Origin of the sequence: Streptomyces sp. NPDC048278, assembly GCF_040652195.1 — a bacterium.
GTDB lineage: Bacteria > Actinomycetota > Actinomycetes > Streptomycetales > Streptomycetaceae > Streptomyces.
Genome location: NZ_JBEZLP010000030.1, coordinates 1 through 57,671, shown reverse-complemented (window position 1 = coordinate 57,671; position 57,671 = coordinate 1). Strand labels below are relative to the sequence as shown.

Annotated in this window: 36 protein-coding genes and 2 pseudogenes (1 of these 38 running past the window's edge); 22 read left to right on the top strand and 16 right to left on the bottom strand. The window is 73.1% G+C overall.

Annotation, left to right across the window (positions count from 1 at the left end; genetic code table 11):
• A protein-coding gene (locus AB0D74_RS37585; protein WP_362596975.1) for a Pls/PosA family non-ribosomal peptide synthetase crosses the window boundary here: on the bottom strand, positions 1-1,857 show its beginning. It extends 2,190 nt beyond the left edge of the window; the window shows 1,857 of its 4,047 coding nt (coding positions 1-1,857); the start codon lies at positions 1,855-1,857; the stop codon falls past the left edge of the window.
• Between the two features lie 764 nt (positions 1,858-2,621).
• On the opposite strand from AB0D74_RS37585, the gene AB0D74_RS37580 reads away from it, so the two are divergent.
• The 6 genes from AB0D74_RS37580 to AB0D74_RS37555 are packed head-to-tail and all read left to right on the top strand — an operon-like array spanning position 2,622 to position 10,458.
• Positions 2,622-4,205 carry an ABC transporter substrate-binding protein gene (locus AB0D74_RS37580; protein ID WP_362596973.1) on the top strand — a complete coding sequence of 528 codons (1,584 nt, stop codon included), beginning with the start codon at positions 2,622-2,624 and terminating at the stop codon, positions 4,203-4,205.
• 2 nt (positions 4,206-4,207) lie between these two features.
• Entirely contained in the window at positions 4,208-5,164 is a 957-nt protein-coding gene (locus tag AB0D74_RS37575; RefSeq protein ID WP_362596970.1) for an ABC transporter permease, read from the top strand.
• A complete protein-coding gene (locus AB0D74_RS37570) occupies positions 5,161-6,060 on the top strand; it encodes an ABC transporter permease (protein WP_362596967.1) in 900 nt (299 codons plus the stop codon). Before AB0D74_RS37575 ends, AB0D74_RS37570 begins: the two co-directional genes overlap by 4 nt.
• Positions 6,060-7,787, top strand: coding sequence for an ABC transporter ATP-binding protein (locus AB0D74_RS37565; RefSeq protein WP_362596964.1), 1,728 nt, complete (start codon positions 6,060-6,062; stop codon positions 7,785-7,787). The genes AB0D74_RS37570 and AB0D74_RS37565 overlap by 1 nt, the downstream gene beginning before the upstream one ends.
• Positions 7,784-9,790, top strand: a complete 2,007-nt coding sequence (locus AB0D74_RS37560) for a CocE/NonD family hydrolase (protein ID WP_362596962.1) — start codon at positions 7,784-7,786, stop codon at positions 9,788-9,790. Before AB0D74_RS37565 ends, AB0D74_RS37560 begins: the two co-directional genes overlap by 4 nt.
• Positions 9,787-10,458, top strand: coding sequence for a TetR/AcrR family transcriptional regulator (locus tag AB0D74_RS37555; protein ID WP_362596959.1), 672 nt, complete (start codon positions 9,787-9,789; stop codon positions 10,456-10,458). Before AB0D74_RS37560 ends, AB0D74_RS37555 begins: the two co-directional genes overlap by 4 nt.
• 114 nt (positions 10,459-10,572) lie before the next feature.
• On the opposite strand, the gene AB0D74_RS37550 is transcribed toward AB0D74_RS37555, so the two are convergent.
• Complete coding sequence (locus AB0D74_RS37550) at positions 10,573-11,907, bottom strand: NAD-dependent succinate-semialdehyde dehydrogenase (RefSeq protein ID WP_362596956.1); 1,335 nt, start codon at positions 11,905-11,907, stop codon at positions 10,573-10,575.
• Positions 11,908-11,954: 47 nt separating this feature from the next.
• Positions 11,955-12,164 (bottom strand): hypothetical protein, encoded by a 210-nt coding sequence (locus AB0D74_RS37545; protein ID WP_362596953.1) that lies wholly within the window; start codon positions 12,162-12,164, stop codon positions 11,955-11,957.
• A 177-nt stretch (positions 12,165-12,341) separates the two neighbouring features.
• Between AB0D74_RS37545 and AB0D74_RS37540 the strand changes: the two genes are divergently transcribed.
• Positions 12,342-12,965 (top strand): TetR family transcriptional regulator C-terminal domain-containing protein, encoded by a 624-nt coding sequence (locus tag AB0D74_RS37540; RefSeq protein WP_362596950.1) that lies wholly within the window; start codon positions 12,342-12,344, stop codon positions 12,963-12,965.
• 84 nt (positions 12,966-13,049) lie between these two features.
• Here AB0D74_RS37540 and AB0D74_RS37535 read toward each other — a convergent pair whose 3' ends face one another.
• Positions 13,050-13,583, bottom strand: a complete 534-nt coding sequence (locus AB0D74_RS37535) for a GNAT family N-acetyltransferase (RefSeq protein WP_362596947.1) — start codon at positions 13,581-13,583, stop codon at positions 13,050-13,052.
• A 153-nt stretch (positions 13,584-13,736) separates the two neighbouring features.
• On the opposite strand from AB0D74_RS37535, the gene AB0D74_RS37530 reads away from it, so the two are divergent.
• Positions 13,737-14,378: an alpha/beta hydrolase gene (locus AB0D74_RS37530; protein ID WP_362596943.1), complete on the top strand. Its 642-nt coding sequence runs from the start codon at positions 13,737-13,739 to the stop codon at positions 14,376-14,378.
• A gap of 81 nt (positions 14,379-14,459) precedes the next feature.
• On the opposite strand, the gene AB0D74_RS37525 is transcribed toward AB0D74_RS37530, so the two are convergent.
• Positions 14,460-15,632, bottom strand: a complete 1,173-nt coding sequence (locus AB0D74_RS37525; protein WP_362597154.1) for an MFS transporter — start codon at positions 15,630-15,632, stop codon at positions 14,460-14,462.
• A gap of 327 nt (positions 15,633-15,959) precedes the next feature.
• Between AB0D74_RS37525 and AB0D74_RS37520 the strand changes: the two genes are divergently transcribed.
• Positions 15,960-16,625, top strand: a complete 666-nt coding sequence (locus AB0D74_RS37520) for a hypothetical protein (protein ID WP_362596940.1) — start codon at positions 15,960-15,962, stop codon at positions 16,623-16,625.
• A gap of 353 nt (positions 16,626-16,978) precedes the next feature.
• Here the strand turns inward: AB0D74_RS37520 and AB0D74_RS37515 are convergent, their stop codons facing one another.
• Positions 16,979-18,514, bottom strand: coding sequence for a tryptophan 7-halogenase (locus tag AB0D74_RS37515; RefSeq protein ID WP_362596937.1), 1,536 nt, complete (start codon positions 18,512-18,514; stop codon positions 16,979-16,981).
• 34 nt (positions 18,515-18,548) lie between these two features.
• Complete coding sequence (locus AB0D74_RS37510; RefSeq protein ID WP_362596934.1) at positions 18,549-25,661, bottom strand: type I polyketide synthase; 7,113 nt, start codon at positions 25,659-25,661, stop codon at positions 18,549-18,551.
• Between the two features lie 295 nt (positions 25,662-25,956).
• Between AB0D74_RS37510 and AB0D74_RS37505 the strand changes: the two genes are divergently transcribed.
• Complete coding sequence (locus AB0D74_RS37505; protein WP_362597151.1) at positions 25,957-27,108, top strand: glutathione-independent formaldehyde dehydrogenase; 1,152 nt, start codon at positions 25,957-25,959, stop codon at positions 27,106-27,108.
• A 103-nt stretch (positions 27,109-27,211) separates the two neighbouring features.
• Here AB0D74_RS37505 and AB0D74_RS37500 read toward each other — a convergent pair whose 3' ends face one another.
• On the bottom strand, positions 27,212-29,389 hold the full coding sequence (locus tag AB0D74_RS37500; protein WP_362596931.1) for an MMPL family transporter: 2,178 nt from the start codon (positions 29,387-29,389) through the stop codon (positions 27,212-27,214).
• 348 nt (positions 29,390-29,737) lie between these two features.
• Between AB0D74_RS37500 and AB0D74_RS37495 the strand changes: the two genes are divergently transcribed.
• Together AB0D74_RS37495 and AB0D74_RS37490 are read left to right on the top strand one after the other, a co-directional pair.
• Positions 29,738-31,135, top strand: a complete 1,398-nt coding sequence (locus AB0D74_RS37495; RefSeq protein ID WP_362596928.1) for a VOC family protein — start codon at positions 29,738-29,740, stop codon at positions 31,133-31,135.
• 25 nt (positions 31,136-31,160) lie between these two features.
• Entirely contained in the window at positions 31,161-32,690 is a 1,530-nt protein-coding gene (locus AB0D74_RS37490) for an aldehyde dehydrogenase family protein (protein WP_362596925.1), read from the top strand.
• Here AB0D74_RS37490 and AB0D74_RS37485 read toward each other — a convergent pair.
• Positions 32,677-33,870, bottom strand: coding sequence for a PP2C family protein-serine/threonine phosphatase (locus tag AB0D74_RS37485; RefSeq protein ID WP_362596922.1), 1,194 nt, complete (start codon positions 33,868-33,870; stop codon positions 32,677-32,679). The two genes, AB0D74_RS37490 and AB0D74_RS37485, sit on opposite strands and share 14 nt — an antisense overlap.
• A gap of 346 nt (positions 33,871-34,216) precedes the next feature.
• Between AB0D74_RS37485 and AB0D74_RS37480 the strand changes: the two genes are divergently transcribed.
• The 3 genes and pseudogenes from AB0D74_RS37480 to AB0D74_RS37470 all read left to right on the top strand — a co-directional run bounded on the left by AB0D74_RS37480 (position 34,217) and on the right by AB0D74_RS37470 (position 37,377).
• Entirely contained in the window at positions 34,217-34,867 is a 651-nt protein-coding gene (locus AB0D74_RS37480; protein WP_362596919.1) for a glycoside hydrolase family 11 protein, read from the top strand.
• Positions 34,867-35,553, top strand: a pseudogene (locus AB0D74_RS37475) (polysaccharide deacetylase family protein); the annotation flags it as partial. The gene AB0D74_RS37480 and the pseudogene AB0D74_RS37475, both read left to right, overlap by 1 nt.
• Before the next feature lie 165 nt (positions 35,554-35,718).
• Positions 35,719-37,377, top strand: a complete 1,659-nt coding sequence (locus AB0D74_RS37470; protein ID WP_362596916.1) for a hypothetical protein — start codon at positions 35,719-35,721, stop codon at positions 37,375-37,377.
• Positions 37,378-37,494: 117 nt separating this feature from the next.
• Here AB0D74_RS37470 and AB0D74_RS37465 read toward each other — a convergent pair whose 3' ends face one another.
• On the bottom strand, positions 37,495-39,579 hold the full coding sequence (locus AB0D74_RS37465) for a SpoIIE family protein phosphatase (protein ID WP_362596913.1): 2,085 nt from the start codon (positions 39,577-39,579) through the stop codon (positions 37,495-37,497).
• Positions 39,580-39,796: 217 nt separating this feature from the next.
• On the opposite strand from AB0D74_RS37465, the gene AB0D74_RS37460 reads away from it, so the two are divergent.
• From AB0D74_RS37460 to AB0D74_RS37450, 3 genes are all read left to right on the top strand, one after another.
• On the top strand, positions 39,797-42,265 hold the full coding sequence (locus AB0D74_RS37460) for a SpoIIE family protein phosphatase (RefSeq protein WP_362596910.1): 2,469 nt from the start codon (positions 39,797-39,799) through the stop codon (positions 42,263-42,265).
• 240 nt (positions 42,266-42,505) lie between these two features.
• On the top strand, positions 42,506-44,023 hold the full coding sequence (locus tag AB0D74_RS37455) for a hypothetical protein (RefSeq protein WP_362597148.1): 1,518 nt from the start codon (positions 42,506-42,508) through the stop codon (positions 44,021-44,023).
• A 43-nt stretch (positions 44,024-44,066) separates the two neighbouring features.
• The gene (locus tag AB0D74_RS37450) at positions 44,067-45,698 is read left to right on the top strand and encodes a serine/threonine-protein kinase (protein WP_362596907.1); all 1,632 of its coding nucleotides are present in this window, start codon (positions 44,067-44,069) and stop codon (positions 45,696-45,698) included.
• A gap of 29 nt (positions 45,699-45,727) precedes the next feature.
• On the opposite strand, the gene AB0D74_RS37445 is transcribed toward AB0D74_RS37450, so the two are convergent.
• Complete coding sequence (locus tag AB0D74_RS37445; protein WP_362596904.1) at positions 45,728-46,672, bottom strand: D-2-hydroxyacid dehydrogenase family protein; 945 nt, start codon at positions 46,670-46,672, stop codon at positions 45,728-45,730.
• 228 nt (positions 46,673-46,900) lie between these two features.
• Between AB0D74_RS37445 and AB0D74_RS37440 the strand changes: the two genes are divergently transcribed.
• Together AB0D74_RS37440 and AB0D74_RS37435 are read left to right on the top strand one after the other, a co-directional pair.
• Positions 46,901-48,145, top strand: a complete 1,245-nt coding sequence (locus tag AB0D74_RS37440; protein ID WP_362596901.1) for a ThuA domain-containing protein — start codon at positions 46,901-46,903, stop codon at positions 48,143-48,145.
• Between the two features lie 410 nt (positions 48,146-48,555).
• The gene (locus tag AB0D74_RS37435) at positions 48,556-50,169 is read left to right on the top strand and encodes an MFS transporter (protein ID WP_362596898.1); all 1,614 of its coding nucleotides are present in this window, start codon (positions 48,556-48,558) and stop codon (positions 50,167-50,169) included.
• Positions 50,170-50,235: 66 nt separating this feature from the next.
• On the opposite strand, the gene gap is transcribed toward AB0D74_RS37435, so the two are convergent.
• Together gap and AB0D74_RS37425 are read right to left on the bottom strand one after the other, a co-directional pair.
• Positions 50,236-51,231 carry a type I glyceraldehyde-3-phosphate dehydrogenase gene (gene gap, locus AB0D74_RS37430; protein ID WP_362596894.1) on the bottom strand — a complete coding sequence of 332 codons (996 nt, stop codon included), beginning with the start codon at positions 51,229-51,231 and terminating at the stop codon, positions 50,236-50,238.
• 110 nt (positions 51,232-51,341) lie between these two features.
• Positions 51,342-52,298 (bottom strand): helix-turn-helix domain-containing protein, encoded by a 957-nt coding sequence (locus tag AB0D74_RS37425; protein ID WP_362596891.1) that lies wholly within the window; start codon positions 52,296-52,298, stop codon positions 51,342-51,344.
• A gap of 113 nt (positions 52,299-52,411) precedes the next feature.
• Between AB0D74_RS37425 and AB0D74_RS37420 the strand changes: the two genes are divergently transcribed.
• Positions 52,412-54,034, top strand: a complete 1,623-nt coding sequence (locus AB0D74_RS37420) for an FAD-dependent monooxygenase (protein WP_362596888.1) — start codon at positions 52,412-52,414, stop codon at positions 54,032-54,034.
• On the opposite strand, the gene AB0D74_RS37415 is transcribed toward AB0D74_RS37420, so the two are convergent.
• Positions 54,000-55,094, bottom strand: coding sequence for a LacI family DNA-binding transcriptional regulator (locus AB0D74_RS37415; RefSeq protein ID WP_362596885.1), 1,095 nt, complete (start codon positions 55,092-55,094; stop codon positions 54,000-54,002). The genes AB0D74_RS37420 and AB0D74_RS37415 overlap by 35 nt on opposite strands.
• Before the next feature lie 256 nt (positions 55,095-55,350).
• Here AB0D74_RS37415 and AB0D74_RS37410 point away from each other — a divergent pair, with 256 nt between their 5' ends.
• Positions 55,351-56,409 carry a cellulase family glycosylhydrolase gene (locus tag AB0D74_RS37410; protein ID WP_362596882.1) on the top strand — a complete coding sequence of 353 codons (1,059 nt, stop codon included), beginning with the start codon at positions 55,351-55,353 and terminating at the stop codon, positions 56,407-56,409.
• A gap of 131 nt (positions 56,410-56,540) precedes the next feature.
• Here the strand turns inward: AB0D74_RS37410 and AB0D74_RS37405 are convergent, their stop codons facing one another.
• Both AB0D74_RS37405 and AB0D74_RS37400 read right to left on the bottom strand, forming a co-directional pair.
• Positions 56,541-57,026: a GNAT family N-acetyltransferase gene (locus tag AB0D74_RS37405; RefSeq protein ID WP_362596879.1), complete on the bottom strand. Its 486-nt coding sequence runs from the start codon at positions 57,024-57,026 to the stop codon at positions 56,541-56,543.
• A gap of 42 nt (positions 57,027-57,068) precedes the next feature.
• Positions 57,069-57,671 (bottom strand): annotated as a pseudogene (locus AB0D74_RS37400) (phenylacetate--CoA ligase); the annotation flags it as partial.

The window sequence follows — 57,671 nt, the reverse complement described above, 5'->3', positions numbered from 1 at the left end:
GGGCAGCGGCCTGACGGGGCGCACCTCCCGTACCGACCCGGCCAGCGAGTCGAGATGGTCCGCCATGCTCCGCAGCACGGGGTGCCGGTAGAGGTCGGCGACGGAGAGACCCGGATAGTCCTCGCGCAGCATCGACGCCATCCGGGCGGCGGTCAGGCTGCTCCCGCCGAGTTCCACGAAATGGCTGTCGGGGCCGGGCCGCAGCCCCAGCAGCTGCTCCCAGACGTCCGCCAGCCGAGCGGCCGTGCCGTGCAGCGGCTGCGCGGTGTCACCGCGGCCGGCGTCGGCCAGGGGCACCGGCCAGGGCAGCGCCTCGCGGTCGACCTTGCCCGACGCACGCGTGGGCAGGGCCGTCACCTCGGCCAGGACCGGTACCAGGGGCGCGGGCAGCCGTTCGCTCAGCAGCGCCCTGGCCTTGGCGGCCTCGAAGGCGCGACTGCCGTCGGCCGCCCGCTGCGGAACGACGTAACCGACCAGCACCTGGGCACCCGCCGCGGTCGACCGCACGGCCGCAGCCGCCCCGCGCACGCCCGGCAGGGCAAGGAGGGCCGCGTCGATCTCGCCGAGTTCGACACGGCGCCCGCCGAGCTTGATCTGGTCGTCGATGCGCCCGAGGAAGACCAGTCCCTCGGCGTCGGCGCGCACCAGGTCGCCCGAGCGGTAGGCGCGTGGCGTGTCCAGCGCGGGGCACGGCCGGAAGCGCTCCGCGTCCCGGACGGGGTCCAGGTAGCGGGCCGTTCCGGCGCCGCCGATGACCAGTTCGCCCTGCCCGCCGGGGGCGACCGGCTGCCCGGCCTCGTTCACCACCGCCAACTCCCAGCCTGCCAGCGGCAGTCCGATGCGCACGGGTTGCCCGGGCCGCAGCGGGGCGGCACAGGCCACGACGGTGGTCTCGGTGGGACCGTAGGTGTTCCACATCTCGCGTCCCTGACCGGCGAACCGTTCGACGAGGCCGGGAGGGCACGCCTCGCCGCCGAGGATCAGTAACCGGACCTGGTCCAGGGCTTCCCGGGGCCACATGGCCAGCAGGGTGGGGACGGTGGAGACGACGGTGATCCCGTGTTCCACGAGCCAGGGGGCCAGCTCGTGGCCGGCCCGTACCAGGGCCCGTTCGGCCGGCACGAGGCACGCACCGGAACGCCACGCGAGCCACATCTCCTCGCAGGAGGCGTCGAAGGCGACGGACAGCCCCGCCAGTACCCGGTCGCCGGGGCCGAGCGGACGGTCCCGCAGGAACAGCGCCGCCTCGGCGTCCACGAAGGCGGCGGCGGAACGGTGGGTGACGGCCACGCCCTTCGGCGCGCCGGTCGAGCCGGACGTGAAGATGATCCACGCGTCGTCGCCGGGAGCGGGCACGGCTCCCGCCACCCTTCCCGCCACCGCTCCCGCTCCCGCCACCGTTCCCGTTCCCGCTCCGGACGGCGGCACGAGTCCGGCGGGCGGCAGATGCGGACCCAGTACGTGGCACACTCCGGCCTCACGGAACACCGTGACGGCACGCTCCTCGGGATCGTCGGCGTCGACCGGGACGTAGGCCGCGCCGCAGAACAGGACGGCGAGGATCGACAGATAGAGCTCGGCGCCACCCGACGGCACCCGGATGCCGACCCGGTCGCCGGGGCCGATTCCCCGCTCGGTGAGGTGCCGGCCGCGACGGCGGATCTCGGCGCACAGCGCGAGGTACGACAGCACCTCGGTTCCGGTGTCCAGGGCGGGTGCGTCCGGGTGCAGGGCGGCGGTGGCCCGCAGGACGTCCACGAGGGTGCGGGGTGACGCGGCCGGGGAGGAGCGGAAGACGGCCCGCTCCCCAGAGGGCTCGGGAGACGGTGGCGGGGTATCGAGTGCGGTCGATGTCAAGGTCGTGCCTCGTGCTTCCTGTACCGCGGGCGGCAAGCCCATTACAGGCTGTCAGAGGGCTGTGCGCGGCGAGGCGTTCGCCAACTCCGGGCAATTGATTCACTGCCCGCCCATGGGACGAAAATGACGAACCGCAGACCCTGTCGAACCGATTCCCTCACCTTGCCCACGCTCTTTTCGAGTTCGGGAAGAAGCGGACGAGAAAATGGTTCGTTTTGGCGCGGGAGTTCTTTCGGCGCCGCAAAGGAAAAGAATGGGCCGGTGGTCGCTTGGTGCCCCACAGGCCGCCTGTGACCGGCATCCGTGCCGCCGTCGGCCCTTCCCCGGCCCTTCCCGGACCCATCCCGGACCCATCCCGGACCCTTTCCCGAGCCTTCTCCGATCCTTCTCCGTCGTGGTTCTTCTCGTACTGTTCGATTAATGAGGTGCGCTCATGCTGTCGAGCCTGGAAGCCGCCTTCGCCGATCACGGCGAAAGGGGTTTTTCGTAAGCTCGTTCGCCGCGCCCGGCCGAGGCTGCGACTACCGGCGCAAGAGGCGAACGCAATGCCGACGGGGCCGCCGGCCGGGACTCCTCGGCCGCCTCACGGGTGTGCGGGGCGAGGGTCGGCGCCGGTCCGGCGTACCGGCGCGGGGTGTTACCGGTGCGTGTCCCGAGGTTAATTTCTGCGCCCGACGGGTTGGCCGGAAGCCGTCTCCTGGTTATCGTTCACGGACTTCACTCAATCGTTCCGCTGAACGAATAGCGAGAGAGACGGTCGGTCCATGCCCGACACCCACCTCACGGGGCGCCGCTCGGTGCTCGCCGCGGGCGTGGCCGCTGCGGCCTCGCTCGGCGCGTCCTGGCTGCTCACCGGCTGTACGGGGGCAGCCGCAGCCCCCGACCTGACGGCTGCCGCCCTGAAAGGCGCCCCCGACCCCGGCGGCACCCTGCGCATCGCCCGGCCGCCGGCCTCCGACGCCGAGACCCTCGATCCGGCGAGCTCCCTGTCGGCGTACGAATACCTCGGCGCCCTGTACAACCGGCTGGTCCGCGTCGGCGCGGACGGCGAACTCGCCCCCGACCTCGCCGAGTCCTGGGAGTCCGACGCCAAGGCCCGCACCTGGACCTTCCGGCTCCGCAAGGGCGTCACCTTCCACGACGGACGCGCCTTCACCGCCGCCGACGCCGCCTACACACTGCGGCACATCCTCGACAAGGCCACCGCCTCACCCCAGGCCGCCGTCCTCGCCCCGCTCGTCGACCCGAGCACCCTGCGCACCCCGGACGCCCACACCCTCCTCGTCCCCCTGAAGACCCCGAACGCCGAGTTCCCCAGCCTGCTGACGCACTACAACTGCTACGTCATCCCCGACGGCAGCGCCAAGGGCATCGGCCGCACCGGCATCGGCACCGGCCCCTTCAAGCTGGAGTCCTTCGCCCCGGCGGGCCCCGGTCGGGTCACCGCGAACAAGGACCACTGGGCCGGCCGCCCCGTCCTCGACGCCATTGCCTTCTACTCGGTCGCCGACATGTCCGCCCGCTCCAACGCCCTGCTCGCCGGACAGGTGGACCTGCTCTCCCAGACCAACCTCGACTTCGCCACCGCCCGGGTGGTCGCCGCCTCCGACCGGGCCACCGTCGCCCGGGTCAAGGACGCGCAGTGGTACGTGCTCCCGATGCTCACCACAGAGAAGCCCTTCACCGACGTCCGCGTCCGGCAGGCGATGAAGCTCGCCTACGACCCCGAGCACGTCGTGAAGGTCGCGCTCCAGGGCGCGGGCACGGCGGGGTGGGACAACCCCGTGCCGCCGAGCGACCCCGCCCACATCGCCACCCACCCCGCACACGACCCCGAGAAGGCCCGACACCTCCTCAAGCAGGCCGGGCACGAGGGGTTGAGCATCGACCTCTACACCTCGTCGTACGACCCGCTGTTCACGCCGATGGCCCTCGCCTACCAGGACTCCGCCAAGCGCGCCGGTATCCGGATCAAGGTGAAGACGGCCGCCGCGGACTCGTACTACACGCAGATCTGGATGAAGAAGCCGCTGATGGCCACCTACTGGTTCACCGGGCGGCCCGTCGACCAGCTCTTCACCCAGATCTTCCGCAGCGGCTCCTCCTACAACGAGACCGCCTGGTCCGACAAGGAGTTCGACGCCGTCCTGGACCGGGCCCGCGCCGAGACCGACGACACGAGACGCCGTGAACTGTACGGCGAGGCACAGACGTTGGTGATCGAGCGGGGCGGGGCGATGACCCCGATGTTCGCCGACCGGCTCGTCGGCATCTCCCGGAAGGTCCGCGGCTACGCCGAGCACGGCTTCGAGTTCGACTACCTCAACATCGGTGTGAAGGGGGCCTGAGCATGCTGTCGTTCACCCTGCGCCGGCTGGCCTCGGCCGTCGGCACACTCTTCCTCTCCTCCGTCCTCGTCTTCCTCGCCGTACAGGCGCTGCCGGGCGACGTGGCCACCCAGATCCTCGGCAAGGACGCCACCCCGGACGCCGTGGCGGCCCTGCGCGAACAGCTCGGCCTCGACCGGCCCGCCTGGGAACGCTACTTCGACTGGATCAAGGGCGCCCTGCACGGCGACTTCGGCACCTCGCTGGTCTCCGGCAAGGGCGTCGGCGGCCAAGTCGCCCTGTACCTCGGCAACTCGGCGCTCATCGCCGTCGTCACCGTCCTGTTCGCGGTGACCGGGTCACTCGTCCTGGGCGTCCTCGCCGGCCTGTACCGGGACCGCTGGCCCGACCACCTCATCTCCACCGTGAGCCTGGTCGGCATGAGCGTCCCCGAGTTCGTGGTCGCCACCGTCCTGGTGCTGGTCTTCTCGGTCGCGCTGCCCTGGTTCCCGGCCGTCGTCCTCTACGGCCCCGAGGCGAGCGTCGGACAGCTCCTGCCCGCCGTATGGCTGCCCGCGCTCGCGCTCGCCGTGGTGATGGCCGCCTACATCGTGCGGATGGCCCGTACCTCCGTCATCGACGTGATGGCCGGCGAGTACGTCACCACCGCCCGCCTCAAGGGCCTGTCCACCTGGCGGATCGTCACCCGGCACGCGCTGCCCAGTGCCCTGCTGCCCACCCTGCACGTGATCGCCCTCAACGTCGCCTGGCTCGCGGGCGGGGTCGCGGTCGTCGAGAACGTCTTCAACTACCCCGGCATCGGCAAGCTGATGCTCTCCTCCGTACAGAACCGCGACCTGCCCGTCATCCAGGCCATCGCCCTCGTCAGCGCCGTGATCTACGTCGTCTGCAACCTCGCCGCCGACCTCGGCGCCATGGCCCTCAACCCCAGGCTCCGCACCCGAGGGAGGACCCGGTGACCGCACTCGACACCACCCCGGCCACCGCCGATGCCGCCCCGGCGGCCCCGCACGCGGCCGTCCGCGCCTGGCGCGGCCTGCGCTCGTCCCGCACCGCCCTCGTCGGCCTCGCCGTCGTCGGCGTGCACGTCCTCGTGGCGCTGCTCGCCCCGCTGCTCACCTCCTACGACCCGATCGCCAACGACGCCTCGCACGCCCTGCTCGGCCCGAGCTGGGAACACTGGGCCGGCACCGACCAGTACGGCCGCGACGTCCTCGCCCGGGTGCTGTACGGCGGCCGGTACGGGCTCGGCGTCTCCGTCGCCGCCACCCTGATCACCGTCGCCCTCGGCACGGTCGTCGGCTGCGCCGCCGCCCTGCGCGGCGGCTGGTTCGACGACCTGCTCGGCCGGGTCCTCGACGCGATCCTGTCCGTGCCGTCGATCCTCGCCCTGCTCGTCATCGTCACCGCCCTCGGCACCGGGCCCGCGGTGATCGTCCTGGCCATCGCCGTCGTCTACGTCCCGCAGGTCGTCCGCGTGGTGCGCGGCGCCGCGCTGGCCGTGGTCCCCATGGACTACGTGACCGCCGCCCGGGCCAGGGGCGAGAGCACCTGGGCGATCCTGCGCCGGGAGGTGCTGCCGAACATCACCGACGTGGTCTGCGTGGAGTTCGCGATGCGCGCCTCCTGGGTGGTGCTGCTGATCTCCTCGCTGTCCTTCCTCGGCTTCGGCGCCGACCCGCCCACCCCCGACTGGGGGTTGATGGTCGCCGAGAACCGCACCGCCATCACCGTCGTCCCGATGGCGAGCCTCGCGCCGATCTTCGCCCTGGCCACCCTCGTGGTCGGGCTCAACCTCGCGGCCGACGGCCTCTCCAAGGCGTGGGGCGTGGACCGGATCAGGGAGGGTTCCTGATGACCTCTGTCGTATCCGTCGACTCCCTCTCCGTCGCCTACCGTTCCGGTGGCCGCGAGGTGCCGGTCGTGCACGAGGTGTCCCTGGAGGTGGCCCCGGGCCGTACCCTCGCCCTCGTCGGCGAGTCCGGCAGCGGAAAGTCCACCGTCGCCGCCACCCTGCTGGGCCACCTGCGGCACGGCTCCCGTGTCACCGGCGGGAGCGTCCAGGTGGACGGGCGGGACGTGTTCGGGCTGCCCGCACGGGAGTTGCGGCTGCTGCGCGGCGGGACCGTCGCCATGGTCGGCCAGAACGCCGGGCAGGCGCTGACCCCGACGATGCGCATCGGGCGGCAGATCGAGGAGGCGGGCGGCGAGGTGCCGGTCGTCGACCTGCTCGAACAGGTCCGGCTGCCCCGTCCCGCCGAATTCGCCCGCCGCTACCCGCACGAACTCTCCGGCGGCCAGCAGCAGCGCGTCGCCATCGCCATGGCCATCGCCGCCCGCCCCAAGGTCCTCGTCCTCGACGAACCCACCACCGGCCTGGACGTCATCACCCAGCGCAGCGTCCTCGACCTGATCGCCGCCCTGCGCGACGAACTCGGCCTGGCCGCCGTCCTGGTGAGCCACGACCTCGGCGTCGTCGCGCACATGGCCGACGAGGTGTGCGTCCTGAACACGGGCCGGGTGGTGGAGTCGGCGGCCACCCGCCGGCTGTTCACCGCGCCCCAGGACCCCTACACCAGGCGCCTGTTGGCGAGCGTGCCACGCCTGGACGACGCCGGACTCGCGGTCGTCGACGAGGCGGGGGAACGGACGGTCCGCGCCAAGGCCGCCGTACCGGACGGCGCGCCGGTCGCCGTCGCCGCGAGCGACGTGACGATCGACTACGGCAGTACGCGCGCCGTGCACGGCGTGTCCTTCGACGTGCGCCGGGGCGAAGTCCTCGCCCTCGTCGGCGAGTCGGGCAGCGGGAAGTCCACGCTGGCCTGGACGCTGGCGGGACTGCGCACCCCCTCCGGCGGCACCATGACGCACGAGGCCGGTGACCTGGGCCGCCCGGCCCCGAAGCGCCCGCTCTCGTTGCGCCGCCGGGTCCAGCTGGTCTTCCAGAACGCCGACACCTCCCTCAACCCCCGCCGCTCCGTCGGTGACGCGGTCCGCCGCCCGCTGCGGTTCTTCGGCACCGCGACCGGCCGTACCGAGGCCGCCGAGCAGGCCCGCCGGCTCATCGCCGACGTGCGCCTCGACCCGGCCCTCGCCGACCGGCTGCCCGCCCAGCTCTCCGGCGGCCAGCGCCAACGCATCGGCATCGCAAGGGCGTTGGCCGGAGAACCGGACGTCCTGATCGCCGACGAGATCACCACCGCCCTGGACGTCTCCGTCCAGGCCGAGGTGCTCCGCCTCCTGGACGACCTGCGCCGGGAACGCGACCTGGCCTGCCTGTTCATCAGCCACGACCTGGCCGTGGTGCGCGGCATCGCCGACCGGGTCGTCGTCCTGCGGCACGGGGTCGTGGTGGAGGAAGGGCCCACCGAGGCCGTCTTCGGTGCGCCCGGCCACCCCTACACCCGCCGGCTGATGGCCGCCGCCCTCGAACCCGACCCCGACGTACCGCCCCGCACCGACGACGCCCCCGACTGGGCGGACGCCGGCGATGCGGACGCCGTCTGGACCGACCTCGGCGACGGTCACCGCGTCCGCCGCTGGACGCCCCTCAACACCCCCGTGGCCGAAGGAGTTTCGTGAAGTACCGCGAACAGTTCGAGCGCCAGGTCGTCCGCGAGGACGTCTGGATCCCCACCCGGGACGGCGCCACCCGGCTGCACGCACGGATCTGGCGGCCCGTGGACGCCGAGGCCGACCCCGTACCCGCGCTGCTCGAATACCTCCCGTACCGCAAGAGCGACTGGACCGCGCCCCGCGACGCCCAGCGCCACCCCTGGTACGCCGGACACGGCTACGCCTCCGTCCGCGTCGACATCCGCGGCCACGGCGACAGCGAGGGCACCCCCGGCGACGAGTACGACGCCCAGGAACTCGCCGACGGCGTCGACGTCGTCAACTGGCTCGCCGCACAGCCCTGGTGCACCGGCAAGGTCGGCATGTTCGGCATCTCCTGGGGCGGCTTCAACTCCCTCCAGATAGCCGCCCTCGCCCCCGAACCGCTCAAGGCGGTCGTCACCGTCTGCTCCACCGACGACCGCTACGACAACGACGTCCACTACACCGGCGGCGCCGTCCTCGGCATCGACATGCTCGCCTGGGCCGGCACCATGCTGGCCTTCGCCTCCCGCCCGCCGGACCCGGCGAACGTCGGCGCCGACCGCTGGCTGCCCATGTGGCGCGAACGCCTCGACGCCCTCCGACCCTTCCTGCACACCTGGCTCGACCACCAGGAACGCGACGCCTACTGGAAGCACGGCAGCGTCTGCGAGGACTACGGCGCCATCGACGCCGCCGTCCTCGCGGTCGGCGGCTGGCACGACCCGTACCGCGACACCGTCCTCCGCCTCGTCGAACACCTCCCGGTCGACCGGGTCCGCGGCCTCATCGGCCCCTGGTCCCACCAGTACCCCGACCGGGGGCTGCCGCCCGGCCCGGCCATCGGCTTCCTCCAGGAGACCCTGCGCTGGTGGGACCAGCACCTCAAGGGCACCGACACCGGGGTGATGCGCGAACCGCTGCTGCGCGCCTGGATCAACGACCCGGTCCCGCCCGCCACGTCGTACGACGTGATGCCCGGCCGCTGGGTGGGCGACGACAACTGGCCCTCCCCGAAGGTGACCTGGAGCGAGCGCACCCTGGCAGCCGGGAGCGAGCCGGTCCTGGTCCGCTCGCCGCTCCACACCGGTCTCGACGCGGGCCGCTTCTTCCCCTTCGGGAACGCGAGCGACCTGCCGCCCGACCAGCGTGAGGAGGACGGCCGTTCGGTCTGCTTCGACTCCGAACCCCTCGCCGAACGCGTCGAGATCCTCGGCAGGCCCCGCGTCCGGCTGCGCCTGGACAGCGCCACCCCGCGCGCCAACGTCATCGTCCGGCTCTGCGACGTCGCTCCCGACGGCTCCTCGACGCTGGTCACCCGAGGGGTGCTCAACCTCCTCAGCCGGCACGGCCGGGACCGGACGGTGGAGTGGACCCCGGGCACGTACGAGGACGTCGAGATCGAACTCACCGGCATCGGCTACGCCTTCCCGCCCGGCCACCGCGTCCGGGTCGCCGTCTCCGACGCCTACTGGCCGTGGGTGTGGCCGCACGGCGAGCGCGGCCAACTGCGGGTCGTACCCGCCGACAGCGCCCTGCTCCTGCCCGTGCGGGCGGCCGGAGAGGAACCGCCGATCGCCTTCGAGGAGCCGGAACAGGCCCCACCGCTTCCGGTCACCTACGACCAGCCTGCCGAGGCCCGCCCCGAACGCCTCGTCACGCACGACGTGGCGGCGGGGGAGTGGACCCTGGAGGTCGACCCCAACTACGGGGGATCACGGACGTACCCGGACGGGCTCCGCTACGAGGAGAGCGCCCGCGAGACGTACCGTGTCCGCGGCGACGACCCGCTGTCCGCGAGCGCCGTGTCCGAGTGGCGCATCCGGTTGCGGCGCGGCGACGAGTACGACGCTGAGATCATGGCCCGTACGGAGCTGCGCGCCTCGGTGGCGGACTTCGTCATGGACAGCCGTATCGAGGCACGGGCGAACGGAGAGACAGTGGTCAAGCGGTCCTGGCACCACACCAGCGCGAGGACGTCGGGATGACCGCCGGCAACAAGCCGCAGCGCGCCGCGAAGCCCCCGCGCCGGGCCGTCGCCGCCGCCGACCGCACCCGCCAGCCCACCGAGGTGCGCCGGCGGCTGATCGTCGAGGCGGCCATCCCGCTGATCGCGGAGCGCGGCTACGCCTCGGTGGGCGTCCGGGACGTGGCCGCCGCGGCCGGGGTCTCCGTCGGCACGGTCACCTATCACTTCGGCAGCGTGCAGGAGATCCTGTCCGAGGCGATGGTGCTGCACATCGAGCGCTACTACGCGGAGCTCAGCGAGGCCGCCGAGCAGGCGGGCAGCGGCGCCGAGGCGCTGCGGCTGCTCGTCGACGCCCTCTTCACGGAGGACACCGACCGGCACTGGCGGATGTGGTTCGACTACTGGCACGCGGGCGAACCGGCCACCGACGAGGCCTTCGCCCGCGGCCAGGCCGACCGCTACACCGCCTGGCACCGGCAGATCCGCGCCCTGGCCGAACGGGGCGTCGCGGACGGCGAGTTCGGCGGCGGCGACCTCGACGGCTTCACCGTCCGCTTCGCCGCCCTCGCCGACGGCCTAGCCCTCCAGCGACTGCGCCAGTCACCGCCCCTCAGCACCGAGGACGCCCGCCGGCACCTGAACCGGCTGGTGGAGACGGAACTCGCCGTCCGCACGGACCGCAGCTGACCACGACGGCGACAGACCGCCGGAGGGCCGGCCCGTCGGCGCCGCCGACAGCCGAAGCCCCGCGCTGTGCCGTCCGGCACCACGCGGGGCCCGCCCCCGGACCCGCCGTACCGCTCAGGCCACCGTGCGGATCAGCTTCTTGTTGGTGAACTCCTCGATGCCGAGACGGCCGAGTTCCCGGCCGAAGCCGGAGCGCTTCACCCCGCCGAAGGGCAGCTCGGCGCCCTCCGCGCCGACACCGTTCACGAAGACCATGCCGGCCTCGATGCGGTCGGCGACCCGCGTGGCCTGCTCCGGGTCGGTGGTGAAGACGTAGGAGCCCAGGCCGTAGGGGGTGTCGTTGGCGATCCGTACGGCGTCGGTCTCGTCGGCGGCCGGGAAGACCATGGCGACCGGTCCGAACAGCTCCTGGCGGGCCGCCGTGTGCTCGGTGGTCAGGCCGGTGAGGACGCCCGCCGGGAAGTAGGCGCCCTGCCGCTCGCCGGAGCCGTGCAGGGTGGCGCCCTCCGCCACCGCCTGGCCGACCTGCCGGGCGAGGGTCTCGGCGGCGGCTGCGGAGGAGAGCGGGGCCCCGGTGGCGGAGTCGAGGAGCCGGGCGGTGAACTTCTCCACGAACGCGTCGTACAGGTCCGCCACGACCACGAACCGCTTGGCGGCGTTGCAGGCCTGGCCGGTGTTGTCGAGGCGGGCGGCGACCGCGGCCTCCACGACGCCGTCCAGGTCGTCGGTGGACAGCACCACGAACGGGTCCGAGCCGCCGAGCTCCAAGACGACCTTCTTCAGGTTCCGGCCGGCGATCTCGGCGACGGCGGCCCCGGCCCGCTCGGAGCCGGTGAGCGAGACGCCGTGCACGCGGGGGTCGGCGATCACGTCGGCGATCTGCTCGTTGGTGGCGTACACGTTGACGTACGCGCCCGCCGGGAAGCCTGCCTCGGCGAACAGCCGCTCCAGCAGCGCCGCCGTGGCGGGACATTGCGGGGCGTGCTTGAGGACGATGGTGTTGCCCACGGCCAGGTTGGGGGCCGCGAACCGGGCGACCTGGTAGGCCGGGAAGTTCCACGGCATGATGCCGAGCAGCACGCCGACGGGACCACGGCGTACGACGGCGGTGCCGGGACCGGAGGTGACGTCGAGCACCTCGTCGGCGAGAAACTCCTCGGCGTGGTCGGCGTAGTAGTGGTAGATGTCGACGCAGAAGCCGACCTCGCCCTCCGCCTCGGCGAGCGGCTTGCCCATCTCCCGCACGATGCTGGCGGCGAGTTCCGCACTGTGCTCGGCGTGCAGGTCACCGAGGTGGCGCAGCAGCGCGGCGCGCTCGGCCACGGAGCTGGACCGGCCCCAGGCGCCGGCGGCGTGCGCGGCGTCGAGGGCCGCGGCGATCTCGGCGTCGGTGGCGGTCGGGTAGGTCTCGACGATCTCGCCGGTGGCCGGGTCGGTGACGGCGTACATGGTGTCTCCAAGTGGCGGGGGGGATGAGGGAGGGGGAAGGAAGCTCGTCAGGGTCGGAGGGCGGGTCCGGGCGACCGGTTCGTCCACGGGGAGCCGACCGGAGAGGTGCGGGCGAGCCGCACCGTGACGTCACGGATGGCCAGGCCCGTGTCCGGGTCGGGGACGACGGCCCGGGGGAGCCGCGCGGGGCCGGGGAAGGCGACGATCACCGTCCGCGTCCACCCGGGGTCCACGGAGACGTCCCGGCTCACCGGCATCGGTGGGGGAGTCGTTCACGTGGGTCTCCTGACGGTGCTGCGTCGGCCGGGGTCCGGGGCGAGCGGTGGTCTCGGGCGGACATCGGCCCCTCTGTGAGCGTCGGTTTCCGGCCGATCCCACTTATTGGGTGCGCGACCAATTGCTTTATTGGTCGCCCACTCAATAACATTAGTCGTATGACGTCAAGAGCCCCGGGCAGGCGCGTCCGCAAGGCGCCCGCCGAACGCCGCACCGAGATCGTCACCACGGCGTCGCGGATCGGGCTCACCGAAGGCCTGGAGTGCGTCACCCTGCGCCGGGTCGCCGACGAGCTCGGTGTCCAGCCCGGACTCGTCGGCCACTACTTCCCCGCAGCGGACGAGCTGGTGGCCGAGGCGTTCACCCAGGCCACGATGAAGGAACTCGACAGCCTGCTGCCGCCCGAGCCGGGCGACCCCCTACAGGCCTTCCGGAGGTTCTTCGGCCTGACGTCGAGCGCCGATTTCGACGACGTCAGCAAGCTCTGGCTCAACGCACGGCACCTGTCGCGCTACCGTCCGGTGCTGCGCGAGCACGTGACGAAGCAGGAACTGCTGTGGTGCCGGTGCCTGGCGGAGCTCATCGCCGCCGGGGCCGCGACCGGGGTCTTCGCCTGCGCGGATCCCTGGGGAGCCGCCGCCCGCGTACTCGTCGCGATCGACGGCGCCAGCGCGTACATCAACACCAGCGCCGACCACCGCAGGGCGCCCACGGAGGACATGCCACGCACCGTGGCCGAGTCCGAACTCGGCCTGGAACGCGGCATGCTGCTCACCGACTGAGCTCTCCCGCCCGGTCGCCTCCGTCCGGCCGGGGACGTGCAGGCAGCGCTCGGCCATCGGGTGCCGATCGACGATGCGGCAGCTTCACGCCTGGAACTCCGTCAGATCGATGGAGTGGACGCGGAGGGGATGGGCGTACACCGGGTGCACGGTCTCTCGCTCGGGAACCATGCCGAGCTTGCGGATGACGTTCTCGGAGGCGCTGTCCCCCACCCGGGTGATGCTGATGACGCGGTCGAGGCCGCGGTCCTGGACGGCGAACTCCAGCGCGGCGTGAGCGGCTTCGGACGCGTATCCCTGGCCCCAGAACTGTGAGCCGAGCCGCCAGCCGACCGCTACGGCGGGCAGCACCTCCGGCAGGAAGCCGGGCACGGACAGACCGGTGAATCCCGCGAGCTCACCCGAGGCCAGCAGTTCGACGGCGAAGAGCCCGAAGCCTTCCTCGTCCCACTCCTCCTCCCACTCTTCGATGGCCGTGGCCGTGTCCTCCAGGTCACGCACCGAGCCGTCGTCGACCCAGCGCATGACGCGCGGGTCCGCGTTGATGTCGGCCATCGGCGCGAGGTCGTCGTCGTACCAGCGACGAAGGAGGAGGCGGGGGGTGCGGATCTCGGTCATGGCGCCCATCCTGCCGAAGGCGAGGGCCGCGTCGGAAATCCGCGCTCATCTGTTCCTCCCTCGTTGGTGAGGGTATGAACCATTTGAACGTTCCTGTTGTGTTTTGTGTTCCGTTCTCGTGCAGGTGTGCAGGCTCGTCGATGAGGTGGGGTCGTGGAGAGCGTGCGGATACCCGTGGCAGGGGTGCGGCTCGATGCCGACGTGGCCGTTCCCGAGGGGGCCGAGGGGGTCGTGCTGTTCGCGCACGGCAGCGGCAGCAGCCGGCACAGCCCCCGCAACCGTTTCGTCGCCGGTGAACTGCAGGCGGCCGGGATCGGCACCGTCCTCGCCGACCTGCTCACCCCCGAGGAGGAGCGGGCCGACGCGGTCACGGGGGCCCTGCGCTTCGACATCGGCCTGCTCACCGCCCGCCTGACCGGCCTCGCCGACTGGCTGCGGGAGTACCGGCCCGCCGCGGGTCTCGGATGCGGGCTGTTCGGCGCCAGCACGGGTGCCGCCGCCGCACTCGCCGCCGCCTCCGCGCGTCCGGAGACGGTCCGCGCGGTCGTCAGCCGGGGCGGACGGCCGGATCTGGCCGTGGACGCGCTGGAGTCCGTCCGTGCGCCGACGCTCCTGGTCGTCGGCGGTCGCGACCCGGAGGTCCTGCGGCTCAACCGGGCGGCGGCCCGGCGGATCCCCGCCGAGACCCGCCTCGAAGTCGTCCCCGGCGCGACCCACCTGTTCGAGGAGCCCGGCACTCTGGAACGCGTCGCCCGCCTGGCCCGCGACTGGTTCACCCGCCATCTGGCGGTCTGACGCCGCTCAGGGCGTCGACGGGCGGATCCCGCAGCGGGTCGGCGCCTGCCGCGTCGTGCGCCTGGGCGTCTGACGGGCACCTCAGACGCCGCGTCCCGCGGACGGCACGGCTCCGCGTGCGGCGACGACCATGACGACCAGCGCCGCGAGGGTGAGCGCGGCACCGGTGTACAGCGGCGCCGTGTAGCCGAGGCCCGCGGTGATGGCCAGGCCGCCGAGCCAGGCGCCGAGGGCGTTGCCGACGTTGGACGCGGACACGTTGGCGCTCGCGGCCAGCGCCGCGCCCCCGGCCGCGTCGGTCACCCGGGTGATCATGCCGGGTACGGCGGCGAACCCGGTCACCCCCAGCAGGAACACCAGCAGCACGGAAGCGGTGGCGCTGCCGGCCAGCAGACCGAACACGGCCAGGGTGACGGTCAGCCCGAGCAGCGCGAGGACCAGCGCACGGTCCCGGTCCCGGTCCGCCGCCCGCCCGCCGATCACGTTCCCGACGACCAGACCGACGCCGTACACCATCAGCAGCCAGGCGACGTCGGCCGAGGAGAACCCGGCGACCTCGGTGAAGGTGTAGGCGAGGTAGCTGAACGCGCCGAACATCCCGCCGTAGCCGAGCGCGGTGGCGGTGAGGGTGAGCCACACCTGCGCGGACCGGAACGCGCGCAGTTGCTCCCGCAGACCGCCGCCCGCCCCGTTCCCCGGCACCGCACCCGCCCCGGCGGGCACGAGGACGAGGATGCCGGCCAGCGCGAGCACGCCGATCGCGGTGACGGCCCAGAACGCCGCCCGCCATCCCCAGCGTTCGCCGACCAGCGCGCCGAACGGCACGCCCAGCACGTTCGCGACCGTCAGCCCGGCGAACATGACGGCCACCGCACGGGACTTCCGCTCCGGCGCGACCAGGCTCCGGGCGACGAGGGAGCCGACGCCGAAGAACGAGCCGTGGCAGAGGGCGGCGACGATCCGCCCGAGCAGCAGCACACCGTACGTGGGCGCGACCGCGGACAGCAGGTTGCCGGCGACGAACAGCACCACCAGGCCGGCCAGGACCCGCTTGCGCGGCAGCCGTGCCGTCGCCGCGGTGAGCGCGATCGCGCCGACGGCGACACTCAGCGCGTACCCGGAGACCAGCCGCCCCGCGGTCGCCTCCGACACCGCGAAGCTCGACGCGACCTGCGGCAGCAGGCCGGCTATCAGGAACTCGGTCAGCCCGATGCCGAACCCGCCCAACGCCAGAGCGACAAGGCCGGCCGGCATCCGCCCCCGCACCGGCACGTGCCGCTCCTCCACCACCGATTCACCCATGCACCGACCCTCGCCGCCGACGGATGCGCCGTCCATGGACAAAGATCGGCATCCCTTGGACGAACGGACGAACGGACGAACGGACGAACGGATGACCGGACGACCGCATCCCGCGCCAGGCCGGTACCGGTGGCGGGGCCGGGCATGGGGCTAACCCCCGGGAGTGACGGCAGGCCTGCCGGATGGTGACGGCCCGGCCCGTCCGCAAAGCTGAACGGAGCCGCGGAACACGCGCAGTCGGCGTGGTCGGCCCGGTCCGCGCAGCCAAGGAGGCCTGTCGTGCCCACGCGCCGTACCGCTCTGCTGTCGGCCCTCGCCGCCACCGCCCTGTCCGCCGTCTCCGCGCGCACCGCGTCGGCCGGGCCGCGCGCGACAGGCCCGGTGCGGCTGACCCTGCCCGAGCCCGGCGGACCGCATCCGGTGGGGACGGTCGCCCTGCGCCTCGTCGACACCGCGCGGGCCGATCCCTGGATCACCGCACAGCCGTACCGGGAGCTGATGATCAGCGTCCGCTACCCGGCGCGGGACACCGGCGGCCACCCCCGGGCACCGCAGATGCTGCCGGGGGAGGCCGCAGGCTTCGCCGCCGTCAACAACCTCACCGGCGTGCCCGCCGACCAGGTCGACTGGGCCGCCACCCGCACCCACGCGCACGAAGAAGCCCCCGCCGACCGGGACCGCGACCCCTACCCGGTCGTCTGCTACTCACCCGGCACCGGCGACCCGCGCTCCCCCGTGACCTGCGCGGTCTGCTCGACCTGGACCGCGTCGGCATGTTCGGCCACTCGGCAGGAGGCTTCACCGCCCTCCAGACGATGCACGACGACCGGCGCATCGCGGCCGGCGCCAACCTGGACGGCGTCGTCGCGTACGTCCAGAACGACGACGAGTCCGGCAACCTCTCCACCGTCGCCGCCGACGGCCTCGACCGGCCCTTCCTGCTGATCGGCAAGGACGGCAACGACCTGGGCACGGTCCCGTCCTGGAACGCCCTGTGGCGGCACAGCCGGGGCCCGCGCGAGGGCCTGACCCTGCGCGGCGCCGAACACGCCACGTTCACCGACGAGGAGGCGATGATCCCGCAGATCGCCCGTCGGCTGGGCCTGCCCCGCAAGACGGTCGAGCTGAACATCGGCACCATCGCCCCGGCCCGCGCGATCCCCGCCGAACGGCGCTGCCTCGCCTCCTTCTTCGACCGCCGCCTGCGCGGCCGGAAAGCAGCGGGTCCGACGGCCCCCACGCCGCCCGAGGTGCGGCCTTTCCGGCGGTGAGCGGCCGTCCACCCCGGTCCGCCGCCGTCACCCCGGGAGCCAGGACAGACCGTCCTCGGTGACCCCGAGCCCGCCGGGACCGGACGGCGCCGGGACCGGGCCGTCCAGCGGGGCGCCGTACAGGGCCTGCTCCTGGAGGTCGTTGCCGGCGCGGAAGGTCTCGGCGACGACCCGGGTGGTCAGGAGCGGGTTCGTCCGGTCGCCGGCCCCGGCCAACCGGCCCACCGCACCCTCCAGTTCGGCCGCCGAACCGCGCCGGCGGACACCGAGCTCGTCCGTGCCGGGAATCCCGGTGTCACCCGACGCCACGCCCCCGGCCAGCTCGGCGAAGGCGGCGGCCTCCCCGACGTCCACCCGGGTGATCTTCTTCGCCGACCAGAAGTACGAGTCCTCGTCCCGCTCCATGTCGTAGAACGCGACGAGGAACTCGTAGAACACCCCGTACTCCCGGCGGTAGCGCGCCTCGAACTCGGCGAAACCGCGCTCTTCGGGCACGGTGCCCTCCAGGGCCGCGTTCACCGCGCGGGCCGCCAGCAGGGCGCCGTAGGTGGCCAGATGGACGCCCGAGGAGAGCACCGGGTCCACGAAGCAGGCGGCGTCGCCGACCAGCGCCATGCCCGGGACCCACAGGGACGACTTCCAGTACGAGTAGTCCTTGCGCACCCGGACCCGGTCGTACGGCGGCTCCGTCGCGACCGGTACGTCCGTGAGCAGCCGGTCGACCTCGGGGCAGGCCTTGATCATGTCCTGCCACGCGGCACGCGGGTCGTTCTGGACGGCCGCGTAGTGCTCGGGCGAGACGACGGCACCGACGCCGGTCAGGTCGTCGCGCAGCGGGATGTACCAGAGCCAGCCGGCGTCGAACGCGGCGCAGAAGATGTTGCCCTCGTTCGGCGCCGGCAGGCGCCGGCCGCCCGCGTAGTAGCCGAACACGGCGAGGTTGCGGAAGAAGTCCGAGTACACCCGTGCCCCGCCCACCCGGCCGTGGATCCGGCTGCTGTTGCCGGACGCGTCGACGACGAACCGGGCGTGCGCGGTGCGCGGGGTGCCGTCGGGGTCGCTGTACTCGACACCGCGCACCCGCTCGCCCACGGTGAGCACCCGGCGTACCGGACTGCGCTCCCGTACCTCGGCGCCGGCCCGTTCGGCGTTGCGCAGCAGGATCTCGTCGAACCGCGAGCGTTCCACCTGGAAGGCGGTCGCGGTGGGCTCCGGCAGCCGCGGTGTCGTCGCGAAGGAGAACTGCCAGGGCTCCGGATCCCGTCCCCAGCGCAGGGTCCCGCCCCGCTTGAGGGTGAACCCGGCCGCCGCGACCTCGTCGGCGACACCGAGGAGGCGGCACAGGCCGTGGACGGTGGCGGGCAGCAGCGACTCGCCGATCTGGTACCGCGGGAAGGCCTCCCGCTCCAGCACGAGCACCCGGTGCCCGCGCCGGGCCACGGCCGTCGCGGCGGTCGCCCCGGCCGGCCCGCCGCCGACGACGATCAGGTCGTACTCCCCGCACTCCCCGTACGCGTCGTTCCCGTACGCGTCGTCCTGGTGCCGCTCGTCTCGCGAAGTCATTCAGGGAACCCCTTTTCCGAACAGGCCGGCGTGGTCACTTGGACGGGCGGTCGGAAACGGCCGCCGCGGTGCCGGCCTCCGTTCCCGGCAGGGCGCCCGCGTCGAGCAGTACCCCGTGGACGTGGTCGGTCAGCTCGGGCAGCGTCGGGTACTCCAGTACGACGGTCGGTGCCAGGCGGACCCGGGTGAACGCGCTGAGCCGGTTGCGGACCTGTACGGCGGAGAGCGAGTCGAAGCCCAGCTCGCTGAAGGCGCGTTCGACGGGGAGGTCGGCCGGGTCCGGGAAACCCAGGACGGCCGCGATCTCGGCGCGGATCAACCCGGCCAGCAGGGCGGGACGTTCGGGTGCCGCGACAGCGGCGAGCCGCTCCCGCCAGGCACCGGGCGTCCGCGCGGCGCCGTCCGGGGGCGCCGCCTGGACCGCGGCCGGGCCGCGCGCCGACAGGTCGGCGAGGACGGCCGGCGCACCGGGCCCCGCCACGGCCGGCAGGTCCAACGGCAGCGGCACCAGCAGCGGTTCCGGGCGGCGCATCGCGGCGTCCAGGAGGGCGATGCCCTCCCGCTCGCCGACGGGCAGCACCCCGCCCTCCCGCAGCCGCTCCGGCGCCACCCGGCCCGCCATGCCCGGCGCGCCCGCCGTGTCCCACGGCCCCCAGGCCAGCGACTGCGCGGGCAGGCCGCGGGCCACCCGGTACCGGGCCAGCGCGTCGAGGAACCCGTTCGCGGCGGCGTAGTTCGACTGCCCCGGCCTGCCGAGCACACCCGCGGCCGAGGAGTAGAGCACGAAGGCGGCCAGACCGAGGTCCTTCGTCGCCTCGTGCAGATGCCAGGCACCGTCCGCCTTCGGCGCGAGCACGGCCCCGAGCCGCTCGGGCGTCATGGCCTCCGCCACGCCGTCGTCCACCACGCCGGCCAGATGGAAGACGGCGGTGAGCGGCGGCCGGCAGGACGCGACCAGCGCGTCCACGGACGCCCGGTCGCCCACGTCGCACGCCACCACGCCCACGTCGGCGGCCAGTTCGCCCGCCCAGTCCGGCACCTTCCCGCCACGGCCGGCCAGCAGCAGACGCCGGACCCCGCGTTCGGCGACCAGGTAGCGGGCCAGACTCGCCGCGAGCGCGCCGGTGCCGCCCGTGACGAGCACGGTCCCTTCGGGATCCAGTTCGACGGGCTCCGCGGTCGGCGGATCGGCGAGGGCCAGCCGGGGCGCCAGGACGACCCCGTCCCGCAGGGCCACTTCCGGCTCGCCGGTGCGCAGGGCCGCCGCCAGGCCCTCCTCCGCCGCTGTGGCGCCGCCCTGCCGGTCGACCAGCACGATCCGGCCGGGATGCTCCGACCCGGCGCTGCGGACCAGCCCGGCGACGGCGGCCTCGGCCAGGTCGGGGGAGTCTCCGGTGGCGTTCCCGGTGAGCACCACCAGCCGGCCCGGCCGTGTGCCGGCGGTCCAGTCCCGCACTCGCTCCAGCACGGCGCCGAGCAGCCCGCGCACCCGGTCGGGCAGGGGCGTGCCCGGGGGCAGCGCGGCAGCCAGCCGCGCCACGTCGAGCACCTCGTGCTCAGGGCTCACGGCGTCGGCGGGCGACGTGGTGCCGGCCGGTGCCATGGGGCCGGCCGGGGGCACCGGCCGCCAGACGAGACGGTAGGTCTCGGCCGGTGGTCGTGTGGACGCCGGGATCGGCCGGGTGACGACGGACTCGACGGCGGCGAGCGGCTGCCCGGCCCCGTCGGTGACGGTGACGCCGAACTCGTCCGGGCCAAGCCGTCGTACGACTGCGCGCCCCGCGGCGGCACCGGCCGCGTGCACCGTCACCCCGGAGCAGGCGACCGGCGCCCTCGGCTCACCCGGCTCCTCGGCCAGCAGCGCGGCGTGCAGTGCCGCGTCGAACAGGGCCGGGTGCAGGGTGTACGACCGCGCGGTCGCCGCCTCAGCGGGCGGCAGCGCCAGTTCGGCGAAGGTCTCGCCGTCCCGGTGCCACAGCGCGGTCACCGCGCGGAACGCGGGCCCGTAGCCGTGGCCGTGGGCGGCGAGGCGTTGGTAGTCGACGGCGAGCGGTTCCGCGTCCACCGGTGGCCACGCGTCGGACGCGCCGGTGGGCGGTGTCTCGGCCGGGGCGGTCGCCGCGGTGGCGTGCCGGGTCCACGGTCCCGGCGTGCCGGCCGGCCTGGCCCAGACGGTGACGGGCCGCCCGCCCGTCGCGTCCGGCGCCCCGGCCACCACCTGCACCTGGATCTCCTGCCCCGGCGCGAGGACGAGCGGTGCGTGCAGGGCCAGCTCGGTCAGCCGGACCGGCCCGGCGGAGCCGTCGGCCCGGGCCGCCAGCTCGGCGAAGACGGTCGCGGGCACCACCACCCGGCCGCCGATCACGTGGTCGGCCAGCCAGGGATGCCGGTCGGCGGACAGCACGGCGGTGTGCCGGATCGCGGGCCCGTCGGCATCGGGCACCGCCTCGCCCAGCAGCGGATGCCCAGATCCGGCCGGCCGCGCCTGGCCGGACCCGGTCGGCTGCCGGGCGGCGTCCAGCCAGTAGCGCTGCCGCCGGAAGGGGTGCGTGGGCAGTGGGCGCCGCCGGGCACCGGAGCCGGCGTACACCGACCGCCAGTCCACCTCCGTCCCCCGCACGTGCAACGCGGCCAGTGCCTCCACCGTCGTCCGGGCGTCGGCGCACGACGCGATCAGCGCCCCCGCGTCCGGGCCGACGCACTCCTCGGCCGCCACGCCGAGCGCGGCGGACGGGCCCGCCTCGACGAAGGCCGTGACGCCGTCTCCGGCGAGCACACCCACCGCGTCGGCGAACCGGACCGTCTCGCGTGCCTGCCGCACCCAGTGCTCGGCGGTGGCGAGCGCGTCCGTCTCCGCGCGTCCGGTGAGCGTGGACACGACCGGCACGGACGGCCGCCGGTAGGTCACCGACTCGGCGACCGCACGGTACTCGGCCAGCACCGGGTCGAGGAGCGGCGAGTGGAAGGCATGGCTGACCCGCAGCCGGCGCTGCGGCCGTCCCACGGCGGCGGCCAGCGCCGTCACCACGTCCTCGGGACCGGAGAGCACGACCGACTCCGGCCCGTTGACCGCCGCGACCGCGACCGACCGCCCGGGAACCCGGTCCAGCAGCGGCGTCACCTCGGCCAGCGGCGCCCGCACCGCGATCATCGCGCCGCCGGCCGGCAGGGCTGCCATCAGCCGCCCGCGGGCGGCGACCAGCCGTACCGCGTCGGCGCGGGAGAACACTCCGGCGACATGCGCGGCGGCCAGTTCGCCGACCGAGTGCCCGGCCAGACGGTCCGGCCGTACGCCGAAGCCCGCGAGAAGCGTGTGCAGGGCCACCGCGTAGGCGAAGAGCGCGGGCTGCGCGTAGTCGGTGCGGTCCAGCAGGTCCGGGTCGTCGACCGCCGCCGGCAGGGGGCGGTCCAGCCAGGGGGCGAACTCCTCGCACAGGCGGGTGAACGCCGCGTCGAAGGCCGGGAACGCCGCCCGCAGGTCGCGGCCCATCCCCGGGCGCTGGGCTCCCTGGCCGGGGAAGAGGAGGGCCACCTTCGGGTGTGAGCGCGCGGTGCCCCGCAACAGCGCCGGACCGTCGAGGCCGGCGGCCAGGTCGCGCACCCCGCCGAGCAGGTCCGCGGCGTCCGGGGCCAGGACGGCGGCCCGGTGCGTCAGCGGTGCCCGGGTCGTGGCCAGCGAGAACGCGACGTCCAGGGCGTCCGGGTCCGCGCGTACGCCGGCCAGTTCCTCCGCCAGCCTCGCCGCATGCGCGCGCAGCCCGGCCTCGTCGCCGCCGCCGACCAGCCAGGGCATCACCGGCAGCCGGGAGGCCCGCGGCGCGGCCGTCGCCGTATCTCCGGCCGCGTCGGTGTCCGGCGGCTCCTCGATGATCACGTGGGCGTTGGTGCCGCCGATACCGAACGACGAGACCGCCGCCCGGCGCGGACGGTCGCGCCGCGGCCACGGGCGGGCCCGGTCCAGCAGCCGTACCGCACCGCCGGACCAGTCGACGTGCGGCGACGGCCGCTCCGCGTACAGCGAGGCGGGCAGCTCGGCGTGGCGCATCGCCTCGATCATCTTGATCAGGCCCGCCATCCCCGACGCCGCCTGGGTGTGCCCCAGGTTCGACTTCACCGAGCCCAGCCACAGCGGGTCCGCCGGGTCACGTCGCTGTCCGTAGGTCGCGAGCAGGGCGCCCGCCTCGATCGGGTCGCCGAGCGCGGTGCCGGTGCCGTGCCCCTCGACCGCGTCGACGTCCGTCCCGTCCAGCCCGGCGTCGGCCAGCGCCCGCCGGATCAGGTCCCGCTGCGCCGCACCGCTGGGGGCGGTCAGGCCGTTCGACGCGCCGTCCGAGTTGACGGCGGAACCGCGCAGCACCGCCAGCACCGGATGGCCGTTGCGGCGGGCGTCCGACAGCCGCTCCAGCAGCACCGCACCGACGCCCTCGGCCCACGCAGTGCCGTCCGCGCCCGCGGCGAACGACCGGCAGCGCCCGTCCGGCGACAGCCCGCGCAGCCGGCTGAACACGATGAACGGCTGCGGGGCCGACAGCACCGTCACCCCGCCCGCCAGCGCCAGCGAACACTCCCCGGCCCGCAGCGACCGGGCCGCCAGGTCCAGCGCGACCAGCGAGGACGAACACGCCGTGTCCAGCGTCAGCGCCGGACCGCGCAGCCCGAGGGTGTACGCGATCCGGCCGGACGCCACGCTCGGCGACGAACCGATGCCGAGCTGGGCCTCCAGCTCGCCGTGCGCCCCGCCGCGGCCGTACCCACCGGCGTGCATCAGGCCGACGAACACGCCGGTGTCCGTGCCGCGCAGCTCCGGCGCCGGGACACCCGCCCGTTCGAAGGTCTCCCAGGCGACCTCCAGCAGCAGCCGCTGCTGGGGATCGGTGGCCAGCGCCTCGCGGGGCGACATCCCGAAGAACAGCGGGTCGAAGTCCGCGACCCCGTCGAGGAACCCGCCGCGGCGGGTGTACGTCGTCCCGGGCCGGTCGGGGTCGGGATGGTGCAGCGACGCGAGGTCCCAGCCCCGGTCGTCCGGGAACTCACCGGTGGCGTCCCGCCCTTCGGCCACCAGCCGCCACAGGTCCTCCGGAGAACCCACACCGCCCGGAAACCGGCAGCCGGCCGCCACGATCGCCACCGCCTCGGCCCCCGGCCCACGCCACGCGCCACTGCGGGCCGTCGCGCCCCGCGCGGTCTCGTCGCTCCTGTCCGGCTCGGTCCCGGCCGTCGCGCCCTGCGCGGTCCCGGTTGTCCCATCCCGCACGGCCCCGTCCGGCGGCGTCTGCCGCGTGGGCCCTGCGGTCCCGTCCGGCGCGGCCCCGTCGGCCCCGTCCGGCCGGGGCCCGCTCGGCACGTCCCGCGGGGAACCCGCCGTCCCGTGCAGCAGCGTGTCCAGGTGGGTGGCGACCGCGGCCGGGCTCGGGTGGTCCCAGACCAGCGTGGCCGGCAGGCGCAGGCCGGTGCGGGCGGTGAGGCGATGCCACAGGGTCATGGCGTCCAGCGACGTCAGGCCGAGATCGGTGAACGCCGTGCCCGGATCGGCGGCATCACCCCGGATCGCCGCCGTCTCCGCGCACACCAGGTCGGTCAGGGCGGCCCGCCGCTCACCGGGCGTCCGTTCCGCCAGTTCGGCGAGGCCAGGATCGGCCGGGCGGTCGGCGAGGGCCCCGCGCAGCAGGGCCCGGCGCGGCTTGCCGCCGGAGGTGCGCGGCACCGCCGGGATCAGCAGCACCTCCTCGGGCACCTTGTGCGCGGAGAGCACCGCCGCGCAGCCGCGCAGCAACGGCACCGGATCGAGGTCCGGGCGGTCCGGGACCACGAACGCCACCGGAACCTCACCGAGCAGCGGATGGGCCCGCCCGACCACGGCCGCGTCCCGTACCCCGGGCAGGCCGCACAGCACCCGCTCCACCTCGGCCGGGTCGACGTTCTCGCCGCCGCGCACGATACGGTCGCCGGCCCGGCCGGTGACGGTCAGGAACCCGCGCTCGTCGAGCCGGCCCAGGTCACCCGTGCGGTACCAGCCGTCGCGCAGGGCGGCGGCGGTCTCCTCGGGCCGGCCGTGGTAGCCGAGCATGACACCGGGGCCGCGGACCCAGATCTCGCCGTCCGGTCCGGCGCCCTCCACCGGGACGATCCGTACCTCCATGCCGGGCAGCGGTACCCCGCTGCTGCCGGGCACCCGGGGCCCGGCGGGCGACTCCACGGCGATCTTGCCGCAGGTCTCGGTACTGCCGTAGCCGTCCAGCAGCGGGGCACCGAACCGTGCCTCGGCCGCCTCGCGCAGCTCCGGATCGCTGGGCGCGCCGGCCGTGACGCACAGCCGCAGCGAGGGCACCGTGCCCAGTCCGGCGTCCAGCAGCTGCCGGTAGGTGACCGGTACCCCGGCGAGGACGGTCGGCGCGTACTCCTCGACCAGCCGGACCAGGGCCGCCGGCTCCCGGGGCGTGGTGATCCGGGCGCTCGCCCCGGCCATGGTGGTGCCGAGGACGCAGAGCGAGTGGGCGTAGGCGTGCGTGAGGGGCAGCGGCCACAGGACGCGGTCCGCCGCCGACAGCCCGAGCCGGGGCAGATAGCAGGCGGCCGAGGACCACAGTGCCGACCGCTGGCTGGAGACCGCCGCCCGGGCGGTGCCGGAGGTCCCTGAGGTGTAGAGCAGCCAGGCCGGCTCGTCCAGGCCGAGGTCGTCGGGGGGAGCGGACGACGGCTGCGCGGCCAGCGCCTCCCAGGCGACCGTTCCGGCGGGTACCGGTCCCTCGCCGGTGACCAGCAGCCGGACGGGCCGCTCTGCCGTCAGCCGCGTGATCCGTGGCAGGTTGTGCCGGTCGGTGACCAGCACGGCCGGACCGCAGTCGGCCAGCAGCCCGGCGAGCTCGGCGTCCGTGGCGCGGGCACCCAGCGGCACCCCGACCGCACCGGCCCGGACCGTGGCGAGCAGTCCTTCGACCAGTTCCACGCCGTCGCCCAGGCAGAAGGCCACCCGGGCCCCGCGCCGGACCCCCAGCCCGGCCGCCAACCGGCCGGTCCTGCGCTCCAGCTCGGCCCAGCCCACCGCCCGCCGGTCGTCGGCGAAGGCGACCTTCCCGCCATGCCGCGCGGAGTTCTCGACGAGCAACTCCGCAACGGGCCGTACCGCCACCGCGCGCTCCACTCCCACCAGGCCCCCCTTGGTGCAACAACCGTGCCGGCCATCCCTGTCGGCGACCCTACGGACGACCGCACCGCGGACGTACGCGGCTCGCTGGGCCGGGCGTTCTCCCAGTAGGAGGGCCCTGCCGGGGCCGGGGTTGCAACGCCTGCGCGACCGGCGTTTTCTGGAAGTATCCGATGGTGAAACAAGAGCGCCCAGGGTTGCGGCACGGACCGGGGGCTCTGTCCCGGCTGTCTCCCACGGCCAGGCCTCGGTCCGCGTGGTCCGCCGTAGCCCGGTGTTCGACGCGGAGGTGAGCCTGGTGAAAGCCGTCGTCTACGAGAAGCCCTTCTCTGTCACGATCAGGGATGTCGACGATCCCCGGATACAGCACCCGAACGATGTGCTGGTACGGGTCACGTCGACCGCCATCTGCGGATCCGACCTGCACATGTACGAGGGGCGCACGGCCGCCGAGGCGGGGATCGTCTTCGGGCACGAGAACCTCGGCATCGTCGAGGAGACCGGCTCCGGCGTGACCTCCCTGTCCGAGGGCGACCGGGTCGTCATGCCCTTCAACGTCGCCTGCGGTTTCTGCAAGAACTGCCTGGCCGGCAAGACCGGCTTCTGCCTCACGGTCAATCCGGGCTTCGCCGGCGGAGCCTACGGCTATGTGGCCATGGGTCCCTACAAGGGCGGCCAGGCGGAGCTGCTGCGGGTGCCGTTCGCCGACTTCAACTGCCTGAAGCTGCCGCCGGGCAACGAGTTCGAGACCGACTTCGTGCTGCTCGCCGACATCTTCCCGACCGGCTATCACGGCTGTGAGCTGGCCCGGGTGTCCCCGGGCGAGAGCGTCGCCGTCTTCGGCGCCGGCCCGGTGGGGCTGATGGCCGCGTACTCCGCGCTGCTGCGGGGTGCGGCCAAGGTGTTCTCCGTCGACCGCGTGCCCGAGCGGCTCGCCAAGGCCGAGCAGATCGGGGCGATACCGATCGACTTCACCCAGGGCGACCCGGCCGAACAGATCAAGGCCCAGACCCGGGGCGAGGGCACGGACAAGGGCGTCGACGCCGTCGGCTACCAGGCCCAGTCGCACGACGCGAGCCACGAGGAGCCCGCCGTCGTCCTGAACACCCTCGTCGAGACGGTACGGCCGACCGGCATGCTCGGCGTACCGGGTCTGTACGTGCCCTCCGACCCGGGTGGACCCGACGAGCACGCCAAACACGGCCAGCTGCTGGTCTCCATCGGCAGGATGTTCGAGAAGGGCCAGCAGATGGGCACCGGGCAGTGCAACGTCAAGCAGTACAACCGCCAGTTGCGCGACCTGATCATCGCGGGGCGGGCCAAGCCCAGCTTCGTGGTCTCCCACGAACTGCCGCTCGAGGACGCACCCGGCGCCTACGAGAAGTTCGACCAGCGGATCGAGGGCTACACCAAGGTCGTCCTGCACCCGGGGCACGCTCTCGCCGCGTAGCACCGGCGCGGAGCGCCAGGAACCGCCTGGGCGGAGGAGGGGCCCGGGGTCAGCCCTACGGCTTCCCCCGGACCCCTCCCGTCACCCGACCGGGATCGCCTCGTCAGCCGCGGCGCCCCGCCGGCGCGTTCCGGTCCTCCCCGGCCGCCGGCGTGTCGCCGTCGGGTTCCGGGCCCGTGACCGCCGCCGGCTCCGCCCGGTCGGCGTGGCCCGGCCACCACGCCGCGTGGCCGATCAGCGCCGTGAGGCTCGGGGTGAAGAACATCGCCATGACGAAGGCGGCCACCGCGATACCGAAGGAGACCGCGAAACCCATCTCCGTGAGCAGCGCGTTGCCCGCCAGCATCATCGTGGCGAAGGTCGCCGCCAGGATGAAGCCGGCGGCGGCCACGGTCGGCCCGGCGTGCCGCAGCGCCATGCCGGCCGCCTCGCGCGGCTCCCGGCCCTCGCGGGCCTCCTCACGGAGCCGGGCGATCATGAGGATGTTGTAGTCCGTGCCGATGGCGACCACGAAGAGATACATGATCACCGGGAGCATGAACATCAGACCCGGCTTGTTCTGCGCGTCCTGGAAGATCCAGACCGTGGCACCGAGTGTCGAGCCGAAGCCGAGCCCGACCGAGGCGATCAGGTACCAGGGGGCGACCACACTGCGCAGCAGCAGCCCCAGGATCACCATGATCAGCAGGGCGGCGACGGGGAACACCGTCCGGTAGTCGTGGTTGACCGCCGAGTCGATGTCCTTGTAGATCGAGGACATGCCGCCGACGAGGGCCTCGGTCCCCTCGGGAGCACCGGCGTGCGCGACGTCCCGCACCCGGCCGACGGCGTCTATCGCCTTGTCCGTGGACGCCTCGTACTTGAGGGTGACGGAGAAGTCCGCCGTGGTACCGGCCTTGTTCACCTGGGCCATCCGGGCGCTCGCCACGCCGTCCACGGCCCCCAGCTTCGACGCGTACGCGTCGAAGGACGACGTGTCCAGCGGCTTGCCGTCGGTGCTGGAGAGGTAGACGTCGGTGGGCGCGGCGGCACCGGCCGAGTACGCCTTCTGCATCTGGTCCTGGACGACCATGGACTCCTTGGTCTTGGGCATCGAGCCCGAGGCCAGGTCGAACGTGGCGTGGTAGCCCAGGGTGCCCAGCGACAGCGCGACCAGGACCAGTCCCGAGGCCGCCGCGGTCAGCCCCGGACGGCGCTGCACACCCCGGCCCAGGGCCGCGAACCGGGCGTTCGTCGGCTCCTTCTGCCAGGACTTGGACGGCCAGAACACCTTCGGGCCGATCAGCGAGACCACGGCCGGGATCAGCGTCAGCCCCGCGATCAGGGTGACGGAGACCGCGATGGCCAGGGCCGGGCCCATCTGCTTGAGGAAGCCCAGCGTGGAGAGCACCAGCGCGAGGAAGGCGATGATGACGGCGCCGGCCGCGGAGGCGATCGCCTCACCGACCCGGCCGACCGCGTTGACCATGGCCTCCTTGGGTTCGTCGCCGCCGCGCAGGCGTTCGCGGTAGCGGAACATCAGGAACAGGAAGTAGTCCGTGCCCACGCCGAACAGCACGACGATCAGGATCGACGACACGGAACTGTTGGCCTGGAGGTCGAACAGCTTGGTGGCGTACGCGATCAGCCCGTTGGCGATGGCGGACACCACGCCGATCACCACCAGGGGCAGGAAGGCCAGGATCGGCGCCCGGAAGATGATCAGCAGCGTGACCAGGATGATCACGAAGGTGCCGATGCCGATCAGCGCCTCACCGCGCTTGGACGAGTCCTGCTGGTCGAGGGCCTGCGCGGCCGAACCGCCCAGCTTCACCTCCAGGTCGGTGCCCTTGGCCAGTTGTTTCACGTCGTCGCGCAACACCTTGGCCGCGTCCGCCTGTACGGGCTGACCGGCCTTCTTGCTGTCCATCTGCACCAGGATCAGGTCGTACCTGCCGTCCTTCGACGGCTGGCCGGGGACGACCTTCTGGACCTGGTCGATGTGCTTGCCGCCCAGCTCGGTGGCGAACCGGGCGACGTCCTTCTTGTCCGCGGCGGTGAGCTTGCCGCCGTCGGTGCGCTGGTACAGCGCGATCGCGGACGGGGTGAAGGCGCTGGGGAACGCCTTCGCCTGGAGATCGGCGGCCTTGATGGACTCGTAACTCTTGGGCAGGAAGCTGCTCTCGTCGCTGTTCGAGGGCAGGCTCGGGGCGGTGGCTACGATCGCCACCGCCGCGATCAGCCATGCCACGATCGTCCAGACTGGATGTCGGACGACGGCACTGCCAATTCGTCGGAACATGCGGAAGGTCCTCCTGGGTAGGAAGATCACCGCAGCCCGGGGAGCGGACCCTGGCATCGGCGACCCCGACCGGCCCGCATCCGACGAGCCGGTCGATTGGTTGTCTTGACGCCATATGTTAGGGATCAGCTGTGAAGATCGGTCCAGTGGGTTTTCCGCGGCGCCCTTGACTGCGCCTTTCCGGGCGTCTCTTCCGGGCGTCTTCGCTGGGTGACTCTCTTCGGCGTCTCTGTTGGGCGTTTTTCCAGGCGTTCGCAGGCGGCCCTGTCGTCTGTACGGCGGCGGTCCGGTCCGCGACCATCGAAGGCGTGATCGCCGCACCGCCGCCCGTCACCGAAAGGCCGAACCATGCCGACGACCGGTCAATGGCAGCTGCGGGCCGCGTTCGCGGCGCGGCTGTCGGAGATGTACGGGCGGGAGGTGCCCGCCTACACGACGCTGGTGGACGTCTCCCGCGAGGTCAACGAGGACGTGCTGCGCGCCCGCGGTGCCGACGCCGAACGCCTCGGCTCCATCGGCCGGGTCACCGCCGAGCGGCACGGCGCCATCCGCGTCGGCACACCGCGTGAACTGCGGCAGGTCGCCCGCGTCTTCGGCGCCCTCGGCATGCACCCGGTCGGCTTCTACGACCTGCGCGAGGCCGCGGCCAGCGCCGTCCCCGTCGTCTCCACCGCCTTCCGCCCGGTCGACGGCGAGGAACTCGCCCGCAACCCCTTCCGCGTGTTCACCTCCCTGCTCACCCCGGCCGACCCCCGCTTCTTCGATGCGGACCTGCGCGCCCGCCTGGAGACCTTCCTCGCCGCCCGCGAACTCTTCCCGCCGGAGCTGCTCACGCTGGCCGACCGCGCCGCGGCCGACCGCGGACTGCCGGCGGAGGACGCCGAACGTTTCCTGCACCTGGCCGTGCAGGCCTTCGAGTTGTCGGCCGAGCCGGTGGACCGCGCCTGGTACCGGACCCTGGAGAAGGTGTCCGCCGTCGCCGCCGACATCGGCGGCGTCCGCAGCACCCACATCAACCACCTCACGCCGCGCGTCCTGGACATCGACGAGCTGTACCGCCGCATGACGGACCGCGGCATCGAGATGATCGACACCATCCAGGGCCCGCCGGCCTGGCCGGGCCCCGACGTCCTGCTGCGCCAGACCTCCTTCCGCGCTCTGGCCGAACCCCGTCCGATGCGCACCGAGGACGGCAGCGTCGTCAGCGGCGCCCTGCGGGTGCGCTTCGGCGAGGTCGAGGCCCGCGGCATCGCCCTCACCCGCGCGGGACGCGCTCGGTACGACGAACTCCTCGGGCGTGTCGACGAAGAGGCGGCCCGGCACCCCGAGGCGGCCCGCGGCGACCTCGCACGCGCCGTGTGGGAGCGGCACCTGCCCGACAGCGAGGAGGAACTGGCGGCCCAGGGGCTGGCGTACTTCACCTACCGGGTCGCCGACGACCGGCCGCTCGACGGCCGTACCCCGCCCACCGGCATCGCCGAACTGGTGCGGCAGGGCTGGGTGCGCGCCGAACCCGTCGTCTACGAGGACTTCCTGCCCCGCTCCGCCGCCGGCATCTTCCAGTCCAACCTCGGCGCCGAGGGCACCCGCGACAACAGCCTCCAGGGCACCGCCTACGACGCCGACTGGCTCTCCGGAGCCGTCGGACGCGAGGTCCTCGACCCCTTCGCCCTCTACGAGCAGCAGCAGAACCGCTCCCTCGCCGGGGCCGCCCGGACCCTCGGCCTCACCGACCCCGTCAGCTGACCCCGCCCACCCCCGGAGGACCAGGATGACCAGCACCGCGCTGCCCACCACGGACGAGCTGCGCGCCCGCGCCCGGGCCTGCCTGCGGAACATCGGTGCGGAGGCCACCGAGGGCGACGACCTCCCGGCCCGCACCCCCGTCACCGGCGAGCACCTCTTCGGCCTGCGGGCGGCCACCGCCACCGACGTCGACGAAGCCCTCTCGGCCGCCCGCGCCGCCTTCCTGACCTGGCGCACCACCCCGGCCCCGCGCCGCGGTGACCTGGTCCGCCGCCTCGGCGAACTGCTGCGCGAGCACCAGGGCGACCTGGCCGACCTCGTCACCGTCGAGGCCGGCAAGATCCGCTCCGAGGCGCTCGGCGAGGTCCAGGAGATGATCGACATCTGCGACTTCGCGGTCGGCCTGTCCCGCCAGCTGTACGGCCGTACGATCGCCTCCGAACGCCCCGGCCACCGCCTGGCCGAGACCTGGCACCCGCTCGGCGTGGTCGGTGTCGTCTCGGCCTTCAACTTCCCCGTGGCCGTCTGGTCCTGGAACACCGCCGTCGCCCTGGTCTGCGGCGACACCGTGGTCTGGAAGCCCTCGGAACTCACCCCGCTGACCGCTCTGGCCTGCCACCACCTGCTGGCCCGCGCCGCCGAGGAGACCGGCGCCCCGCGCGACGTCCACCGCCTGCTGCTCGGCGACCGCACGGTCGGCGAGCGGCTCGTCGACGACCCGCGGGTGGCCCTGGTCAGCGCCACCGGCTCCACCCGGATGGGCCGCGAGGTCGGCCCGCGCGTCGCCGCCCGCTTCGGCCGCAGCCTGCTGGAACTCGGCGGCAACAACGCCGCGATCGTCGCCCCCTCCGCCGACCTCGACCTCGCCGTCCAGAGCATCGTCTTCGCCGCCGCGGGCACGGCCGGCCAGCGCTGCACCACCCTCCGCAGGCTCATCGTCCACCGCTCCGTCGCCGACACCCTCGCCGAGCGCCTGACCGCCGTCTACGGCAGGCTCCCCGTCGGCAACCCCTTCGACGCCGCGACCCTCGTCGGCCCGCTCATCACCACCGGTGCCCTCGACCGCATGCGGCAGGCCCTCAGCCGTGTCCAGGCCGAGGGCGGCAAGGTGCTGGCCGGCGGCAACCGCCGCCTGGCCGAGGCGGCACCCGCGGCGGCCTACACCGAACCCGTCCTGGTCCGCGTCGACGAACAGACCGACGTCGTACGGGAGGAGACCTTCGCACCCATCCTGTACGTCCTCGCCTACGACACCCTCGACGAGGCGATCGCCCTCCACAACGACGTCCCGCAGGGCCTGTCCTCCAGCATCTTCACCCGCGACCAGCAGGAGGCGGAGCTCTTCCTCTCGGCCGCCGGCTCCGACTGCGGCATCGCCAACGTCAACATCGGCACCTCCGGGGCCGAGATCGGCGGCGCCTTCGGCGGCGAGCAGGACACCGGCGGCGGCCGGGAGTCCGGCTCCGACGCCTGGAAGGCGTACATGCGCTCCGCCACCAACACGGTCAACTACTCCGGCGCACTCACCCTGGCCCAGGGCGTCAGCTTCCTCTGACCCCCGGGTCGCCGAACGCCTCCGTGCCCGGATCACCGTGACCGTCCCCGGCCGCCCCGGCCGCTCCCTCGGGCAGCAGGAAGGCGGTCAGCGCGGCCGTGTCGTCCTGCAACTGGTCGCCGCTGTAGGCCAGCAGGTCCTGGTGGAGCCGTTCCAGCAGCTCCGGGGGCGGCATCGGCCCCCACGAACGCACCCGCTGGAGCAGCGGGTAGAAGTCGCCGGCGGGATCCCGGGTCTCCGTGACCCCGTCCGTGTACAGGAGCAGCTGGTCGCCGGGGCCGAAGGGGTAGGTCTCGGCGCGGTAGGGATCCCCGACGAGCATGCCGAGGTTCAGCGGCGGACCCGGCTGCCCCCGGTCCAGTTCGCTCACCTCGCCGGGGCGGATGAGCAGCGGCGGCGGATGGCCGCAGTTGAGGATGCGGACGATCCGCTCGCCCTCGGGGATCTCGGCGAAGACGGCGGTCACGAACCGCTCGCCCAGCTCGGTCCCGCCCAGCCAGTCGGCCCGGCGGCTCATGCTGGTGTCCACCCGCTCCACCAGCGCACACAGGTCGGGTTCGTCGTGCGCGGCCTCACGGAACGCGCCGAGCATCGCCGCCGCGGTCTCCACCGCGAGCAGCCCCTTGCCCCGCACGTCCCCGATGAGCAGCCGTACCCCGTACGCGGTGGGGACCGCCTCGAAGAGGTCGCCGCCGATGCGTGCCTCCGCGGCGGCCGACAGGTAGAAGCTTTCGAGGAGCAGGTTCCCGATCCGGTGCGGGACCGGTCTGAGCAGGACGCGTTGCGCGATCTCGGCCACGAACCGGACATCGGCCAGGGTGCGTTCACGGCGGATCCGGTGCGCCGCCAGAATCGTGCCGAGCGCGCCCACCAGGGCCGTACACGCGTAGGCGGCCACGTAGTGCCGTTCCCAGACGTAGCCGACGGAGCGCCCCGCGCAGCACGGGGTTCCGGCCAGTAAAAGTTCGAGGCCGATGGCGAAGGCGGTGGCGACGGCGACGACGACGGGCGGGTGCGCGAAGGCGGTCACCAGGGGCAGGGCGATCAGTACGAAACTCACCGGCCACTGCACCGGGGTCACCGGTTCGATCAGCAGTACGGCGGCCACGTACAGGACCGGAAGCCAGCGCATCCACGCGGGGGGCGCGGGCAGTGGAGGGTTGGGACCGTCGTACCTCACCCGGGACTCCTGGCATACGAATCTAGACAAGACACCCAGCCTCCCGGGCAGCCGCCCGCAATGCCGGTGATTGCTCCACTCAGCGGCATGTTACGAAGTCCGCGGCAGCATTCGAGTCATGGATCGAAACATTCGATGATTCTGAGCTTCGTCAGTTGATCTCCTTCGCGCCTCCTTCTGGCCTTTTCGATCTTCGATGTGTTCCATGCACGCTCCAACAGCGGAGATGCTCGGCCTGGTTGACCGAAGGTTTCGAAATAACTACCGAAACTGTTGACAGGTGACATGCGCAGACCAAAACTCCGGACCAGGCCACACCCGCACAGGCCACACGAGGAGGCATCCCATGAACCCGCTCGACCACGCCCTGAGCCGCAGGAGCGCCGGCGCCCTGCTGCTGGGCGCCACCGCCGGCCTGGCCCTGCCCGGCACCGCCCGGGCCGCCACCGTCGTCACCACGAACCAGACCGGCACCAACAACGGCTACTACTCGTTCTGGACCGATGCACAGGGCACGGTCTCCCTGACCCTCGGCTCCGGCGGCAACTACGGCACCAGCTGGAGCAACACCGGCAACTTCGTCTGCGGCAAGGGCTGGAGCACCGGCGCCCGCCGCAACGTCACCTACTCGGGCAGCTTCAGCCCCTCCGGCAACGGCTATCGAACACTTGTCCAGTGCTCCGCCCTTCAGGGGGGACGTGGAGGGCAACTGGCCCGTAGCGGCCCGGATGGGCGAAGCGGCATGGCTAGGATCGCCTTGTCCGACGACGAAGTCGTGGGACCTACCGCCGGACGGGCGGGAAGTCAGGCCTGCGGAGGCCGTGTAAGACCGACCTGCACCGGTCGGCGGTGGCCTGTGAAACAGGAACCCATGGTGGTACCGCGTAGCGGTACGGACCGGAATCTCCTGCCCTCGGGCAAGAGAGGGCGTCAATACCAGATCCTCGCGACCGAGGGCTACCAGAGCAGCGGCAGCTGCAGTATCACGGTGGCGTGATGAGCGCCGAAGCGGAGCGCTCGTCACGCCCCCTGGTCGCGACCGCCGCCGCCGTCGCGCTGGCCGCCGCGGGCACCCTCGCCGTCGCCGCCGCCCCGGCCCGCTCCGCCGGCTGCGCGGGCTATGTCGGCCTCACCTTCGACGACGGGCCGTCCACCGCCCACACCCCGGGCCTGCTCAGCGCCCTGAAGGCGAACGGGCTGCGGGCCACCATGTTCAACGAGGGCCAGTACGCGGCGGCCTACCCCGCCCAGGTCAAGGCGGAGGTCAGTGCGGGCATGTGGGTCGGCAACCACAGCTACACCCACCCGCACCTCACCCAGGAGACCCAGGCGCAGATCGACTCGGAGATCTCCCGCACCCAGTCGGCGGTCGCGGCGGCCGGCGGCGGGACACCGTTCCTGTTCCGGCCCCCCTACGGCGAGACCAACGCCACCGTGCGGGCGGTCGAGGCCAAGTACGGGCTCACCGAGATCATCTGGGACGTCGACTCCCAGGACTGGAACGGCGCGAGCACCGACGCGATCGTGCAGGCCGTCTCCCGGCTCACCGGCGGCCAGATCATCCTCATGCACGAGTGGCCGGCCAACACCCTGGCCGCGATCCCGCGCATCGCACAGACCCTCGCGGCCAAGGGACTCTGCTCCGGGCGGATCTCCCCGCAGACGGGCCGCGCCGTCGCACCCTGAGCGACCTGAGAGATCTGAGCGACCTGAGCGACCCGAGAGGCCCGGAACGCCTGGGGGAGCGGTGGCACGAGTGGCGCGGCGGCCCGTCAACCGCCGCGCCACGCTCACGACTTCGGATGAACGGGCGTCGCCCGCCCGCACCGCGTCGATAGGTTCGCGACCGTGGACTACTACGACCTGGGCAGTCACGGCCGACGCGTGACGACTTCGTCCGCCGCAGCGCAGACCTGGTTCGACCGGGGACTGAACTGGACCTACGCCTTCAACCACGAGGAGGCCGTCCGCTGTTTCGAGGCGGCAGGCGCCGCGGATCCGGACTGCGCCATGGCCGACTGGGGCCTCGCCTACGCCCTCGGCCCCAACTACAACAAACCCTGGGAGTTCTTCGACCCGGACGACCTGACGCACACGGTGGAGCGGACCCATGCGGCCGTGGAACGCGCCCATGCCAAGGCCGCGCACGCGACCCCCGTCGAACGCGCCCTGATCGAGGCGCTGCGCGCCCGCTACCCGCAGGCCGCGGCCCCGGACGCGGCGGCCTGCTCGGTGTGGAACACCGGCTACGCCGACAGCCTGCGCACCGCCTACGCACTGGCCCCCGACGACCTCGACGTCGCCGCCCTCTACGCGGACGCCCTGATGAACCTCACCCCCTGGCAGCTCTGGGACATCCGCAGCGGCCGGCCGGCCGACGGGGCCCGCACGGAGGAGGCGAAGGCCGTACTGGAGCGGGCCCTCGGGACCGAGGCCGGCACCCGGCACCCCGGGCTGCTGCACCTCTACATCCACCTCATGGAGATGTCGCCCACGCCCGAGACCGCCCTCCCGGTCGCGGACCGGCTGCGCGGCCTCGTGCCCGACGCCGGGCACCTCCAGCACATGCCCTCGCACCTGGAGGTCCTCTGCGGCGACTACCGGCGCGTCGTCGCCGACAACGCCGCGGCCGTCGCCGCCGACGAGAAGTACCTCGCCCGGGCCGGCGCGATGAACTTCTACACCCTCTACCGCTGCCACAACCTGCACTTCGGGATCTACGGCGCGATGTTCCAGGGCCGCCTCCAGGACGCCCTCGCCACGGCCGAACGGCTCGAAGCCGCCGTACCGGAGGAACTGCTGCGGGTGCAGAGCCCGCCGATGGCCGACTGGCTGGAGGGGTTCCTGGCGATGCGGGTGCACGTCCTGGTCCGCTTCGGCCGCTGGGACGACATCCTGCGCCTGCCGCTGCCCGCCGACCCCGGGCTGTACTGCGTGACCACCGCGATGCTGCACTACGCGCGCGGTGTCGCGCACGCGGCCACCGGCCGGATCGCCGAGGCCGAGACCGACCGGGCCCGCTTCCGGGACGCGGTCGCCGCCGTTCCGGAGACCCGCATGCTGTTCAACAACACCTGCGCCGACATCCTGGCGATCGCCTCCGCCATGCTCGACGGCGAACTCGCCTACCGCAAGGGTGACTTCGACACGGCCTTCGCCGAGCTGCGCCGGTCCGTCGACCTGGACGACAACCTCCCGTACGACGAGCCCTGGGGCTGGATGCAGCCCACCCGGCACGCCTACGGCGCCCTGCTCCTCGAACGCGGCCGGATCGCCGAGGCCGAGGCGGTCTACCGGGCCGACCTCGGGCTGGACGACACCCTGCCCCGGCCGTTGCAGCATCCGGGCAACGTCTGGGCGCTGCACGGCTTCCACGAGTGCCTGCGGCGGCTCGGCCGGGACGGCGAGGCGCGGATCGTGGGCCGGCAGCTGAAGCTGGCGGTCGCCTGCGCGGATGTGCCGATCAGGGCGTCGTGCTTCTGTCGGGCGGAGTGCTGCGGGGCGTAGCGGGCGCCGCGGTCTGCCGTCGTTCGTCCGCGGCGCCGTCGTGGCTGGTCGCGCAGTTCCTCCCCCCAGCCTTCGGCCGGGGGGACCCCCAGCGCCCCTTCGGGGCACAGGTCGTTGTCAGAGGGCCCTGGCTATCAGGAGGGCCACGTCGTCGTGGTCGTCGGGGTGGCGCAGGCCGTGCAGGAGGAGGTCGCAGGTTTCCTCCAGGGGGCGGTGGGGCTCGTCGAGGAAGCCGAGGAGGACGTCGAGGCGGTCGTCGATGGGGTGGCGGCGGGTCTCGACCAGGCCGTCGGTGTACAGGACCAGCAGGTCGCCCTGGTCGAAGGCGACGGTCGTCGTCTCGAAGGGGATGCCGCCGACCCCCAGCGGGGCGGCCGTCGGCAGCTCCAGCAGGGCCGCCGGCCGGTCGCAGTGCACCAGGGCGGGCGGCATGTGGCCCGCGTTGGCGATCTCGCAGGTCCTGGTGTGCGGGTCGTACACCGCGTACAGGCAGGTGACGATGTAGTGCTCCAGATCGCAGGTGATCCGGTCCAGGTGCCGGAGCACCGCGTCCGGGGGCAGCTCCAGGTCCGCGTAGGCGCAGGTGGCGGTGCGCAGCCGGCCCATGGTGGCGGCGGCGTCGATGCCGTTGCCCATCACGTCGCCGACGACCAGCACCGTCCGGTCCTGCGACAGCGGGATCACGTCGTACCAGTCGCCGCCCACCTCGCTCGTCGCCTGCGCCGGTTCGTAGCGGGAGGCCAGCTCCAGGCCGGTGTGCTCGGGCGGATGGTCGGGCAGGAGGCTGCGCTGGAGGGTGAGGGCGGTGTTGCGGACGCTCTGGAACCAGCGGGCGTTGTCGATGGCCACGGCGGCCCGCCCGGCCAGCTCGGTGGCGAGGACGACGTCGTCCTCGTCGAAGGGGAGCGGATTGCGGGTCCGCTTGAGGTCGAGAGCGCCGAGCACCTCGCCGTGCGCGATCAGCGGCACCGCGAGATACGAGTGCACGCCCGCCTCCGCCAGCAGGGCACCGCCCTCCGGGCTGCGGGCGATGCGCGGCAGGTCGTGCTTGCCGACCCGCGGGACCAGCACCGGGCGCGCGGAGTGCACGCACAGCGTGACCAGCCGGTCGCCGTCGTAGGAGGCGAGGTCACCGGGCGTGTCGGCGGCCCGCAGGGCGACCGTGGGATGGGCGGCCTTGAGGGCCAGGGCCCGGAACAGCTCCGGGCCGTTGTCGGGACGGCGCGAGCGGCGCAGGGCCAGCGCCGCGTCCAGCACGTCCACCGCGACCACGTCCGCGAGCACCGGGGTGGCGATCTCGGCCAGCTCGTGCGCCGTGCGCTCCACCTCCAGCGAGGTGCCCACCCGGGCCGAGGCGTCGGCGATCAGGGCGAGGCGGCGCCGGGCCCGGTCGGCCTCGGCCGCCGCGCGGTGCCGTTCCGTCACGTCGACCACCGAGATCGCGGCGCCCAGGACCCGGCCGCCGGAGTCCTCGAGCCGGTAGAACGACAGCGACCAGGCGTGCTCCTGCTCCGGATCGGCGGGCGGACGGCCTACGTGGTACTGGTCGAGCAGCGGCGTGCCCGTGGTGAGCACCTGGCGCAGCGCCGACTCCACGGTGTCGATGTCGGGCAACGGCAGCGTCTCCCGCAGATGGCGGCCGATGTGCTCCTCGGCCGGGACGCCGTCGATCCGCTCCAGCGCCGGGTTCACCAGGAGGTAGCGCAGATCCGGATCGAGCAGGGCCAGGCCGATCGGGGACTGGTTGATCAGCCGCTCGCACAGCGCCAGGTCGGTCTCCAGCCGCTGGAGCAGGTTGTGGTCCGCGACGATGCCCAGGGCGTAGACGTCGCCGAGATCGTCCAGCAGCCGCATGGTGCGGAACTCCATCAGCCGGCTGCCGCCGTCCTTGTGCCGCACCGGGAAGGCACCGGCCCAGCTGCGCCCGCTCTCCAGCACGTCCATGAAGACCTTCACCGCGGCCTTCAGATGGTCCGGCTGAATGAGCAGCCGCGCCGCGTTCCTGCGCAGGGCCTCCTCGGACGTGTAGCCGAAGAGTTCCTCGGCCTGCGGGGTCCAGAACACGATCCGGCCCTGCGAGTCCAGCGCCACCGCGGCCACGCTCAGCAGGTCCAGCAGGCCGGTCGGACGCGGTCCGCCGGACCCGTACTCCTCACCGCCGGAGCCGTCGGCGCCACCGGCCCGCAGGGAACCCACAGCCATCCCTCAACCACCTCCACCGGCCGCCGGGCCGATGCCGATGCCGCTGCTACGGCCCTTCCATGCTGCCCCGGCTCGCGGCTCACCCCAACTCCAGACCGGGTACCCCGGTCCGCGCCGGTCTCACGCAGTGTGTCCGGCCGCGCGTCCCACGCCCGTCAGGGGCCGCGCGCAACACGTGGACAAGCAGGAACATTGGGGTACGTACAGGATGTAGCCAATGAATTCTCCGCGAGAAGACTTCGAGGTGCCGACCACCGTGGGGCCGTACGACCTCCTGGACGCCTCCAGCGACGCCGCGGCCGTGCTGTCGGCAGAGGGCGACGTGATCGGCTGGACCCGTGGCGCCGAGACCCTGCTCGGCCATCCGGCCGCCGCCGTGCTCGGGCACCCGGCGGCGCGGCTGCTCGCCATGCGCGTCGACCCGGCCCGGGCCGCCGGCGTCGCCGAGCGCTGCCGCTCGGGCATGGGATGGAGCGGCCTCGTCCCGGTACGGCACCTCGACGGCCACAGCGTCGTCGTCGACCTGCGGGTCTCCGCGTCCTTCCGGATCGGCGCCGCCGAGTGCTTCCTGGTTTCGGCGCGGGAGCAGCGCCCCCAGTGGACCGTGGGCCAGTCCGTCCTCGACGGGTTCCTCACCCGGTCGCCGATCGGCATGGCCGTGATGGACCTGGAGCTGCGGTACGTCTGGCTGAACGACACCCTGGAGCAGTTCGGCGGGGTCCCCCGCGAGCAGCGCCTGGGCCGCCGGCTGAGCGAGCTGCTGCCCGGTCTGCAGGGGACCACCATCGAGGGCCTGATGCGCAAGGTGCTGACGACCAGGGAGCCGGTCACCGAGTACGAGTACATCGGCTGGAGCTGGTCGGATCCGCACCGCCGGCGCGCCTACTCGACGTCGTTCTTCCCGCTCGTCGACCCCGACGACGCGGTGACCGGCGTCTGCTACATGGTCGCCGACGTCACCGAACGCTGGAACGCGCGGCAACTGCTGTCGATGGTGAACGAGGCCGGCACCCGCATCGGCACCACCCTCGACGTGCTGCGCACCGCCCAGGAACTCGCCGACTTCGCCGTCCCGCGCTTCGCCGACTTCGTCATCGTCGACCTCCTGGAGCCCGTCCTCAGCAACGAGGGACACGGTGCCTGGCTGCCCGACGCGGGCCCGGCCCCCACCCGGGCGGTGATGCGGCGCGCCGCGCTGCGCTCGGTGCGCGAGGGCAGTCCCGAGGCCGTGGCGCGGGTCGGCGACCGGGTCGACTTCCTGCCCCCGCCGCACGGCGTCGGCCTGCTCATCGACGGCGAGCCGGTCCTCATCCCCGAACTCGACCCGGACGACCACCTGTGGATCACCGAACAGCCCGCGCGGGCCGACCGCATCCGGGAGTTCGGACTGCACACCCTGATCTCGGTGCCGATGCGGGCGCGCGACACCGTCCTGGGCCTCACCACCTTCGCCCGCTCGCTCAACCCGCTCTCCTTCGCACCCGACGACGTCCTGCTCGCCCAGGAACTGGTCGCGCGCGCCGCCCTCTGCGTCGACAACGCCCGCCGCTACACCAGGGAGCACACGGCGGCCGTCACCCTCCAGCGCAGCCTGCTGCCGCAGGCCCTGACCGGCGGTACGGCCGTGGACGTGGCCTCCTCCTACCTGCCGGCCGACGCGACGGACGGTGTCGGCGGCGACTGGTTCGACGTGATCCCGCTCTCCGGTGCCCGGGTCGGGCTGGTCGTCGGCGACGTGGTCGGGCACGGTCTCACCGCGGCGGCGAGCATGGGCCGGCTGCGTACCGCCGTCCAGACCCTCGCCGACATGGACATGCCCCCGGACGAACTCCTCGCCCACCTCGACGACCTCGTGCTGCGGCTGGGGGAGGAGGGGAACGCGGGCGGGCCGGCGGAGGGCGGTGCGGACACGTTCGTCGGGGCGAGCTGCCTGTACGCCGTCTACGACCCGGTGACCAGGCGGTGCGCGATGGCCCGCGCGGGGCACCCGCCACCGGTGGTCGTCTCGCCCGACGGGCACGTCCACTTCCCCGAGATCCCCGCCGGTCCGCCGCTCGGGCTCGGTGGGATGGCCTTCGAGGCCACCGAGATCGAACTCGCCGAGGGCAGCCTGTTCGGCCTGTACACCGACGGCCTCATCGAAGGCGCCGACCAGGACGTCGAACTGGGCATGGCCCGCCTGCGCGGTGCGCTGTCCGCCCCCGGCGCCGATCTCGACGCGCTGTGCACGTCGGCCGTCCAGCAGCTGGTCCCCGTGCCCCAGCCCGACGACATCGCCCTGCTGCTGGCCCGCACCCACGCCCTGGGCGCCGACCACGTCGTCTCCTGGGAGGTGCCGGTCGACCCGGCCGCCGTCGCCGACGTCCGCGCCGAGGCGGTCCGCCAGGTGGTCGCGTGGGGCTACGAGGAACTGGCGACGACCACCGAGCTCATCGTCAGCGAACTGGTCACCAACGCCATCCGCTACGCCGAACCGCCCATCCGGCTACGGCTGTTGCGCGACGCCTGGCTGACCTGCGAGGTCGCCGACGGCAGCAGCACCGCGCCCCGGCTGCGGCACGCCCGGAGCACCGACGAGGGCGGCCGGGGCCTCTTCCTGGTGGCCCAGCTCGCCCACCGGTGGGGCGTCCGCTACACCGGGGAAGGCAAGATCATCTGGGCCGAGCAGGAGATCCCCGGGGCGTGACCGGTCGTGTACGGACCGTCCCGGCCCCCCTGTTGAATTCGCACGTATGGCCGTACGCTGTCAATTCACAAGGATTCGGCAGCAATTGGGGGAGCCGCCATGTCCGGGGACGGCGTGTACGGTCCGCACCAGGAACCACCGCACCAGGGCCCGCAGAACCACGGCTTCCCGGGCCAGGGCCTACCGCACCAGGGCTTTCCCGGCCCGGGTTTCCCGCCTCCCGGCCCGTTCGTGCCGCCCATGCCGTCGGCTCCGCCACCCGCGCCGGCGGACCCCCTGCGCGCCACCGCCGTCGCCCTGCTCAACCTGAGCGGCCTCGGCCTCGGCTACCTGCTCCTGCGAAGATGGATCCCGATGGCCGCGTGTCTGGCGGCCACCGTCGTCCTGCTGGTCGTGGCCCTGCCCGCGGACGCCGACGGCGTGCCCGGCACCGCGCTCGTCCTGTACGCCGTGCTCCTCCTGCTGGCCGCCGTCCACGGCTGGTTCGCCGGCCTGCGCACCCGTCTGGTGTGGCCGGGGCAGCGGCCCGTCGCGCTCGTGCTGGGCGTCGTCCTGCTCGCCGTCCCGGTGGGCGGTGCGCTCTGGTACGACAGCGCCCGGCACGAAGCCGTCGAACGCGCCCTCCTCGCCCGGCTCGACCGCGCCGACCGGCAGGTCGACGCGGCCTCCGGACAGGATTTCGGCACCGCCAGGTCGGGTTACCGCAACGCGCTGGCCGTCTACCGCGACCTCGCCGTCCACCACGCCGGCTCACGCGCCGCCGCCCAGGTCCCCGACCGCCTGAAGACCTACTACACGACGGTCGCGGCGGCCTACAGCCACCGCGACTACTGCGCGGCCGTCGAACCGCTCCAGTTCCTGCGGACGGTGCCCGACTCCATGCCGAAGGACCAGCTCGGCACGCTCGCCCACTGGCCCGACGACCGGCTGGCCACCTCGCTCTACGAGTGCGGCGCGCAGGGCCTGTCCACCGGCGGGACCGACTGGGTCGACCGGTTCGGCGACCTGCTGAGCACGTTCCCCGACTCCGGCCAGGCCGCCAAGGTCGTACCCGCCGTGGACGCCGCGGAGAAGAAGGCGGCGAAGGCGGTCTCCGGGAAGGACCCGTGCGGCGCCGTCAAGCAGCTGGGCACCCTGAACACGCAGATCACCCAGCTGTCGAACGGGTCGGGCGCCGAGGCCGACGGTCTCGGCAAGGTCGCCGGCCGGGCCGAACGCAGCGGGAACGCGGGGGAGTACCAGTGCGGCGTCCAGCAGTACCGGGACGGCGACTACGCACAGGCGCAGGAGACCATGCAGCAGTTCGTCTCCGACAACCCGCACGACGGCAACCGCGACCACGCCCGCAAGATCGCCATCGGCGCCGAGGTCGCCCAGACCCTCCCCGCAGCAGGGAAGAAGCTGCCCACCACCGCCTCCGGCGGCGGCATCTCCGTGACCGTCAAGAACGACAGCCCCGACGACATCACCGTCCTGTACACCGGCCCGGTCACCGGCAGCTTCACCCTGAAGGCGTGCGGCAGTTGCAAGGCCTACTCGTTCGCCAGCCCGCTCATCAGCGGCTGGGAGCCGTGCAGCGACAGCGGCAAGAACTACCCGCAGCGCACCATCAGCCTCCCGCCCGGCACCACGTACTTCGTGCACAAGCCGAAGAACGACAGCACCGCCACCCCGGGCTCCGACACCGCCAAGCTGCGCTACGGCTACATCTACACCGAGTGCGCGTACACCACGCAGACGCTGGGGTCCACGTACTGAGCGGGGTGCGAGGCTGTCGTACCGGCCAACTAAGCTCCCGCGCATGAACGACGAGGGCAGGGACGACCCCGCGAGACGGGTCGTCGACGGGCGGTTCGAGCTGGAGGCGCGGCTCGGTGGCGGCGGCATGGGAACGGTGTGGCGGGCCACCGACCTGGTACTGCGGCGCAGCGTGGCCGTGAAGGAGGTACGCCCGTCCGACCCCGGCCTCGCCGAGTGGGACCCGGAGGCCGCCCGGCTGCTGCGGGAACGGGTACTGCGGGAGGCCCGCGCGCTGGCCCGGGTCGACCACCCCAACGTGGTGACGATCCATCACATCGTCGACGGCGGCCCCGGGAGCTACCCGTGGATCGTCATGGAGCTCGTGACCGGCGGCTCGCTGGCCGACCGGCTCGCCGCCGGCCCGATGAACCCGGTCGAGGCCGCGCGCATCGGCCGCGAGGTGCTGGCCGCGCTCCGCGCCGCCCACGAGGCCGGCATCGAACACCGCGACGTCAAACCCGCCAACGTGCTGCTGCGCCCCGACGGGCGTCCCGTCCTCACCGACTTCGGCATCGCCGCCGTCCGCGAGTCGACCGCCCTCACCGCCACCGGCTCGGTCATCGGCACCCCCGACTACATGGCGCCGGAACGCGTCTCCGGCAAGGACGGCGGGCCGGCCGCGGACCTGTGGTCGCTCGCGATGATGCTGTACGTCGCCGTCGAGGGCCACCATCCGCTGCGCCGGGGCACCACCCTCGCCACGCTCGCCGCGGTCCTCGCCGAGGACGTCCCGCCGCCGGTCCAGGCCGGGCCCCTCACCGACGTCCTCACCCGGGTCCTCGTCCGCGACCCGGCGGCCCGCCCCGACGCCGCCGCGCTGGAGCGGATGCTGGCCCGGGCCGCCCTGCAGACCGAGTCCCCCACGTCCTTCCCGCTGCAACCCCCGGCCGCGCCGCCGCAGGACGCCGTCCCGCAGGACATGCGGCCCCTGACCACGGCGCCCATGTCCCCCGGAGCCGCCCCGCGCCGCCGCCGGACACTGCTCCTGCTGCCCGTGGCCGCGGTGGCCCTGGCCGGCGCGCTCACCTGGACGCTGCTGCCGGACCTGGGCGGTCAGGCCTCCGGGGCCTCCGGCGGCCAGGCCTCCGGGGCCACGGACTCCGGCACCGGCCCGGCCACGACCTCGCCCTCGGCCCGGAGCACCGGCTCACCCACGGCCGCGCAGCAGACCGCCACGTCCGACCTGCTGACCCCGCAGGGCATCCGCACCGCCGTCGCCGCCCTGGAGAAGCAGACCGGCCGGAACCGCTTCGGCAAGCTCACCGTGTACCCCGAGTACGTCGTCGCCTACATGATGGTGAAGGGCAGCGACACCGCGTACGACATGTACACCTACCGCTCCGGCCAGGGCGTGCAGAAGGACATCATCTCGGGCAGCCTGACCGGCGACGACAGGCCCGTCAGCCTCGACGGCTTCGCCTGGGACAAGGTCCCCTCGCTGCTGGCCCAGGCCCGCAAGCAGCTCAAGGTGCCCGATCCCGACAGCCGCTACCTCGTCCTCGTCCTGCCGGGCAACGCCTTCGGCGACCCCGCCGGGATGTCCGTCTACCTCAGCAACAAGTACAACCAGGGCGGCTACCTCCAGACGGACAGTCAGGGCAAGGTCGTCAAGGTGATGCCGTACGACGGCTGAGCGGACCCCGCCGAACGCACGCGGTGCCCTCACCCCGTCAGGGTCCGCACCGGCGTTCCGGCCCGCCACGCCGCGATGTCCTCGACCGCGTCCCGGTAGAACACCTCGTACAGATCCCGGCTGACATAGCCGATGTGCGGGGTCACCACGGCGTTCGGCAGGGTACGCAGCGGGTGGTCCGGCGGCAGCGGTTCGCGGTCGAAGACGTCCAGCGCCGCGGAGGCGATGCCTCCCTCGGTGAGCGCCCTGATCAGCGCCGCCTCCTCCACCACGGGCCCGCGTGAGGTGTTCACCAGGATCGCCGTCGGCTTCATCAGGCCCAGCTCGCGGGCCCCGACCAGACCCCGGGTGCGCTCGCTGAGCACGACATGGACGCTCAGCACGTCGGAGCGCTCGAACAACTCGTCCCGTGCCACACAGGTCACTCCCTTCGCCTGCGCGTCCGCCGGAGTCAGGTGCCGGCTCCAGGCGATGCACCGCATCCCGAAGGCGCGCCCCACCTCCGTCACCGCGGTCCCCAGCCGGCCGAGGCCAAGCACCCCCAGCGTGGTGCCCCGCAGGCTCGTCCCCAGCCCCTCCTGCCAGCCGCCCCGCCGCACCGAGTCCACCTGCTGCGGGATCAGCCGCGCCGCGGACAGGATCAGCCCCCAGGTGAGTTCGGCCGTCGGGTGCGAGAAGTACCCGGTCCCGCAGACCGTGACCCCCAGCCGGCGTGCGGCGTCCACATCGATCGCCGCGTTGACCGGCCCGGTGGTGACCAGCAGCTTCAGGCGCGGCAGCCGGTCCAGGGCCGACGCGGGGAAAGGCGTCCGCTCGCGCATGGCCACGACCACCTCGAAGTCGGCGAGCGCGGCCACCACCGCGTCCTCGCCGCCGAAGGGCTCCGAGAAGACCCGCACGTCGGCGCGGAGCGACGCCCAGTCCGCGAGACCCAGCGCCACACCCTGGTAGTCGTCCAGGATCGCGATCCTCATCCGCATTCCTCCCGTTCTCTGCCCCGCTCCTCGGAGCAGGTCGGTCATCTGTAGGGCACCTCCGGGGACGCCGTCATGTCCACGGTCCTGCACCCGGTGGCCCATGGCATCCCGTGCACGCCCGCGGCCCGCACTTGGTCTGCACCATTGACATGTACGCGTAGCGGGGCCTTCAATGCGGCTCACCCGCATATGTATCCGACGGTCACGTATGAGGAAGGCCCCCGCATGGTCACCCCCCACCCGCACCTCGCCTGGCCCCGCACCCTGCTGAGACTGTTCGCCCTGTTCGCCGTCGTGCTCGGCGTCCAGGCCGCCCCCGCCCATCACGCCCGCGCCGCCACCACCGTCAACGTGATCGCCTTCTACGACGGCACCTACGACGCGGCCCACATCAGCTTCGACCACGAGGCCAACACCTGGTTCCCGCAGGCCGGCGCGGCGAACGGCTTCACCTACACCGCGACCACGGACTGGAGCCGGCTCAACGCCTCCACGCTGGCCGGCTACCAGGTCGTCATGTTCCTCGACGACTATCCCCACACCGCGTCCCAGCAGGCCGCCTTCCAGACCTACGTGGCGAACGGAGGCGGGTTCATCGGCTTCCACGTCTCGGCGTACAACGACGACACCGGCGACTGGCCCTGGTACCACAACACCTTCCTCGGCACCGGCACGTTCAAGAGCAACTCCTGGGGGCCGACCCAGGAGACCCTGCAGATCGACGACCCCTCGCACCCGGCGACCGCGAACCTCCCGTCCACCATCACGTCCTCGGTGAGCGAGTGGTACAGCTGGCAGAACGACCTGCGGCAGAACCCGGCCATCGACATCCTCGCCTCGATGGCCCCGTCGACCTTCCCGGTCGGCACCGACCCCAACCAGACCTGGTACAGCGGCTACTACCCGATCGTCTGGTCCAACCGGAACTACAAGATGGTCTACAACAACTTCGGCCACAACGCGATGGACTACGCGACCAACACCACGCTGTCGTCGACGTTCGCGAGCGACCGGCAGAACCAGCTCCTGCTCCAGGAGATCAAGTGGGCGGCAGGCCAGTCCGGTCCGGTCACCCCGCCCACCGGCGCCACCGGACCGATCCACGGGTACGGCGGCAAGTGCGTGGACGTCGCGGGCGCCGCCACCGCCAACGGCACCGCCGTACAGCTCTACGACTGCAACGGCACCGGCGCCCAGAACTGGACGGTCGGCAGCTCGGGCACCCTCACCGCCCTCGGCAAGTGCATGGACGTCACCGGGGCCGGCACCGCCAACGGCACCAAGGTCCAGCTGTACGACTGCAACGGTTCCGGCTCGCAGGTCTGGCAGGCGGGCTCCAACGGCTCGCTCGTCAACCCGCAGTCGGGCAAGTGCCTCGACGCCACCGGACCGAGCTCCGCCAACGGCACCCGGCTCCAGATCTGGTCCTGCTCGGGAGCCGCCAACCAGAACTGGACCCTCCCGTCCTGACCCACCCGACACCCCGGTGCGACGCGGGCATGCCGGCACCCGGCATGCCCGCGTCGCACGTGTTCGCCGGGGACGGCACCCCCGGGGCGGCGGAAGGGCGGAGAGCGGGCGGCAGGCGTCAGCGCCGTTCACCTTAGGTTGCGGGTCCAAGGGCATCTCCGCAGGCGGCACGTCGGTATACGGTCCGAAGCGCTCGCCCCGACAGAAGTGGCTCACGTCAACGGAGATTCCGGCCGAACCCGCCGCGCAGGCGCCGCGCGGACGGCAGCCGGGACCGACCTGACGCGGCTCCCGCTGTCGGCCCGGCGGCAGAGCCGCGGTGCACCCGTCGATCGGGAGTCGACAGGTCACCCCAGCGCCGCCCCCGGACGTCGCCCTGTCACTCCACTGCCCCGAGGTGCCCTGTGGCCATGCCTTCTCCTGCCTCGTCCCCGTCGTCCGCGCCGCCCGACACCGGTACCGGCGGCCGGCACATCACGGCCACCGTCGTGCTGGCCTGCCTCGGGGTGTTCGTCTCGTACCTGCCGGTCGTCGGCGTCTCCGTCGCGCTGCCGGTCATGCAACAGGCCCTCGACGCCTCCACCGAGGGCCTGCAGTGGATCACCGACGCCTTCATCCTGCCGACCGCGGCACTGCTTCTGACCTGCGGCATGGTCGGCGACCTGTACGGCCGCAAGAAGACGTACCTCGCCGGGCTCGCGCTGTTCTGCGTCGGCTGCCTGGTCTGCCTGACCGCCGGCAGCGTCGTGCAGGTCTGCGTGGGCCAGGCCCTCACCGGTGTCGGCACCGCCGCGCTGCTGCCCGCCACGCTCGCCCTGATCGGCCACGTCATCCCGGACCCCCGCAAACGCGCTCGCGCGATAGCCCTCTGGACGGCCGCCCTCGGCCTCGGACTGACCCTCGGCCCGGTGGTCAACGGCGTGATCGTGGCGCACACGAGCTGGCGGTGGATCTTCCTGCCCTCGCTCGTCCTCGCCGTGGTCACCGCCGTGCTCGGCGCCGTCGTCCTCACCGACTCCCGCGCCGAGCGCGAGCGCCACCTGGACATCCCGGGCCAACTGCTGGCCGTCGTCGCCATCACCGGCCTGGTCTACGGCGTCATCGAGGGCGGCAGCGCCGGCTGGTCCTCGGCCCAGGTCGTGATCGCCCTCGTGGCAGCCGCCCTCGGCGCGGCCGGGTTCGTCCTCGTGGAACTTCGCTCCGCCTGCCCGATGCTCGACATGCGCCTGTTCACGTCCCGGGCGTTCTCCGGCGCGGCACTCGTCATGGCCGTCACCCTGTTCGCCCAGGTCGGCCTGGTCTTCGCGCTCAGCGAGTACTTCGGGCTCGTCCACCACGCCTCGACGCTGGACATCGGCATCCGGCTCATCGCCATCAACGGCTTCACGGTGGTGCTCGGCCCGCTGGTCGGGCGGCTGATGAACCGGGTCACGCCCGGACTGCTCCTGGTCACCGGCCTGGTCGTCGGCGGCATCGGCGCGCTGCTGATGAACGCCTTCCAGGCCGGCACCGGCACCGGCGAGGCCGCCCTGATCATCGGCGTCCTCGGCATCGGCATCGCGCTCGCCATGGCGCCGATCACCACCATCGCCATGGACGCCCTGCCGCACCGGCTCGGCGGCACCGCCGCCGCGGCCAACAGCGCGCTCCGCCAGATCGGCAGCGCCCTCGGCCCCGCCGTCTTCGGCGTCGTCCTCACCCACCGCACCCTGGCCACCCTGCCCGGCCACCTCGCCTCGTCCGGGCTGAGCCCCGCCGACCAGGGCCAGGTGAGCGGCCTGGTGTCCCACGTCGGCATCCAGGCGGGCGCCTTCCTGCAGCTGAAGACCCCGGCGAGCACCGGACAGGCACAGGCCGCCTACGGCGCGAGCTTCACCGACGCTCTGCACACCTGCGCCCTCGTCGGCGGCATCGGGATGCTGGTGGCCGCGGTGATCGCCGTGGCACTCATCGGGATCCGCCCGGCCCGCGCCCCGCAGGCGGCACCGGAGGCGGCGGTGCACCCGGCCGGCGCCGCCGGCTGAACCACGGGGCGAAGCGGCCGGCCACCGCACGGTGACCGGCCGCTTCGCCCCGCTCTCCGGCACCCGTCAGCGCGCGAGCAGTTCGAGCGTGTCGATCACCCGGTTCGAGAAGCCCCACTCGTTGTCGTACCAGGCGACCACCTTGACGTGGCGGCCGTCGACACGGGTCAGGGCCGAGTCGAAGATCGACGAGGCGGGGTTGCCCGTGATGTCCGACGACACCAGCGGGTCCTCCGAGTACTCCAGGACACCCGCGAGCGGCCCCTCGGCCGCCGTGCGGTACGCGGCCAGCACCTCGTCGCGCGTCACGTCACGGGACACGGTCGTGTTGAGCTCGACGATCGAGCCCACCGGCACCGGCACCCGGATCGAGTCGCCCGACAGCCTGCCGTCGAGGTTCGGCAGCACCAGCCCGATCGCCTTGGCGGCGCCGGTCGTGGTCGGCACGATGTTGACCCCGGCGGCACGGGCGCGCCGGGGGTCGCGGTGTGGGCCGTCCTGCAGGTTCTGCTCCTGCGTGTAGGCGTGCACCGTGGTCATGAACCCGTGCTCGATACCGGCGAGTTCGTCGAGGACGGCGGCCAGCGGCGCGAGCGCGTTGGTCGTGCAGGACGCGTTGGAGACGATCGTGTGCAGCTCCGCGTCGTACGCGTCGGTGTTCACGCCGTACGCCAGCGTCACGTCCGCACCGTCCGACGGCGCGCTGACCAGCACCTTCCGGGCACCCGCGTCGAGGTGGGCGCGGGCGGCCTTCGCCGAGGTGAAGCGGCCGGTCGACTCCAGCACGATGTCCACGCCGAGTTCGGCCCACGGCAGCTGCGCCGGCTCGCGCTCGGCGAGGACCTTGATGCGGCGGCCGTCGACGACGAGGACGTCCCCGTCGACGCTCACCGGGCGACCGAGGCGGCCGGCCGTGGAGTCGAAGGCGAGCAGCCGCGCGAGGGCGGCCGGCTCCGTGAGGTCGTTGACGGCGACGATCTCCAGGCTGCTGTCCCGCTCCAGCAGGGCCCGCAGCACATTGCGTCCGATGCGGCCGAATCCGTTGACGGCGATACGAGTCATAAGTGGTGTCCCTTCGCTACGCCACCAGGTTCGCGGGTCGCCCGCGGCCGGGACAGCGGCGAGAACGCCATGGTTCGAAAGGATCCCGCCAGGGCGTCACCCGGGCGGCCCTACTCGCCCTTGGTGAAGGTGCGCCGGTAGTCGCTCGGCGTCGTGCCGAGGATCCGCTGGAAGTGCAGCCGCAGGTTCGCGCCGGTGCCGAGGCCGACGTCGCCGGCGATCTGCTCGACGCTCCGCTCCGACCGTTCGAGGAGTTCACGGGCCAGGTCGATCCGGGCGCGCATCACCCACTGCATCGGCGTGTACCCGGTGTCCGCCACGAACCGCCGCGAGAACGTCCGCGCCGACACCCCCGCGTGCCGGGCGAGCACGTCGAGGGTGAGCGGCTCGCCGAGCCGGTGCAGCGCCCACTCGCGGGTCGCGGCGAACCGCTCCCCGAGTGGCTCGGGCACGCTGCGCGGCACGTACTGCGCCTGGCCGCCGCTGCGGTAGGGGGCCGCCACCAGCCGCCGGGCCGCGTGGTTGGAGGCGGCGACGCCCAGGTCACCGCGGAGGATGTGCAGGCACAGGTCGATCCCCGAGGCCGCGCCGGCCGACGTCAGCACGCTGCCCTCGTCGACGAAGAGCACGTTCTCGTCCACCTTGACCAGCGGATGCTTTTCGGCGAGGGCGCGCGTGTAGTGCCAGTGCGTGGTGGCCCGCCTGCCGTCGAGCAGCCCGGTCGCGGCCAGCGCGAAGGCCCCCGTCGAGATCGCGGCCAGCCGCGCGCCCCGCCGGTGCGCGCCGAGCAGCGCGTCGACGACGGCCTGCGGCGGGTCGTCCCGGTCCGGGAACCGGTACCCGGGCACGAACACGATCTCCGCCCACTCCAGCGCGTCCAGGCCGTCGGCGACGTGGTACGACAGCCCGTCGCCGCCGGTGACCAGACCGGGCGCCGCACCGCACACCCGTACCTCGTACGGCATGCTCGCCCGGGTCGTGAACACCTGCGCCGGGATGCCGACGTCGAGGGGTTTCGCCCCCTCCAGCACAAGGACGGCGACGCGATGCAGACGGACGGGAGACACATCGGACAGGGTACGAGGCCCCGACCCCGCCCCTCGGCATGGGCGGGCACTCGTTCGGGTGCATGCCCGCGGTGGGTGACGGCGGCCGGTCGCCTGAGCCCGATGATGGAGCCATGCCTGGAGCGGACGCAGAGGTGCCGGTGCTGATCGTCGGCGGGGGCCCGGTCGGGCTCACCGCGCGGGCGCTGCTGGGCCGCTGGGGGGTGCCGTCCCTGCTGGTCGAGAAGCACCGGGAGCTGTCCCCGTTCCCCCGGTCCCGGCTGGTCAACGTGCGGTCCATGGAGATCTTCCGCCGGCTCGGGGTCGCCGAAAGAGTCGCGGCGGACGCGTTCGCACGCGAGTACGGGCGGGTGCGCTTCCGGGACACCCTGTGCGACCCCGACTTCGCCAGCGCCGCCATGGTCGGGGTGCGTGCCACGGTCGCCGAGAGCCCGGTCGTCGGGGTGGTCACCTCGCAGGACCGGCTGGAGCCCACCCTGCTGGCCGCCGCCGGGGGAGAGGTGCGGTTCGGCACCGAACTGGTAGGCCTGGAAGAGGACACGGAGGGTGTCGTCGCCGTACTCGCCGACGGCGGGAACGGCGGGCGGACCCGCGTCCGGGCCCGGTACGTGATCGCCGCCGACGGCGCGAACTCCACCGTCCGCGAGCGGCTGGGCATCCCCGCCACCGGCCCCGGAGCGCTCGGCGACTACACCACCGTCGTGTTCGACGCCGACCTGGGCCGCTGGTGCGCGCACCAGCCCGCCGGGGTCTACTTCACCGCGTTCGGCACCTTCACCCCGCTCTACCCGGAGGGCGGCTGGGCCTGGTTCGGCGCCACGCCCGAAGGGAACGGGCAGACCGACTGGTCCGCCCGCGTCTCGCACGCCCTGGGCCCCGGTGCCGCCGTACGCGCCGACGTGGTGCGGATCCAGCACTGGTCGATGACCGCGCACGTCGCCGAGAGCTTCCGGCGGGGCCGGGTGCTGCTGGCGGGCGACGCCGCGCACGCGGTCCCGCCGATCGGCGGCCTCGGCATGAACGCCGGTGTCGCGGACGCGCACAACCTGTGCTGGAAACTGGCCGGCGTGCTGCAGGGCTGGGCCGGACCCGCCCTGCTGGACACGTACGAGACCGAGCGCCGGCCGGTGGCCCACGAGACGCTCCGCCAGGCGGTCGCCAACACCCGGCTGCTGGTCCAGGTGCAGGACCTGCGCAAGGAGCAGTTGCGCAGCGGCTCCCCGGCGCCGGTCGAACTGCCCTGGTCGGAGCGGTACTTCGCACAGCTCGGCCTGGTCCTCGGCACGGCGTACGACTCCGCAGCCGTCCTCGGCGACGGCGACGGCGACAGCGGCGGCGGCGCAGGCTACGGCCATGGCGACGGCGCAGGCGACGGTCGGCCGGAGGCCCCCGGCACCGAGTACGTGCCCACCGCGCGGCCGGGCCACCGCATGCCCCACCACTGGCTCTCCCCGGGCCGCTCCACGCTCGACGCGCTCGGCGAGTGGTTCACCGTGCTCACCCCGGACCCCGGCCCCTGGCGGCGGCACACCACCGGCCCCTGGCCGGTGCGCGTCGAGCCGCTGCCCGGCGAACCCGCAGGACGGTACGGCCTGGGCCCGCACGGCGGTGCGCTTCTCGTCCGCCCCGACGGCCACATCGCCGCCCGCTGGGACGGGCCCCCGCCGGCCGGCTCGGCGCTGCGCGACGCCCTGACCGCCGTCACGTCGTGCGCGGCGGGGCGGTGCTCTCCCTGACCACCAGGCGGGCCGGGACGAGGTCGGTGCCGGGACGGGAGTCGTCGCCGGTGCGGAGCTGCCGCAGGACACCCTCCACACACCGGCGGCCGACCTCGGCGAAGTCCTGGTGGACGGTGGTGAGGGGCGGGATGTAGAAGGCCGCGTCCGGGGTGTCGTCGAAGCCGACCACGCTGATGTCCGCGGGGACGGACCGGCCCCGCTCGTGGCAGGCCCGCAGCACACCCAGCGCCATCTGGTCGTTGGCCGCGAACACGGCGGTGCACTCGGGCTCCTCGGCGAGCGCGAGCCCCGCCGCGTAACCGGACTCGGCCGACCAGTCACCGCGCAGCGGCGCCGGGACCGGACACCCCGCCTCCGCCAGCACCGCCTCCCAGGCCTGCGCCCGTCGCTGCGCCGCGTACGAGGACCCGGGCCCCGCCACATGCCACACCGTGCGGTGCCTCAGGTCCAGCAGGTGCCGTACGGCCCTGCGCGCGCCGTCGGCCTGGTCGGTGTCGACCACGCCGTAGCGGTCCCCGGCGTCCGAGTCCACGACCACGACATGGACGCCGGGCGGCAGGTGCACGGTGGCGGCGTCCAGGAGATGGATCTCCATGATGACGATGACGGCGTCCACCGCCAGCTCGCCCATCCGCGTGAAGGCGCCCAGCACGTTGTCCTGTGTGGCCACGTCGATGGGGATCAGGGTGATGGCGTAGCCCTCGGCCGCCGCATGCGTGGCGATCGCCTCGACGGTGCGGCTGCTGCCCGTGGAGGAGAGGCTGAACAGGATCACGCCGATGGTGTTGAACCGGCCGTAACGCAGGGCGCGGGCCGCGCTGTTGGGCCGGTAGCCGAGCTCCCGCATCGCGGCCAGCACCTGCTCCCGGGTGGAACCGACCACCCCGGCATGCCCGTTGGAGACCCGCGAGACCGTCTGCGAGGAGACCCCGGCGAGTTCGGCGACGTCCGCCATGGAGACGCGCTGTTTGCGGCGCCCGCCGGAAACCCCGGAACCGTCCCGCCGCGCCCCGCCGGCGGCCGGTTCGACCGGCTGCTCCGGCTCGTTCAGGACCATCGCCCCACCCCTCAATTCTCCTTCATGCACGGGAAGTCGGGACCGGGAATCTTGACGGCCGCAGGAGCGGGTGCCACGATTCCGACGCTTTCGAGTTTACGTAAACATCGCCTCGTGACCAGCCCCGGCGGAGATCCCGTGGGCATGGTCGCGGAGGAGATGTTCACGTGAACATGCCGCGTCGATGTTTACGTGAACACGTGCGCGGGCCCGCGGGCCCCCGCGTCGAGCCGCCGTCTTCCGAAAGGGCACGTTGATGCGCAAGACCCCCGCCAGAACCCCTATCGCCCCCCGCACCCGCGCCGCCCTCGCGGCGGTCGCGATCGCCGCGGTCGGCGCCACGACCCTCACCGGCAGCCCCGCCTCCGCCGCCGTACCGGGTCACGGCACCAGCCAGTTCAAGGGCGTCAACTGGGCCGACCCGCGCGACAACTACGCCGACGACCCGGTGGTCCTCTCCGGCCTGTCGCTCTCCGACAGCTACGCCCAGACCTATGCCAAGGCGACCCGGGTGATCGCGGCCTTCCGCGCCAACCTCGGGGCCAACACCGTACGGCTGCCCATCAACCCGTACACGGTGAACGGCTCCTACTGGAAGTCCTACCGCGGGGTCATCGACGCGGCCTCCGCGCGGGGCTTCAAGGTGATCGTCTCCTACTGGGAGGGCACCGGCGCGAACAAGGACGGCTTCATCGACGACGAGGCCACCTACTGGCCCATGTGGAACACGGTCGTCAAGGCCTACCGGCACGACCCGCACGTCTACTTCGAGCCGATGAACGAGCCGCACGGTTACACCGACGCCGAGTGGGCCGACCTCGCGGCGAAGTGGCTGGCCACCTACCCGTCCGTCCCGCACGACCGCGTCTTCGTCAGCGGCGCCGGCTACAACGACCACGTCACCACCGTCTGCGCCGACCCGCGCCTGAAGGGCACCTACCTCTCCCTGCACCACTACGGCTTCTGGAAGAGCTACGCCACCTACGACCAGTGGGTGGCCGACCTGAAGGAGCGCCTCGGCGACTGCGCGAACCGCACGGTCGCCGACGAGTTCGGCGCCCCCATGACGACAGGCCTCGACTACGACAAGCCCGCTCCGGACGACAACTCCGTCAACTTCATCCAGGCCGACACCGACACCTTCCGCAAGCTCGGCATGGGCTCGGTGTACTGGCCCGGCCTGCGCACCGACGACACGTACTCGATCCAGAAGCTCGTCGGCGACGCGTCCCGCCCCTGGCTGGCCACCACCAACCAGTCCGGCGCCGACCGCCTCGCCTGGGCCTGGGGCCGCGGCAGGCCGATCGACGGCTGACCGCCACCGGGGCGGCTTCGGCCGCCCCAAAGGGGCGCTGGGGGTACCCCCGGCCGAAGGCTGGGGGAGGAACTGCGCGACCAGCCACGACGGCGCCGCGGACACATGACTGCGGCACTCCAGCGGAGCGGCTAGGGCTGCAGACGCAGCACATACGTCAGCCCCGGACCACGGGAGAGCCGCGTCTCACCGTTCACGGTGAACCCCGTCCGGGCGAGGACGGCCCGGGACGCCGCGTTGCGGAGGTCGGCGGCGGCCCGCAGGGTGGTCAGCCCGTAGGTGTCGACGGCGCGTCGGCACACCTGGCGTACGCCCCAGGTGGCGAGCCCCCGCCCGGTGGCCCGCTCCGCGATCCGGTACCCCAGGTCGGCGCCGCCGTCCGCGACGTCCACCAGGTTGACCCGCCCCAGCACCTCGCCCGCCGGGTCGACCAGCACGTGGAAGTAGCAGGTCCCGGCCTCCTGTTCGGCCAGCCGCGCCCGGTGCACCACGTCGAACCGGGCGAAGTAGTCGTCACCGCGGTCCGGGACGGCCGCCGCGAAATAGGCGCGGTTCTCCGACTCGAAGGCGAGCAGTGCCGCGGCGTGGTCGGCGCGGAGCAACTGGAGTTCTGGCATGGGAAGGACGGTAGGCAGTGCGGCCGTCCGCCCGCCAACGCATTAGTCCCGGCGCAGGTCCTTCACCCGGCGCAGCTTGCCGAGCGAGCGCTCCAGCGTCTCCGGCTCGACGACCGCGACCTCCACGGTGACGCCGACGCCGTCCTTGATGCCCTGGACGATCGTCCTCGTCGCGGCCGTACGGTCGTCGAGGGTGGCGTCGGGCCGCGCCTCGACCTGGACGGTCATGTGGTCCATCCGTCCCCGCCGGCTGATCTGGATCTGGAAGTGCGGGGCCACCCCCGGCGTCCGCAGCACGATCTCCTCCACCTGGCTGGGGAAGACGTTGACCCCCCGGAGGATGATCATGTCGTCGCACCGGCCGGTGATCTTCTCGATCCGGCGGAACCCGGGACGTGCCGTGCCGGGCAGCAGCCGGGTCAGGTCCCTGGTGCGGTAGCGGATGACGGGCAGCGCCTCCTTGGTCAGCGAGGTGAAGACCAGTTCGCCGCTCTCGCCCTCCGCCAGCGCCTCGTCGGTCAGCGGATCCACGACCTCCGGGTAGAAGTGGTCCTCCGAAACCTTTCAGTAGGACCGTCTTTCGCGCTAGCTTCGGCCCATGCCCATCGCACCCGAGTACCTGCACCTGGTGAGACCGGACCTCGC

Coding starts and splice junctions, on each gene's coding strand:
- AB0D74_RS37580 (WP_362596973.1), top strand. CDS start 2,622: ATGCCCGACACCCACCTCACGGGGCGCCGCTCGGTGCTCGCCGCGGGC.
- AB0D74_RS37575 (WP_362596970.1), top strand. CDS start 4,208: ATGCTGTCGTTCACCCTGCGCCGGCTGGCCTCGGCCGTCGGCACACTC.
- AB0D74_RS37565 (WP_362596964.1), top strand. CDS start 6,060: ATGACCTCTGTCGTATCCGTCGACTCCCTCTCCGTCGCCTACCGTTCC.
- AB0D74_RS37555 (WP_362596959.1), top strand. CDS start 9,787: ATGACCGCCGGCAACAAGCCGCAGCGCGCCGCGAAGCCCCCGCGCCGG.
- AB0D74_RS37550 (WP_362596956.1), bottom strand. CDS start 11,907: ATGTACGCCGTCACCGACCCGGCCACCGGCGAGATCGTCGAGACCTAC.
- AB0D74_RS37545 (WP_362596953.1), bottom strand. CDS start 12,164: ATGCCGGTGAGCCGGGACGTCTCCGTGGACCCCGGGTGGACGCGGACG.
- AB0D74_RS37540 (WP_362596950.1), top strand. CDS start 12,342: ATGACGTCAAGAGCCCCGGGCAGGCGCGTCCGCAAGGCGCCCGCCGAA.
- AB0D74_RS37535 (WP_362596947.1), bottom strand. CDS start 13,583: ATGACCGAGATCCGCACCCCCCGCCTCCTCCTTCGTCGCTGGTACGAC.
- AB0D74_RS37525 (WP_362597154.1), bottom strand. CDS start 15,632: ATGCCGGCCGGCCTTGTCGCTCTGGCGTTGGGCGGGTTCGGCATCGGG.
- AB0D74_RS37515 (WP_362596937.1), bottom strand. CDS start 18,514: ATGACTTCGCGAGACGAGCGGCACCAGGACGACGCGTACGGGAACGAC.
- AB0D74_RS37500 (WP_362596931.1), bottom strand. CDS start 29,389: ATGTTCCGACGAATTGGCAGTGCCGTCGTCCGACATCCAGTCTGGACG.
- AB0D74_RS37495 (WP_362596928.1), top strand. CDS start 29,738: ATGCCGACGACCGGTCAATGGCAGCTGCGGGCCGCGTTCGCGGCGCGG.
- AB0D74_RS37490 (WP_362596925.1), top strand. CDS start 31,161: ATGACCAGCACCGCGCTGCCCACCACGGACGAGCTGCGCGCCCGCGCC.
- AB0D74_RS37480 (WP_362596919.1), top strand. CDS start 34,217: ATGAACCCGCTCGACCACGCCCTGAGCCGCAGGAGCGCCGGCGCCCTG.
- AB0D74_RS37465 (WP_362596913.1), bottom strand. CDS start 39,579: ATGGCTGTGGGTTCCCTGCGGGCCGGTGGCGCCGACGGCTCCGGCGGT.
- AB0D74_RS37460 (WP_362596910.1), top strand. CDS start 39,797: ATGAATTCTCCGCGAGAAGACTTCGAGGTGCCGACCACCGTGGGGCCG.
- AB0D74_RS37455 (WP_362597148.1), top strand. CDS start 42,506: ATGCCGTCGGCTCCGCCACCCGCGCCGGCGGACCCCCTGCGCGCCACC.
- AB0D74_RS37450 (WP_362596907.1), top strand. CDS start 44,067: ATGAACGACGAGGGCAGGGACGACCCCGCGAGACGGGTCGTCGACGGG.
- AB0D74_RS37445 (WP_362596904.1), bottom strand. CDS start 46,672: ATGAGGATCGCGATCCTGGACGACTACCAGGGTGTGGCGCTGGGTCTC.
- AB0D74_RS37440 (WP_362596901.1), top strand. CDS start 46,901: ATGGTCACCCCCCACCCGCACCTCGCCTGGCCCCGCACCCTGCTGAGA.
- AB0D74_RS37435 (WP_362596898.1), top strand. CDS start 48,556: ATGCCTTCTCCTGCCTCGTCCCCGTCGTCCGCGCCGCCCGACACCGGT.
- gap (WP_362596894.1), bottom strand. CDS start 51,231: ATGACTCGTATCGCCGTCAACGGATTCGGCCGCATCGGACGCAATGTG.
- AB0D74_RS37420 (WP_362596888.1), top strand. CDS start 52,412: ATGCCTGGAGCGGACGCAGAGGTGCCGGTGCTGATCGTCGGCGGGGGC.
- AB0D74_RS37415 (WP_362596885.1), bottom strand. CDS start 55,094: ATGGTCCTGAACGAGCCGGAGCAGCCGGTCGAACCGGCCGCCGGCGGG.
- AB0D74_RS37410 (WP_362596882.1), top strand. CDS start 55,351: ATGCGCAAGACCCCCGCCAGAACCCCTATCGCCCCCCGCACCCGCGCC.
- AB0D74_RS37405 (WP_362596879.1), bottom strand. CDS start 57,026: ATGCCAGAACTCCAGTTGCTCCGCGCCGACCACGCCGCGGCACTGCTC.